The 40,813-nt window shown below is 58.9% G+C and carries 37 protein-coding genes (1 of these 37 only partly in view); 11 read left to right on the top strand and 26 right to left on the bottom strand.

The window, feature by feature from the left end; translation table 11 throughout:
• The 3 genes from IEX40_RS17815 to IEX40_RS17805 form a co-directional block, all read right to left on the bottom strand.
• Positions 1-717 (bottom strand): electron transfer flavoprotein subunit beta/FixA family protein (locus IEX40_RS17815; RefSeq protein ID WP_188750721.1); only part of this gene is annotated, 717 nt, incomplete at its 3' end.
• An 18-nt stretch (positions 718-735) separates the two neighbouring features.
• On the bottom strand, positions 736-1,947 hold the full coding sequence (locus tag IEX40_RS17810; RefSeq protein ID WP_188750720.1) for a CaiB/BaiF CoA transferase family protein: 1,212 nt from the start codon (positions 1,945-1,947) through the stop codon (positions 736-738).
• Between the two features lie 47 nt (positions 1,948-1,994).
• On the bottom strand, positions 1,995-3,182 hold the full coding sequence (locus tag IEX40_RS17805) for an acyl-CoA dehydrogenase (RefSeq protein ID WP_188750718.1): 1,188 nt from the start codon (positions 3,180-3,182) through the stop codon (positions 1,995-1,997).
• 167 nt (positions 3,183-3,349) lie between these two features.
• Here IEX40_RS17805 and IEX40_RS17800 point away from each other — a divergent pair, with 167 nt between their 5' ends.
• Positions 3,350-4,111, top strand: coding sequence for a FadR/GntR family transcriptional regulator (locus IEX40_RS17800; RefSeq protein WP_188750716.1), 762 nt, complete (start codon positions 3,350-3,352; stop codon positions 4,109-4,111).
• 10 nt (positions 4,112-4,121) lie between these two features.
• On the opposite strand, the gene IEX40_RS17795 is transcribed toward IEX40_RS17800, so the two are convergent.
• The 10 genes from IEX40_RS17795 to IEX40_RS17750 form a co-directional block, all read right to left on the bottom strand.
• Positions 4,122-5,039, bottom strand: a complete 918-nt coding sequence (locus IEX40_RS17795) for a histone deacetylase family protein (RefSeq protein ID WP_188750714.1) — start codon at positions 5,037-5,039, stop codon at positions 4,122-4,124.
• Positions 5,040-5,126: 87 nt separating this feature from the next.
• Positions 5,127-5,690, bottom strand: a complete 564-nt coding sequence (locus tag IEX40_RS17790; protein WP_188750712.1) for a hypothetical protein — start codon at positions 5,688-5,690, stop codon at positions 5,127-5,129.
• Between the two features lie 143 nt (positions 5,691-5,833).
• Positions 5,834-6,163: a Rieske (2Fe-2S) protein gene (locus IEX40_RS17785; RefSeq protein ID WP_188750710.1), complete on the bottom strand. Its 330-nt coding sequence runs from the start codon at positions 6,161-6,163 to the stop codon at positions 5,834-5,836.
• A gap of 16 nt (positions 6,164-6,179) precedes the next feature.
• Positions 6,180-6,749 (bottom strand): putative Fe-S cluster assembly protein SufT, encoded by a 570-nt coding sequence (sufT, locus tag IEX40_RS17780; protein ID WP_188750709.1) that lies wholly within the window; start codon positions 6,747-6,749, stop codon positions 6,180-6,182.
• A gap of 35 nt (positions 6,750-6,784) precedes the next feature.
• Positions 6,785-7,240, bottom strand: coding sequence for a Fe-S cluster assembly sulfur transfer protein SufU (gene sufU, locus IEX40_RS17775; protein ID WP_188750707.1), 456 nt, complete (start codon positions 7,238-7,240; stop codon positions 6,785-6,787).
• Position 7,241: 1 nt separating this feature from the next.
• On the bottom strand, positions 7,242-8,519 hold the full coding sequence (locus IEX40_RS17770) for a cysteine desulfurase (RefSeq protein ID WP_308421610.1): 1,278 nt from the start codon (positions 8,517-8,519) through the stop codon (positions 7,242-7,244).
• Entirely contained in the window at positions 8,512-9,867 is a 1,356-nt protein-coding gene (gene sufD, locus IEX40_RS17765) for a Fe-S cluster assembly protein SufD (protein ID WP_188750705.1), read from the bottom strand. Before sufD ends, IEX40_RS17770 begins: the two co-directional genes overlap by 8 nt.
• The gene (sufC, locus tag IEX40_RS17760; RefSeq protein ID WP_188750818.1) at positions 9,864-10,634 is read right to left on the bottom strand and encodes a Fe-S cluster assembly ATPase SufC; all 771 of its coding nucleotides are present in this window, start codon (positions 10,632-10,634) and stop codon (positions 9,864-9,866) included. Before sufC ends, sufD begins: the two co-directional genes overlap by 4 nt.
• A gap of 40 nt (positions 10,635-10,674) precedes the next feature.
• Positions 10,675-12,159 (bottom strand): Fe-S cluster assembly protein SufB, encoded by a 1,485-nt coding sequence (gene sufB / locus IEX40_RS17755; protein WP_373286488.1) that lies wholly within the window; start codon positions 12,157-12,159, stop codon positions 10,675-10,677.
• A gap of 39 nt (positions 12,160-12,198) precedes the next feature.
• The gene (locus IEX40_RS17750; protein ID WP_229680822.1) at positions 12,199-12,639 is read right to left on the bottom strand and encodes an SUF system Fe-S cluster assembly regulator; all 441 of its coding nucleotides are present in this window, start codon (positions 12,637-12,639) and stop codon (positions 12,199-12,201) included.
• Between the two features lie 215 nt (positions 12,640-12,854).
• Here IEX40_RS17750 and IEX40_RS17745 point away from each other — a divergent pair, with 215 nt between their 5' ends.
• Together IEX40_RS17745 and IEX40_RS17740 are read left to right on the top strand one after the other, a co-directional pair.
• Positions 12,855-16,100: an EAL domain-containing protein gene (locus IEX40_RS17745; RefSeq protein WP_188750701.1), complete on the top strand. Its 3,246-nt coding sequence runs from the start codon at positions 12,855-12,857 to the stop codon at positions 16,098-16,100.
• 77 nt (positions 16,101-16,177) lie between these two features.
• Entirely contained in the window at positions 16,178-16,585 is a 408-nt protein-coding gene (locus tag IEX40_RS17740) for a host attachment protein (RefSeq protein WP_188750699.1), read from the top strand.
• Positions 16,586-16,629: 44 nt separating this feature from the next.
• Here the strand turns inward: IEX40_RS17740 and IEX40_RS17735 are convergent, their stop codons facing one another.
• Positions 16,630-17,223 (bottom strand): hypothetical protein, encoded by a 594-nt coding sequence (locus IEX40_RS17735; protein ID WP_188750697.1) that lies wholly within the window; start codon positions 17,221-17,223, stop codon positions 16,630-16,632.
• Positions 17,224-17,546: 323 nt separating this feature from the next.
• Here IEX40_RS17735 and IEX40_RS17730 point away from each other — a divergent pair, with 323 nt between their 5' ends.
• The 4 genes from IEX40_RS17730 to IEX40_RS17715 are packed head-to-tail and all read left to right on the top strand — an operon-like array spanning position 17,547 to position 22,352.
• Positions 17,547-18,935 (top strand): GGDEF domain-containing protein, encoded by a 1,389-nt coding sequence (locus IEX40_RS17730; RefSeq protein ID WP_188750695.1) that lies wholly within the window; start codon positions 17,547-17,549, stop codon positions 18,933-18,935.
• Entirely contained in the window at positions 18,929-20,422 is a 1,494-nt protein-coding gene (locus IEX40_RS17725; RefSeq protein WP_188750692.1) for an ABC transporter substrate-binding protein, read from the top strand. Before IEX40_RS17730 ends, IEX40_RS17725 begins: the two co-directional genes overlap by 7 nt.
• Before the next feature lie 60 nt (positions 20,423-20,482).
• Positions 20,483-21,577, top strand: coding sequence for a M14 family zinc carboxypeptidase (locus tag IEX40_RS17720; protein ID WP_188750690.1), 1,095 nt, complete (start codon positions 20,483-20,485; stop codon positions 21,575-21,577).
• Entirely contained in the window at positions 21,570-22,352 is a 783-nt protein-coding gene (locus IEX40_RS17715) for an alpha/beta fold hydrolase (protein WP_229680821.1), read from the top strand. The genes IEX40_RS17720 and IEX40_RS17715 overlap by 8 nt, the downstream gene beginning before the upstream one ends.
• Positions 22,353-22,373: 21 nt before the next feature.
• Here the strand turns inward: IEX40_RS17715 and IEX40_RS17710 are convergent, their stop codons facing one another.
• The gene (locus tag IEX40_RS17710) at positions 22,374-25,739 is read right to left on the bottom strand and encodes a PAS domain S-box protein (protein ID WP_188750686.1); all 3,366 of its coding nucleotides are present in this window, start codon (positions 25,737-25,739) and stop codon (positions 22,374-22,376) included.
• A 386-nt stretch (positions 25,740-26,125) separates the two neighbouring features.
• Here IEX40_RS17710 and IEX40_RS17705 point away from each other — a divergent pair, with 386 nt between their 5' ends.
• Together IEX40_RS17705 and IEX40_RS17700 are read left to right on the top strand one after the other, a co-directional pair.
• A complete protein-coding gene (locus IEX40_RS17705) occupies positions 26,126-26,680 on the top strand; it encodes a cytochrome c3 family protein (protein WP_188750683.1) in 555 nt (184 codons plus the stop codon).
• Between the two features lie 23 nt (positions 26,681-26,703).
• Entirely contained in the window at positions 26,704-28,053 is a 1,350-nt protein-coding gene (locus IEX40_RS17700) for a multiheme c-type cytochrome (RefSeq protein WP_188750682.1), read from the top strand.
• 85 nt (positions 28,054-28,138) lie between these two features.
• Here the strand turns inward: IEX40_RS17700 and IEX40_RS17695 are convergent, their stop codons facing one another.
• The 11 genes from IEX40_RS17695 to IEX40_RS17645 form a co-directional block, all read right to left on the bottom strand.
• Positions 28,139-28,747: a hypothetical protein gene (locus IEX40_RS17695; protein WP_188750679.1), complete on the bottom strand. Its 609-nt coding sequence runs from the start codon at positions 28,745-28,747 to the stop codon at positions 28,139-28,141.
• A gap of 45 nt (positions 28,748-28,792) precedes the next feature.
• Positions 28,793-29,452, bottom strand: a complete 660-nt coding sequence (locus IEX40_RS17690) for a DsbA family oxidoreductase (RefSeq protein ID WP_188750677.1) — start codon at positions 29,450-29,452, stop codon at positions 28,793-28,795.
• Positions 29,453-29,614: 162 nt separating this feature from the next.
• On the bottom strand, positions 29,615-30,493 hold the full coding sequence (locus IEX40_RS17685; RefSeq protein ID WP_188750676.1) for a TraB/GumN family protein: 879 nt from the start codon (positions 30,491-30,493) through the stop codon (positions 29,615-29,617).
• Between the two features lie 125 nt (positions 30,494-30,618).
• On the bottom strand, positions 30,619-31,041 hold the full coding sequence (locus IEX40_RS17680; protein WP_188750673.1) for a rhodanese-like domain-containing protein: 423 nt from the start codon (positions 31,039-31,041) through the stop codon (positions 30,619-30,621).
• 89 nt (positions 31,042-31,130) lie between these two features.
• A complete protein-coding gene (locus IEX40_RS17675) occupies positions 31,131-31,562 on the bottom strand; it encodes a hypothetical protein (RefSeq protein ID WP_188750671.1) in 432 nt (143 codons plus the stop codon).
• 86 nt (positions 31,563-31,648) lie between these two features.
• Positions 31,649-32,170: a tellurite resistance TerB family protein gene (locus IEX40_RS17670; protein WP_188750670.1), complete on the bottom strand. Its 522-nt coding sequence runs from the start codon at positions 32,168-32,170 to the stop codon at positions 31,649-31,651.
• 104 nt (positions 32,171-32,274) lie between these two features.
• Positions 32,275-32,709 carry an inner membrane protein YidI gene (yidI, locus tag IEX40_RS17665; RefSeq protein ID WP_188750668.1) on the bottom strand — a complete coding sequence of 145 codons (435 nt, stop codon included), beginning with the start codon at positions 32,707-32,709 and terminating at the stop codon, positions 32,275-32,277.
• Positions 32,710-32,793: 84 nt separating this feature from the next.
• Positions 32,794-33,258: a hypothetical protein gene (locus IEX40_RS17660; RefSeq protein WP_188750666.1), complete on the bottom strand. Its 465-nt coding sequence runs from the start codon at positions 33,256-33,258 to the stop codon at positions 32,794-32,796.
• Positions 33,259-33,718: 460 nt separating this feature from the next.
• Positions 33,719-33,970: a hypothetical protein gene (locus IEX40_RS17655; RefSeq protein WP_188750664.1), complete on the bottom strand. Its 252-nt coding sequence runs from the start codon at positions 33,968-33,970 to the stop codon at positions 33,719-33,721.
• A 127-nt stretch (positions 33,971-34,097) separates the two neighbouring features.
• Positions 34,098-35,423 carry a DEAD/DEAH box helicase gene (locus tag IEX40_RS17650; RefSeq protein ID WP_188750662.1) on the bottom strand — a complete coding sequence of 442 codons (1,326 nt, stop codon included), beginning with the start codon at positions 35,421-35,423 and terminating at the stop codon, positions 34,098-34,100.
• A gap of 18 nt (positions 35,424-35,441) precedes the next feature.
• The gene (locus tag IEX40_RS17645) at positions 35,442-37,028 is read right to left on the bottom strand and encodes an ABC-F family ATPase (protein ID WP_188750660.1); all 1,587 of its coding nucleotides are present in this window, start codon (positions 37,026-37,028) and stop codon (positions 35,442-35,444) included.
• Positions 37,029-37,276: 248 nt separating this feature from the next.
• On the opposite strand from IEX40_RS17645, the gene IEX40_RS17640 reads away from it, so the two are divergent.
• Both IEX40_RS17640 and IEX40_RS17635 read left to right on the top strand, forming a co-directional pair.
• Positions 37,277-39,256 (top strand): ABC transporter substrate-binding protein, encoded by a 1,980-nt coding sequence (locus IEX40_RS17640; RefSeq protein WP_188750657.1) that lies wholly within the window; start codon positions 37,277-37,279, stop codon positions 39,254-39,256.
• Between the two features lie 43 nt (positions 39,257-39,299).
• Positions 39,300-40,813: the 5' portion of a bifunctional diguanylate cyclase/phosphodiesterase gene (locus tag IEX40_RS17635; protein WP_188750655.1), read on the top strand. Its footprint extends 409 nt past the window's final position; only the first 1,514 of its 1,923 coding nucleotides appear in the window; its start codon is at positions 39,300-39,302; the stop codon falls past the right edge of the window.

Here is a 40,813-nt window from a genome sequence, read left to right as displayed (position 1 = left end):
GACCAGCGCGTCGACGCTGTCCACCTTGATCCCGGCCTGACGCGCGGCCGGCGCTTCCACCTTGAGCAGCTGGATATGCGACTTCAGCTCGACGCCCAGGTCGGCCGGGGTCTTCACCTCCAGCGGCTTCTTCTTCGCCTTCATGATGTCCGGCAGCTTGGCGTAGCGCGGCTCGTTCAGGCGCAGGTCGGTGGTGACGATGGCGGGCAGATCCAGAGACAGGGTTTTCAGACCGCCGTCCACCTCACGGGTGACGATCGCCTTCTCGCCTTCTATCTGAACCTTTGACGCGAAGGTGCCCTGGGGGCGGCCGGTCAGCGCCGCCAGCATCTGCCCGGTCTGGTTGTTGTCGGAATCGATCGACTGCTTGCCGAGGATCACCAGGCCCGGTTGCTCGGCCTCAACCACCTTGGCCAAGAGCTTGGCTACATTGAGCGGTTCCGGCATCGCCTCGGTGTCGATCTGGATGGCGCGGTCGGCCCCCAGGGCCAGCGCGGTGCGCAGCTGCTCCTGCACCGTTTTCGGGCCGATGGAGACGACGATCACCTCGGAGGCAACACCGGCCTCTTTGAGGCGGATCGCCTCCTCGGCGGCGATCTCGCAGAAGGGGTTCAGGGCCATCTTGACGTTGGCCAGGTCCACATCGGTGTTATCCGCCTTGACCCGTACCTTGACGTTGTAGTCGATGACGCGTTTGACGCTGACGAGTATTTTCATATCCAGTTGTCCTGTTCTCTAACGGATCACGCCCTTGGTTTTCAGCGCATCCAGTTGCTCTTTCCGCTCTGGCAGCAGCCGCTCCAGCACCTCATTCGTATGCTCGCCCAATCTCGGCGGTGCCAGCTCGGCATTTAGATGCTGGTTATCGAAGCGCACCGGGTTGCTGACCAGGTTGACCTCGCCGGCCTCGCTATGAGGCAGCGTGATCTTCATGCCGCGGTGTTGCACCTGGGGATCGGCGAACACCTGCTCCATATTGTTGATTGGGCCACAGGGCACCCCCTCCTTCTCCAGTTCCTGCAGCCAGAACGCCGACGGGTGGCTCGCAATCACGCGCTCCAGCTCTGGAACCAGAATCTGACGATTCACCACGCGGCAACGATTGGTGGCAAAGCGCTCGTCATCAGCCAGCGAGGGAATACCAGCCACATTGCAGAAACGTCGAAACTGGGTGTCGTTGCCGACGGCGAGGATGATGTGGCCGTCGGCGGTGGCGAACGCCTGATAGGGCACGATATTGGGGTGCGCGTTACCCAGACGACCGGGCGAGTTGCCGGAGGTCAGATAGTTCAGTGCCTGGTTGGCCAACACGCCCACCTGGACGTCCAGCAGCGACACGTCGATATAGGTGCCCTGGCCGGTGCGGTCACGGCAGATCAGCGCCGACAGAATCGAGGTGGCGGCATACATTCCGGTGAACAGGTCGACCACGGCCACCCCCACCTTCACCGGGCCTCCGCCCGGCTCGGAATCCGGCTTTCCGGTGATCCCCATCAGTCCACCCATCCCCTGCAACAGGAAGTCGTACCCGGCACGGTTGGCATAGGGGCCATTCTGGCCGAAGCCGGTGATGGAACAGTAGATCAGCTCCGGCTTGATCGCCTTGAGGCTGTCGTAATCCAGGCCGTAACGTTTCAGACCGCCGACCTTGAAGTTCTCCAGCACCACATCACAGTGGGTCACCAGATCGCGGATCAGCGCCTGCCCCTCCGGCTGCGCCATGTCGATCGCCACCGACTGCTTGCCGCGGTTGGCGCTCAGGTAGTAGGCGGCGTCGCGGGTATCGCCCAGGAACGGCGGCCCCCAGCCACGGGTATCGTCGCCGCGCTCCGGGTGCTCTACCTTGATCACCTCGGCACCCAGGTCGGCCAGGTGCTGACTGCACCAGGGCCCGGCCAGGATGCGCGACAGGTCGAGAACGCGGATACCGGTTAAGGGTTTATCCATCGTGATTCTCCAGCGCAGGAAGGCACCCGAAGGTGCCCACCAATCGATCAGCAAAAAGCTTGAATGCCGGTCTGGGCCCGTCCCAAAATCAGCGCATGGACATCATGGGTGCCCTCATAGGTGTTCACCGTCTCCAGGTTGACCATATGGCGCATGACACCGAACTCATCGGCGATACCGTTACCGCCGTGCATGTCGCGAGCAATACGTGCGATATCCAGCGACTTGCCGCAGTTGTTGCGCTTGATCAGCGACACCATCTCCGGCGCCCAGTTACCGGCGTCCATCAGGCGACCGACCTGCAGTGCCGCCTGCAGTCCGAGCGCAATCTCGGTCTGCATATTGGCCAGCTTGAGCTGGACCAGCTGATTCGCGGCCAGCGGACGGCCGAACTGTTTGCGATCCAGGGTGTACTGACGCGCCGCGTGCCAGCAGAACTCGGCGGCACCGAGCACACCCCAGGCGATGCCGAAGCGCGCCTTGTTCAAACAACCGAACGGGCCGGCCAGACCGCTGGCGTTGGGCAGTAGGTTCTCCTCCGGCACGAACGCCTCATCCAGCACGATCTCACCGGTGATCGATGCACGCAGACTGAGCTTGCCCTCGATCTTCGGGGTGGAGAACCCTTCGGTGCCACGCTCAACGATGAAGCCACGGATCTTGCCCTCGTGCGCCTCGGACTTGGCCCAGACCACGGCGATATCAGCGATCGGGCTGTTGGTGATCCACATCTTCTGACCGCTCAGCAGGTAACCGCCATCCACCTTCTTGGCGCGGGTGATCATCGAGCCGGGATCGGAGCCATGATCAGGCTCGGTCAGGCCGAAGCAGCCGACGATCTCGCCACTGGCCAGACGCGGCAGGAATTTGCGCTTCTGCTCTTCGGAACCGTAGGTCTCGATCGGATACATCACCAGCGACGACTGCACGCTCATCGCCGAGCGGTAGCCGGAATCGACACGCTCCACCTCGCGGGCGATCAAGCCGTAGGCCACATGGTTCAAACCGGCACCGCCGTACTCCTCGGCCACGGTGGCCCCGAGCAGGCCCATCTCGCCCATCTCGCTCATGATCTCGCGATCGAAGCGCTCCTCACGGTAGGCGCTGAGTACTCGCGGCTGCAGCTCCTGCTGACAGTAGGCACGCGCGGCCTCGCTGATCTGACGCTCATCTTCGGTCAGCTGTTGAGCGAGCAGCAGCGGATCGTCCCAGTTGAAGCTTGAGGAGTGCGACATTCTTTTGATCTCCATAACCAGTAAGTGCTAAGCCTTTCGAACGCTACCGACCCCTGCCGATATCGATTCACACTATTTATACTAATAAATATAATAATTCAACCAAGTCGCATTGAGAGTTGATCTATGGCAGGATGAGGCCCCTTAATTGAGGTATCGACAACTCCATGCAGGACATCAAGCTCGCCACCCCCAAACGCATCAAGCGTGCAGATCAGATCGTCGAATCGGTTAAGCGTTGGGTCGCGATCAATAACAAGCAGCCTGGAGACCGCCTGCCCAATGAACGGGAGCTGATGGAGCAGTTCGATTGTTCAAAAGGGACCGTGCGCGAAGCGCTGAAATCGTTAGAGGTACAGGGGTTGATCTCCATACGCACGGGCCCCAACGGCGGGGCGGTACTGGAGCGAGTGCCCTACGAAAAGGCCAGCGAGCTGCTGCGCAACTTTCTCCACTTCGAACAACCCTCCGGCCCCGAAATTTATGCCCTGCGCACGCTGATCGAGCCTGAGATCGCCGCTCTGGCCACGCCCAATCTGACTCCCGAAGATCTGACCCGGCTGGCAGACCTGGTCGAGCAGTGCCGGGCAGAGCCGCAGACATTCGAGGAGCGGATGGCACAGCGGATCGCCGAGCTGGAGTTCCACGTGCTGCTGGCCCAGCGCTGCGGCAATGCGATGCTCGCCTTCATCGGCCGTTTCCTGAATGACATGATCCGCGATCTGGTGATCTTCAAGAAATCGGCCTTGCCGGAGCAGCGGGAGTTTTCCTGCGCCAACCTGGACTACCATCAGCAGCTGCTGGAGGCGTTCCACACAAAGGACGCGGCCCGGGCACGCCAGTTGATGCATGAGCATATGAAGTCGGCCGAGCATTTCAACCGGGAGCTGGAGGGGCAGCTCAACCAGCATTTTCTGACCGGCAACTGACCGGCCCGGCCTAAAGCTGGGCCCTCAGGTAGAGATCCACACTGCGCCCCAGCGCCGCCAGGTTATATCCTCCCTCCAGCACCGACACCAAACGACCGCCGCAGTATCGCTGCGCGGCATCGACAAGAAGCTTTCCTAACCAACCGAAATCCTCATCCTCCAGCCGCAACTCCGCCAGAGGATCGTCACGGTGGGCGTCGAAGCCGGCGGAGACGAACAGCATGTCCGGTTGATGCTGCTGCAGGGCCGGCAGCCAGTCGCGCTCGACCGCCTGGCGGAAAGTATCCCCGTGGGTACCGGCCGGCAGCGGCGTGTTGACGATATTGGGCCGGCGGATATCCTGGAAACGGAAGGGGTAGAAGGGGTATTGGAAGCTGGAGCAGACCAGCACCTCGGGGCGATCCTTGAAGATGTCCACGGTGCCGTTGCCATGGTGGACATCGAAATCGAGCACGGCGACACGTTCGATACCGGGTTGCTGCAGCGCCCAGGCGGCACCGATGGCGATGTTGTTGAACAGGCAGAAACCCATGGCGGTATCGTGCTCGGCATGGTGGCCGGGCGGGCGCACCGCGCAAAAGGCGTTATCGACCCGGCCGTCGAGCACCAGTCCGGCGGCCTGGATCACCGCACCGGAGGCCAGTTGCGCGGCCCTAAGACTGTGGGGATTCAGCGCCGTATCGGGATCGGCGTAGTTCAAGCCATGGAGGGGATGGAGGTCGCAGATGGCGTCGATATACTGCCCTGGATGCACCAGCTCCAGCTGTTCGCGGGTGGCCGTCTCCGCAACCGCTAACTCCAGCCGGTCGAGCAGTCCACTCTCCGTCAATTGCCGCCGGATCGCATGCAGGCGCTCGGGACTCTCCGGATGACCCGGTGCCATCTGGTGCAGTTCACAGTCAGAGTGATAAATCAGAGCGCTGGACATTACGGCACCCCCGGCAGGATACAGAACGGGCCCGGTACAGCGGTCATCCGGCGGCCATCACCGCTTGACCGGGCGCAGGAGTACAGGCTACATCACTTCAGCGATGTAGGACTCCAGTTTTGCTGCACAATCACTGCACTCAGCGATCTTCAGCGATTTACTGAATGCAACGCGGACCGGCGTGAAGCTGTCGCTTTCACTCATGCGCCGCATGATCGGCACCTGTATCCCGAGCGGATACTCGACTGTGCGTTCCGCATAACGCTGGCAATCGTCATCGGAACGGAAGGTGCAGAATCTGGCCTGATGCTTGACCGGTGTTACCAGCGGAACCAGCTCCGTCGCAACACACACGCGATCGTCGTCGGTCGCAGCGACGACTGCGTAACGGGTGCACAGGCTGGTTTCCCCGCCGTATAGCCACTCCTTGCCATCATCGGTTGTGAAGTAGCTGACGTTAGACGCGCGCTTGAACACCAGTTTGCTGCCAATGCTCTGCTGGCTACGTGCGTGAAACACGATAGTTGGCATCTGCGGTTGGTACATGGTGTTCTGATACAGCTGTGCCCAGCTGGAATCGGGCCCTACGCCTCCCGCCTGTACGGAAAGGCTGACAACGGCCAGCAGCAAACAACTCAACAAGGTTTTCATCGTTAAACCTCCTTTACTGTCCGATCTGTGTACGGGCAGCAGATTGTCGTGTTGCCTTTTAAAAAATAGTTCTCATTAACGTCAACGCACAGCAAATGGCGGGAACATGCAAAACATTCATCATCGTTTCCTAATATAAATAACTAACCCCAGCCCTCTTCCGGCTGTTCGGCCAGCAGCAAACGCCCCGCGTCGAGCCGGACCTGGAAACAGCGCAGATCCTCGAACGCCGGCGGGGCCAGCACCTCACCGTTTTTCAGGCTGAAACAGGCGCCGTGGCGCGGGCAGGTCACGGTATCCTGCTCGATCAGCCCCTCTCCCAACTCGCCCCCGTCATGGGGACAGATGTTCTCCACCGCGTAGTACTCCCCCTGCAGATTGACCACCAGCACGCTATAGCCAGGCAGTTCGACAACCTGATGCTCACCCGGCGCCAGTAGATTCGCATCGCCTATATCTTGCCAACCATCCATTATGCAATCCTCGATTTCAAAGCAGCCCCAGTTTCAGCCGTGCCGCCTCGGATATGCGGCGGGCATCCCAGGGCGGGTCATACACCAGTCTGACCTCGACACTGTTTACACCGGGCACGCGCAGCAACTTGCGCCGTACGTCGGTGACCAATACTGCACCCATGCCACAGCCTGGCGCCGTCAGCGTCATATCCACCTCGACCCGGCTGCCGCCGTTGGCGTCGGGGAGGATATCGCAGCGGTAGACCAGCCCCAGCTCGACGATGTCGACCGGGATCTCCGGGTCATAGCAGCTGGCCAGTGCATCGCGTACCGCTGTGGCATCGGCCGGGCCGCAATCGGCCTCCTCCGTGGCGGCCGTCCCTGCATCAGCAGCGTCCGATTTCGCGGCCGTATCGATCAGCCCCAGGGCATCGCTGTCCTCACCATCGATGCGGTACAGATTGCCCCCGACGTTGACAGTAAAGTGGTCGCCCAAACGCTGCAGGATGCGTACCTCAAGACCACAACTCAGGTTGACCAGAGTACCGGAGGGCACCTCGATCGCTTCGCAATCGCGCTGCAGAGTGACACAGCTGTCGTTCATCTCGCCTCCCTCAGCAGCCATACTCGACCTGCCTGCTACTCGGTCGTGACCGGCTCATCATCTCCCGGTTCAAGCGCCGCCAGCAGCGCATGCCAGGCCAACGTGGCGCACTTGATCCGGCTTGGAAACTCTCGCACTCCGGCCAACACCCTGAGTTTGCCGAGCGACTCCAGTTCCGCCCCCTCCTCACCGGTGAGCAGACGGTGAAATAGATCAAACATCTGCCGGGCCTCCGCCTCCGTCTTGCCTTTAACCCTCTCACTGAGCATCGACGCAGACGCCATGGAGATCGCGCAGCCCTGGCCCTGGAAGGCGACATCGGTGATCCGTCCCTGGGCATCGCGCTGCAGACAGAGTTCGAGCTGATCGCCGCACAGCGGATTGAACCCCTGCCGGCAGCTGCAGCCCCCCTCGAGCCGGCGGAAATTGCGCGGATGGCGACCGTGGTCGATGATCACCTGCTGGTAGAGTTCGCGCAGCTCGGCATCCATCTCACTGACCTCCCTCGGCCATGGGTGCGCCAAACATCCGCACCACTTCATGCAGCGCATCAACCAGCACATCGATATCGTCCCGGGTGTTGTACAGCGCCAGCGACGCCCGCGCCGTGCCTGCGATACCGAAACGCTGCATCAACGGCATCGCACAGTGGTGGCCGGCACGCACCGCCACGCCGCAGCGGTCGAGAATGGTACTGATATCGTGGGGATGGGCCTGCTCCATAACGAAGGACAGGATGGCGGCTTTATGCTGCGCGGTCCCAATCAGCCGTAATCCGGGTACCCGTTGCAGCGCCTGGGTGCCGTAGTCGAGCAGCTGCTGCTCCTGCTCCGCGATCGCCTCCAGGCCGAGGTTATCGACATAATCCAGCGCTGCCGCCAGGCCGATGGCATCGGCGATATTGGGGGTGCCCGCTTCGAACTTGTAGGGCAGCTGGTTGTAATCGGTGTGCTCAAAGCTGACTTGAATGATCATCTCACCACCGCCCTGCCAGGGCTCCATGTCCTCCAGCAGCCGGCGCTTGCCGTACAACGCACCGATGCCGGTGGGGCCATAGAGCTTGTGACCGGAGAAAGCATAGAAATCCGCATCCAGTGCCTGCACATCGACCCGCAGATGCGGCACCGCCTGGGCACCGTCGATAAGCACCGGAATGCCCTGTTGATGGGCCTGCGCGATCATCTCCTTGACCGGATTGATTGTGCCCAGCGCGTTGGAGACATGGGTCAGCGCCAGCAGCCGGACCCGCGGGCTGAGCAGCTCGGCAAACCCGGCCTGATCGAGTTCGCCGCTGTCCAGCACCGGAATCACCCGCAGCTGAGCGCCGGTCTGGCGACAGACGATCTGCCAGGGCACGATGTTGGAGTGGTGCTCGATGGCGCTGATCAGCACCTCATCTCCCGGCTGCAGTCGCGGTCGGGCGTAGGCCTGGGCCACCAGGTTGATCGCTTCGGTAGTGCCGCGCAGGAAGATGATCTCCTCCACCCCGGCGGCGTTGATAAAGCGTTGCACCCGTGCCCTGGCGCCTTCGTACGCTGAGGTTGCCTCTTCACTGAGCTGGTAGACGCCCCGGTGCACATTGGCATTCTGCTGCTGATAGTAGTATTGCAGCGCGTCGAGCACCGCCTGGGGTTTCTGACTGGTGGCGGCGTTGTCCAGGTAGACCAGCGGCCTGCCATGCATCTGCCGCGAAAGCAGCGGAAAATCTCCGCGACAGCGCTTGGCCAGTGCGAGATTGTCGGCATCAGTGAACAGCATGGACTCATTCATCACTCACCTCCCCGGCGCCGACAGCCGGCTGCGGCTGTCCCTCCAAGCGCGCGGTCAGCGCCTGCGTGATCGCCCGGCCATAGGCATCAGCAAGCTCACCGGCCGGCAACCTTTGCAGGCCTTCCCGGGCAAAGGCCAGGGTCAGCAGCGCCTGGGCGTTGTCAGGGTCGATTCCCCGGCTGCGCAGGTAGAACAGCTGTTCCCGGTCCAGGTAGCCAACCGTGGCGCCGTGGGAGCACTTCACGTCGTCGGCCTCGATCTGCAGCTCCGGCTTGGTGTCTATTTCGGACCCGGTCGAGAGCAAGAGGTTGCGGTTGATCTGCCGGGCATCGCTGCGCTGGGCATCCGGGTGAACCACCGCCAGACCGTTGAACACGGCGCGGGAGTGACCGTCGAGAATCCCCTTATAGAACTGGTCGCTGCGCCCGCCGGGCTGCAGGTGGTCGACTCTCAGGTGGTTATCCAGATGCTGCATCCCATCGAGCAGATAGAGACCGTCGAGCAGCGCTTCGGCACCTTCTCCATTCAGACTGACCTGGATATCGTTGCGCACCAGGGCACCGCCCATCATCAGCGAGTAGCTCTGGTAGCGGCTGCCCCGCTGCTGATTGACATGAACGCCGCTGACGCGCTGGTCGGTTAACTCGGCGCCGAACAGGCGGCCGTGGAAAAGCCGGGCGTCGTTACCGAGGCTGATCTCCACCAGCAGATCGGTCAGCGCCTTTACGGACCCATCCCCGCGATGCTGCTCCAGCAGCTGGGCCTGGCTACCGGCCTCCATCAGCACCAAAAGACGGGGAAAGGCGGCCGGCGGTTCCTGTTCGGCATAGCGCTCCATCTCGAACCGGCAATAGATCGGCTGTTCCAGCACACAGCCTTCGGGCAGGTAAAGCAACAGTCCATCATCGAACCGGGCACTGTTGAGCGCGGCAAAGGGGTGTCCCTCCAGACTTGCGATCTGGCCAAGATAGCGCTTCAGCAGCGGTAGCTGCCCCTGAACCGCATGCTGCAGCGATATCAGCCGGGCTCCCGGCGGCAACGGCAACAGCTTGGAGCCGGCGGTATCCCAACGACCGTTGCGGAACAAAATCCGGTGGCCCTCCGGCCAGCCGGGGTCGGGGGTCCAGCTCTCGGAGAGTCCGCCTTCGAGTGAGGTATCGAAATCGAAGCGTCGCTGCGCCAAGTCGCCAAGATCGGTGTATCGCCAGGCCTCCCAGCCGCGATCCGGCACGCCCCCTTTTCGGAACCGGTCGAAGGCCCGCTCCCGGTGCGACAGCAGCCAACACCAGTCGGCACCGGGTAACCTCTTCCAGCTTGGCGTATCGAAAAGCCGCGAAGCGGTGGTCATCGCACACCCCCCGTTCGCTCTGGAGCAGTACCTGATGTCGGGGCATAGCCGGCCTGCTCCAGCTCCAGCGCCAACTCGGCGCCACCGCTGCGACCGATCCGCCCCTGCTGCAGCACATGCACATAATCGGGCTTCACATAGTCGAGCAGACGCTGGTAGTGGGTCACCAGAATCAGGCTGCGATCCTCGCGCCGGAACCAGTTGATACCCGCCGCTACGCGCTTGAGGGCATCGATATCGAGACCGGAGTCGGTCTCGTCGAGGATGGCCAGTCGCGGCTCCAGCACCAGCATCTGCAGGATCTCGTTGCTCTTTTTCTCGCCGCCGGAGAAACCCTCGTTAACCCCCCGATAGAGCAGCGCCTCGTCCATCTGCATCTGCGCCATCCGCGCCTTGACGCTGTCGAGCAGCTCCATCGCATCCAGCTCCGGCTCTCCGCGCTGCTTGCGCAGGCTGTTCAGCGCCGTTTTCAGGAACTGGATGTTGCTCACGCCCGGGATCTCCACTGGATACTGGAACGCCAGGAACACCCCCTTCGCGGCGCGCTGCTCCACCTCCAGCGCCAGCAGGTCCTGGCCGTCGTAACGCACCTCGCCCCCGGTCACCTCATACCCGGGGCGACCGGCCAGCACATGGGCCAGGGTGCTCTTGCCGGAACCGTTCGGTCCCATGATCGCGTGAACCTCACCCGGGCGGACTTCAAGATCTAGCCTGTCGAGAATCTGTTTACCTTCAACCTGAACCGCCAGCTGGCGGATCGACAACAGGGAACCGCTCATCTCACACCTCTCGCTATGCTGTAGTGCGTCATCCGACAGTGCCCTCCAGGCTGACCTCCATCAGCGCCTGCGCCTCCACCGCAAACTCCATCGGCAGCTTGCGGAACACCTCCTTGCAGAAGCCGTTGACCAGCAGCGACACCGCCGCCTCGGCGTCTATACCGCGCTGGCGGCAGTAAAATAGCTGCGCATCGCTGATTTTCGACGTGGTCGCCTCATGCTCCACCTGGGCGTCCGGACGCATCACCTCGATATAGGGCAGAGTATGAGCGCCGCAGCGATCGCCGATCAGCAGCGAGTCGCACTGGCTGTAGTTGCGCGCGCCCAGCGCCTTGCGCCCCACCTTGACCAGGCCACGGTAGGTGTTCTGCCCCTTGCCGGCCGAGATCCCCTTGGACAGGATGGTGCTGCGGGTACGCTTGCCGATATGAATCATCTTGGTGCCGGTATCCGCCTGCTGAAAGTTGTTGGTCAACGCCACGGAGTAGAATTCGCCCACCGAGTCGTCGCCCTTGAGCATGACACTGGGGTACTTCCAGGTGATAGCGGAACCGGTTTCCACCTGGGTCCAGGAGATCTTGCTGTGATGCCCGGCACAGAGGCCGCGCTTGGTGACGAAGTTGTAGATGCCGCCCTTGCCCTCGGCGTTGCCCGGGTACCAGTTCTGCACCGTGGCATACTTGATCTCGGCGTTATCCAGCGCGATCAGCTCCACCACCGCCGCGTGCAGCTGATGCTCGTCGCGCATCGGTGCCGTGTAGCCTTCGAGATAGCTGACCGATGCGCCCTCCTCGGCGACGATCAGCGTGCGTTCAAACTGACCGGTGCCGGCGGCGTTGATGCGGAAGTAGGTGGATAACTCCATCGGGCACCTGACCCCTTTCGGGATGTAGCAGAAGGAGCCGTCGGAAAACACCGCGGCATTCAGCGCGGCGTAGAAGTTATCGGTGTAGGGCACGACTGTACCCATGTAGCGACGCACCAGTTCCGGGTGGTTCTGCACCGCTTCGGAGAAGGAGCAGAAGATGATGCCGAGCTCGGCCAGCTCCTTCTTGAAGGTGGTGGCCACCGACACGCTGTCAAACACGGCATCCACAGCCACACCAACACTTCTTCCTTTAGCTTCGGCTCCCGCGACACCGGCCAGCGCCGCGCGCTCATGCAGCGGCACGCCCAGGCGCTCGTAGGTCCGCAGAATCTCCGGGTCCACCTCATCCAGGCTGGCCGGGGCATCCTTGCGCGAGCGCGGTGATGAGAAGTAGCTGATCGCCTCGAAATCGATCGGCGGGTAGTGCACCCGGGACCAGGTCGGCACCTTCATCGTACGCCAGTGCCGGTAGGCGGCCAGGCGCCACTCCAGCATGAACTCCGGCTCCTGCTTCTTCTCGACGATCGCCCTGATCACCGACTCATCGAGTCCCGGCGGCAGACTGTCTTCATCGATCTCGGTCACGAAGCCCTGGCTGTAACCCTTCGCCAGCAGCTTCTCTAGCGGTGGTGCTTTCGTTGCCACGTGCATGGCCTCCCGCCCGATCACATCGGGCCAGTTACATTACAAGCCTCCCGCTTGTTCGATTCCTATCCCCATGGTCTGATCGCTGGCCAGTTGTTTCAGGCTGACCTGCTGCAAAACCCCGTGTATGACGCCGTTGATCCCGCGCCAGTTGTTGCGGATCGGACAGGTCGCCTCCTGGCCACAGAGCTTCGGTGCCAGGCTGCAATCGGTCACCCCCAGCGGTCCCTCCAGCGCCTCGAGCACTTCGACCAGAGAGATCTCCTGCGGCGGACGCGTCAAGCAGTAACCACCGCGTTGGCCGCGACTGGAGTAGAGCAAACCGGCCCCGGTCATCTGCTTCAGTAGCTTGCGCACCGTGCTCAACGGCAGTCCCAGCTCCTGCGCCAGGTGTGCTGCACTGAAAAGGCGATCGGGGCGACGCGCCATGTGCGCCAGAACAACGGTACCGTAATCGGTTAACTTACTGATTTTTAACATAGCCCGCTCCGCAGACGATAACTCGCCCGGCTCTTATAGTACTAATATAGTACTCTTTAAAAGATTTGCCGCCCTCCGCCAGGATCCTCGGCTCTCTCCAACTAGATTGACTGCCGTCAATGGCACCTCATCCAGACCTGCCGGACAATATGAAACCGTCTGTAGTAAGAGACGCATAGCCCTTGGCGCCCTGTAACAACGGGAAAGGAAACCCAATGCCGACTACCGACCCGCAACTCAATCGCCTACTGGAGCAGTCACCCGAGCCGATCTGCATCGCTCAGCAAGGGGATCTCGTATACCTCAACGGCGCGGCCCTGAACCTGTTCGGTAGCAGATCCGCCACTCAGTTACTGGGCACTGCGCTAGTGGAACGGATAGATCCACGGCATCACGCCGATACTGAGCAACGTTTAAACGACCTCTCCAGACAAACGGTAACCGAGGGTCTGTATCGGGAAACCTGGCTACGACTGGACGGCGCGGCACTGATCGTAGAAGTGCGCGTCATACCCTGGCAATACAACGGCCGGCACGCAGCGCTGTTATACCTTCGCGACATCGGCGAACGCTGCGAAAACCGGTGCTCGATACGTCGGGACCAGCAGTTGCTGAATGCGATCCTGGAACACTCCAGTGCGGTGATCTTCGCCAAGGATCGGAACGGCCGCTATCTGATCGCCAACAACGCGCTCAGCGAACTGATCGAGATTCCGGTCAAACAGATACTGGGCAAACGGGATGCCGAGATCTTTCCCGCGGAGATTGCACAGGCACTGATCGAGCAGGACCTGCGTACGGTGAAGGAGGGAGTTGCCAATGAAGTGGAGGAGCGCATTCTGCTCGACGGCGTCGAAAGGACCTACATCACGGCCAAGTTTCCACTGCGCGACCGGGATCACTCGATCTTTGGCGTCGGAGGCATCGCCACCGACATAACGGAGCGCATAAAGGCCGAGCAGCGGGTACGCCAGCTCAACAGCACATTGGAACAGCGCGTAGCGTCGCGCACTCGGGAGCTGACCGAGACCGAGAGTAAGCTGCGCCACTCGCTGAAGCTCAATGAATCGATACTCGACGCTTCCGCTGCGGCGATACTGGCCTTTCGTGAGGATGGCCAGTGCATCCTGGCCAATCCGGCGGCGGAGAGAATGACCGGCGGCACAGAGCAGCAGCTGCTCGCACAGAATTTCTACCAGCTCGAATCCTGGACCGACAGCGGCCTGGTCGAGGCGGCGCGCCGGGTACTCTCCGCCCACACCACGGAAACCTTCGAGCGGCGGTTTACCACCAGCTTCAACGCCCACCTCTGGGCAGAGGTACACCTGTCGCGTTTCGATATCGACGGCAACCGGCACCTGCTGCTGATGATGCAGGACATCACCGACAAGTGCATGGCCGAGGAGATTCTGGCCAGCCGTGAACACGCCTACCGCACCCTGACCAACAACCTGCCGGACACAGTGATCCGCTTCGACACCCGCGGCGAGGTTTTATACGTGAACCCGGCGATGGAACGCCTGCTGCCGAACCGCCTGGCAAACGCCGGTAACGAAACGCAGGACCCCGCCTTCAGTACCGGCAGTTTCACCCTGCTGCAGGAGCAGGCGCGGCGCATTGCCGCCGGCGGCAAATCCACCGAGGTCGATATGGTGTTCAACGCCGAGGATGGCAATCGACGCCACTATGCCGTACGCATAGTCCCGGAGCCGGGACCGGATGGTGCACCGATCAGCGTACTGGCTGTGGGCAGGGATCTGACCGACCTGAAGCGCGCTGAAGAGGAGCTGCGCCTGGCCGCCAGTGTATTTCACTCATCCGCCGAGGGCGTGATCATCACCGATGCCTGCGGCCGGATCATCTCGGTCAATCCCGCGTTCACCGAGATCACCGGTTACACCGCCGCCGAAGCGCTGGGCAATAAACCCAGCATGCTCAAATCCGATCATCAGCAGCCCGAATTCTATCGCGCCATGTGGGACGTACTGCTGACGAACGGCCAGTGGCAGGGCGAACTTTGGAACCGACGCAAGGGTGGCCAGGTTTATCTGGAGTGGCTGACCATCAATCGCATCGACGACAGCCTGGGTGACCCGGTGCGTTACGTCGCCGTGTTCCATGACATCACCGAGATCCGGCGCAAGGATGAACATATCCAGCACCTGGCGTTTCATGACGCCCTGACCGGACTGCCCAACCGGGAGCTGTTGCTGGAGCGCCTGGGTCAGGCGTTGGGACGGTCCTTCCGCGAGGCACAGCGGCTGTCGGTCACCTTTATCGACCTGGACCGTTTCAAGGGGATAAACGACGCCCTCGGCCACGATGTCGGCGACAACCTGCTGCAGCAGGTCGGTGACCGTATCCGCCGCTGCCTGCGCAGCACCGATACCGTGGCCCGAGTCGGCGGGGATGAGTTTCTGGTGCTGATGGAAAACCTGACCTCCGCCCGGGACTGCGCGACCAAGGCCCAGCAACTGCTTGACGAGATCGCGCGCCCGATCAACCTGCCCGGCTATAAGCTGGAGATCAGCGCCTCCATGGGCATGGCGTTCTACCCCGAGGACAGTGACAAACCGCTGGAGCTGATGAAGCGTGCCGACATGGCGATGTACGCAGCCAAGGCGGCCGGCGGCAATACCTACCGTTTTTTCCGCCAGGAGATGCTGGAGCGCACCACCCGCCGCCTGACGCTGGAGATCGACCTGCGCAGGGCAATCGCCAACAGTGAGCTGGAGCTGCACTATCAGCCCAAGATCGATCTGAATAGCGGCGGCCTGACCGGGGTCGAGGCGTTGCTGCGCTGGCGGCACCCGCTGCATGGCATGCAGGCGCCGGGCGAGTTTATTCCGCTGGCGGAAGAGAATTCGCTGATCTGCGACATCGGTATTTGGGTGATCGAGGAGGCCTGCCGCCAATCGGCAAAATGGCGTAGCCGCGGCCTGGATTTCAGGATCGCCGTGAATATCTCCGCCCGGCAGCTCGAATCGGGGGATCTATACCAGCAGCTGTGCTCTCTGGCCCACCTCCACGGTACCACGCCCGCCCAGCTGGAGCTGGAACTGACCGAGAGCTCGCTGATGGAGAATCCGGAAGGGGTCACCGGTCAGTTAAACCAACTCCGGCAGGCAGGCGTGCGTATCGCCGTGGATGACTTCGGTACTGGTTACTCCAGTCTTGCCTACCTGCGCCGACTGCCGATCGACATCCTGAAGATCGACCGCTCCTTCGTCTCCGACGCGATTGCGGATGAAGAGGACGCGCAGATCATAAAAACCATCCTCGCCCTGGGCCAGAGTCTGAAACTGGCGGTCGTGGCTGAAGGGGTGGAAAGCAGGTCACAGGCCGAGCTGCTACAGACCCTGGGCTGCGATCAGGTACAAGGGTACCTCTACGCACGCCCGATGCCTGCAGCCGAACTGGAGGACTGGCTGCTGGAGCATCAGGAATCGCTCATATCCTGAAACCATGCAATGGGCTGAAAATAGACAATACTTAGTCTGGTAAACCTTTTGACGCTTACCAATAGATGAGGTGCGTTATGCCAGACTGGATAGTTGTTGCTGATGCCTCAAAAGCGAGAGTCTATGCACAGAACAAGCCTCGGGGAGAGCTGCTGGAGATTATGGACCTGGTCCATCCGGAAGCCCGGGTCAAGGAGAGTGCCCTGATCTCCGACGGACCGGGCATCCCGGAAAAAGGCTCGGTACGCCAGACCGAAGATCAGCGTTTCGCCCGCGATATCATGGCCAAGGTACGGCACGCTTTGGACACCAACGAGATCCGCGGCTTTTACCTTGCCGCCCCACCCCATTTTCTTGGGTTACTGCGCGAATCGATGGATGGCCATCTGCGCAAGTCTCTGCATCAGGATCTCGATAAGAACCTCACCGGCGCGACCCATAGCGACGTCGTCGCCGCCTTCTCTTTTCCCACCATCAGAAATTGATAACGCATCGATTTTTTGGCCGACCGTGACGGTCGGCCAAAAGGTCATTTGGGAAACATGCGCCTGGGCTCGTGCGGTTCCCGCTCATCGATCCAGTATTGAATCTTGAACGGCCTACCGTACTCGGACTTCAACGGAGGTGTACCATTGCGGCTGACCATGAAGCGGCCGCTGCATCCAAGACGTTCATCGCCCGGTGATACGTTGATTCGCCCCTCACCCAAACCCGAAACCGGGTCCAGCCTGCCTGACAGGCGTAAAACCGGCTCTTCATTGAACTGCATCACACCACCAAAGACCCAGGTATCGCCCCTGACCGGCACCAGGGTACTGAAACGACCATCCGCATCCACGTCCAGCCCCAAGTCCAAGAGCGGATCGCGCCCGAGCATCGCCCGGAGCTCGTCGCCCTGGCGCTCGAATCGAATCAGATCCGTGTAGTTGGCACAGCTGATGACAACGGGAGATATCGGGTGCGCCACAGAGTAGCGCCGCAATGCACCACTGCGCATCAGCCCCTGCCAGACCTCAACTTCTGCATCAGTGGACGCCGGTGCCGGCGGCTCATGCCAGTAGCTTGGCCCTGCGCACCCTGCCAACAAGGCCAGTGACAGGGTCAGGAATGTAGTTCTCAACATAACGCACCTCTCTAGCGACTCACCGCTGACTGAATGCCGCTTAAATTACCGAAACCGCGGCATCGGATATGTGTTCAGCTGCGGGCCCGACAGCGCATCATTCACCAGCTGTCGGGGCAATGCCTTACTTCCGCAACCATACTGACATCTATAAAGATATCACCGCCGACAGAGTCTGCAGCATCCGCCGCTAACGGATATAAAAAGCGTGGACGAGCTTGTGTGTAAACAACTTCTAATGTTCAATCGGGAGAGGTATCAGGTTTAATGTAAAGTTGCCATTTCGCAACACAAACCGGTAATTGGCTGCCAGGCGCGCACCCATGATTCGACACAGATATATCTCCGGTCTTACCGCGAGAACCGTCGGTATCACTTTTCTGGTTGCCGTCACGGTGATCGGCGCAACGCTGTTGACCAACGTCACGCTGAAGCGTATGCACCTGACGATCGAAGCGATGACCGACAGCGACATGGAAAACCTGATGACGTCGGTGCGCCTGGTGCAGCAGAGCGAGTCGTTGATCGCCCTCGATCTGATCCTGTCCGGAGCCGACACTCACACCCAGAGGCGAACCGCCCTGATCGAACTGAACGACCGGATTGACTGGATTGACCAGCTGACCGGGACACTGCTGAAACTGCCGCAGCAAAACGAAGTGGTGCTCCGTATCGACAGCACTCAAAAGCAGCTGTCGGACTCGGTCCAGCTGTTGAATAAGTTAGTCAGAAAGCGGATCGACGGTACCGCCAGCACCAGGGATCTGGCACAAATTCCGGCGTTATCAGCGACCAATCAAGAGCTTGCCGGTCGCCTATCGGTCATGCTGGGCTACTTTGCCGCCAATATGCGCCAGCAGATGACCAAGCGAAGCACCCAGCTCGAGGAGGAGATCAACCGGCATCAACTCAACCTGATCATGCTGACCGGGCTGCTTCTGTTATCCACCCTGCTGGCGGGGTTCTATTTCGAATTTGCCGTGGTCCGCCGCATCCTTCACGTGCAGCGTGCGGTGAGCCAGCCAGCGATCAGCCCCGATCAGATCCGCGTCTCCGGGGTGGACGAGATCGCCCAACTGGCGACAACGGTGGGCACCTATGTGGCACGGATCCAGGCCCAGGAAGCGCAGATGCGCAAGATCCATGATGAACTCGCCTATCTGGCCGAGCACGACTCGCTTACCGGGCTGGCGAACCGCCGCCACCTCTATGCCGCCGCCAGACGTATGATTGCGCAAAGCCTGCAACCGGTATGCGTGGCGATCGGCGATATCGACTATTTCAAGGTGGTCAATGATCGCTATGGCCATGCCGCCGGCGATCGCGTACTGATCCATATCGCTGAGCAACTGCGTAACGGCCTGCGCGAGACCGACATCCTGGCCCGCTATGGTGGCGAGGAGTTCGCCCTGGTGCTGGCGGTACGAACCCACGAAGCCGCCGAGACGCTGATCAACGACATCGCCGACCGGGTTCGGCATAGTTCGGCGGCACTGGAAAGCGGCGAACAGGTGAATGTGACGATGAGCTTTGGCTTCTCGGTCATCGACGCATCCACTGTCGGCGAGGCAGAGGAACAGGAGGTCCAAATGCTGTTGAACCAGGCACTTAACCGCGCCGATGATGCGCTCTACCACGCCAAGGAGAGGGGGCGAAACCGAGTCATCCTGGCATCGCTCACCACTGACGCCGAAGAGGCTGAATCATGCTGAGAGCCCGCGTTCTGGCATCCATATTTACCTGCCTCTGTTTGATTACCGCTGCTACCACCAGCCTGGCCCAGGCCACGACACGGGACGATATACGGGTGGGCATCCAGCTTGAGCCGCCGGTGCTGGATCCCACCATTACCGCGGCCGCTGCGGCCGGTGAGATCACCTACTGCAACGTGCTGGAGGGTCTCACCGTCGTCGATGCCGAAGGCAGGATCGCGCCAAGGCTGGCAGAGAGTTGGCGTCTGTCCAGCGATGGCCTGACCTACGAGTTCAATCTCCAGGATGACGTCCGCTTTCACGACGGTAGTCACTTCAACGCCGAGGTCGCCGCCTTCAGCCTGAACCGGATCATCGCGCGCGACAGCCACAACCCGCAGAAAAAGCTGTTCGAGAAGGTTCGCGGCATCGACGTACTCGACAAGCATCGTATCGCCGTACGGCTGACTCAGCCCGACGCCCTGCTGCCCTACGCGCTGGCACAGACAGCCGCGGTAATAGTGCACCCGGACTCTGTGGACACTAACGCCACACACCCGATCGGAACCGGTCCCTTTCGTTTCGCCGAATGGGAGGCTGGACGCTCGGTTACCCTGCTCCGAAACGACGACTACTGGAGCGGGAAAGCGCGCCTGACCCGGGCCCAGTTTCTGTTTATGCAAACCTCGGTCGGTACCGAGAACATGCTCGCCGAAGGGCTGGTGGACGGTCTGGTCAGTGTCACCAGGCTCACCAACCGTTTCATGGTCCGTCCCGACTACCAGATGCGCGAGCGCAAACTGGAGAGCAAACTGCTGCTGGCGATAAATAATGCACGCCCTCCGTTCAACGATCTGCGCGTGCGTCGTGCGCTGGCTCACGCCGTCGACCGCCGCGGCCTGCTCGACCTCTACGGCAGCGAATTACGACCGAAGCTGATCGGTAGCCACTTTCCCCCTTCGCACCCCGCCTATGTCGATCTGGTCGAGCGCTATCCCTATGATCCAGACAGGGCACGCGCGCTGCTCGCCGAAGCAGGTGTCAAACCTGGCACTCGGGTTGAGCTGACAATACCGCCCACCGACTACGGTCGCTACGGCAGCGTACGTATCGCCGAAGACCTGGAAGCCGTGGGCTTCTCCGTCGAGCTGAAACCGGTAGAGTGGAAGGAGTGGATGCAGGATGTGTTCAAGGATAGCGACTACGCGCTGACCCTGATCATGCACGTGGAACCGATGGATCTGAACATCTACGCCCGCGACAACTACTATTTCAACTACGATAACGCCGGTTTCAAACCGATCTGGGACCAGGTACTTAACGCACGAAGCGAGGCGGAACTGAATGCACGACTCGGCGATGCCCAGCGCCGTATCACCGAGGATGCGGTCAACGTTTTCCTGTTCATGCGCCCGGAACAGAATCTGATGCACCGCAACCTCACCGGCCTCTGGGAAAAAAGCCCCATCCCGGCGTTCGTGCTCGAAGATATCTATTGGACCCAATAGCGTAACGCTGTAGGTCTACACTGCCTTCTGGAGACAGTGTCCAGACAAGGGCGGTGAACGATGGGTAGTCTGCTGGAACCAGACCAGCGCAATCAGACCGGTTCAAGCCGAGATCGCGCCGACTATTGCCGGCAGCGACTGCCCGAACTGCGTCTGCTCGAGCGCCTGATCCGCAAAGGCTCAGGTCTTGTCCGCAGCCGGATACTCGCTGAACTGCCGGACGGCGACCACAAGCTGCCGCTCTATGCCCTGGAGTTCGGCACTGAATCGCCGGAACTGCCGGTGCTGATTCTCTGCGGCGGCGTCCACGGCATCGAACGTATCGGCACCCAGCTGCTGCTGGCCGAACTCGGTAGCCTGGTCTATCGCCTGCCCTGGGATGACAGCCTGCAACACACCTTGGAGCGGATGCGCCTGATCCTGCTGCCGCTGATCAACCCGGTCGGCATGGCGCGAGGCTGGCGCAGTAACGGCAACGGTGTCGACCTGATGCGCAACGCTCCCCTCGATGCCGATCAGCCCAGCCCCTGGCCGGTTTGCGGTCACCGTCTGGGCAACTGGTTACCCTGGTATCGCGGCAAGACCCAAGCCCCCATGCAAGCCGAAGCGCAGCAGCTATGCACCTATATTCAGGCTCAGACCGAGCTAGCTCCCTTTATCCTGTCACTGGATTGCCACTCCGGCTTTGGCATGCGTGACCGTATCTGGTTTCCCTACGCCGGCCGGCACCAACTGATGGAGCATGCCGCAGAGCTGCAGGCGATGCTCAGGTTGTTTGAGCGTGCGCACCCACACCACCCCTATCTGTTCGAGCCCCAGTACCACCACTACTGCACGCATGGCGACCTCTGGGACCACCTGTACCAACAGCACTTGGCGCGCAGCAGCGCGGCGTTCCTGCCGCTGACCCTGGAGATGGGGTCCTGGCTCTGGGTAAGGAAAAACCTGAGCCAGATCACCAGTTATACCGGCCTGTTCAACCCGATGGTGCCGCACCGCCAGCGCCGCACCCTGCGCCGCCACCATCTACTGCTCGATTTCCTCATCTGTGCGGTCAGCTCCTGGCAAAACTGGCTGCCGGACAGCACCAGCCGAACTCGCCATATGCGTTATGCCGAGCGACGTTGGCTCAAACGGGAACGAAAAGGTGAATAAGCCGCCCGAGTACCCCACCGAGCAGCCCGCCACGCAGGACACCAGGCCCTGGCTGTTGCTGCGTGGCCTGGCACGCGAGCAGCGCCACTGGGGCGAGTTTCCAAAGCTACTGGCCGAGCGGATGCGGGCCCGCGTAATCTGCCCCGATACGCCCGGTAACGGCTACCGCTGCCAAGAGCACAGCCCGCTCAATATTCGCGACACGCTTGAGGCGGTGCGCCGTGAACTCGGCAACAGGGGACCACTTAACCTGCTCGGTTTATCGATGGGGGGGATGATTGCCACGGAATGGACCCGCCTGTATCCGCAGGAGGTCAACACTCTGGTGCTGATCAACTCCAGTTTCGGCAACTTCAGCCCGCCCTGGCAGCGGCTCAGACCCCGGGCACTGGGCCGGGTGCTTGCCTCACTGACCAGGCCGACGCTAGAGCGTGAAGGGGTGGTGTTCGATCTGATCTGCCAACGCTCTGGCGATCGCCGCGACAGCGTGGCCGAATGGGCCAAATATGCCGTCGAACAGCCGCTGAGCCGAGCCAACTTCGCCCGCCAACTGACGGCCGCCTCACGCTACCGCGGCCCAGCCAAGGCGCCGTTACCCACCACCCTGATTCTCAGCGGGCTTGGCGACCGTCTGGTCAATCCTGCCTGCAGCGCTGCCATCGCCAGGCGCTGGGGCGTCGACTTTGACTCCCACCCCTGGGCCGGGCACGACTTGCCCCACGACGATCCGCAGTGGGTCATTCAACGACTGCAGGTTTCCCTGCAAGACCGGTAGAAAATACCAGTCAGCCTGCTTTTACGCCTCAGCGACAGCGGCCGGGAGGTAGAAACTGTAACGGTTTTTGCCCTGCTGCTTTGCTGTATACATCGCCTGATCGGCATGGCGCAGCAGGGTATCGGGATCGTTGTCATCCTCCGGATAGAGCGTGATGCCGATACTGCCCGACACCTGGCATTGATGTCCCTGGATCAGTATCGGTTGCGCGATCTCGGCCAAGACACGATCGATGGTCAGTTCACACTCCTGGCGAGTGCGGATATCGCTCAACAGCAGCACGAACTCATCACCGCCCAGGCGCGCCACCGTATCGGTCTCGCGCAACACTGCCGTCAATCGGCTGGCAACACTCTCAAGCACCTGATCGCCGGCGTTATGGCCCCTTTCGTCGTTGACCTCCTTGAAACCATCAAGGTCCAGGTAGCAGAGCGCAAACTCTGTACCTTTGCGCCGCGCACGAGCCAACGCCTGCGCCATACGGTCGCCCAGCAAGGCCCTGTTCGGCAGACCGGTCAAACCGTCATAGTGAGCCAGATACTCCAGCCGCTGCTGGTGCTCCTTGAGCAGGGTGATATCGCGGGTAACGGAAAGCACGGCGGTGACCTTGCCATCGCCGTCGCGCAGCGGGGCGGCATGGGTATCGAGCCAGCGGGTATGGCCGCGCTTGCCGGTCAGGCGAAACTCGAGCGAGCCCGACTCACCGGCCAATACGCGCTGATTGAGCTCCTCGAACGCCTCGCGGTACTCGGGCACGACGAAATTAATCACCCCAATCCGATTAACCTCGTCCAGGCCCTCCACTTCGAGCATGCTCAGGCCGGCCCGGTTCATCTGCAGCACTTCGCCCTCGCAACCGATCACCTTGACGCACTCAGGTTCGTTTTCGATGATCGTTTTCAACCGCTCTTCGCTGGCCGCCAGCGCATAACGCCGCTGTTCATGCTCTATTGCCGAGCCGATCCAGCGAGCCAACAAGCGCACGAACTCCCGGTCTCCGTCATCAAAGCGACGCGCATAAACTTCGGGCCCGGAAAAGTTAACCGTGCCATACACCTGGCCCGCCACCTGGATCGGTGCGCCGATATAGGCCTCCAGCTGGAACAGCTCATAGCAGGGGTGATTACGGTGCTTGGACTCCCCCATCTCCGCTATGGCCACCACATCATCCGACACCAGGGTAATATCACAGTAGGTGTCGCCAAGCTGGAAACACTGGCCATCCTCCAGCGTATCTGGCGGCGAGACATGCGCCATGACCCTGTAAACCTGCTTCTGAACCTCGCTGACAATACCGAAACTCAACCCGAAATGACGGTTACCGATCTGCAGTGCCTTGCGCAACTGCTCCTTCAGCGGCAGATGCGACAGCGCCGCCACCTCGTTGAGCGCCGCGAGTCCTTCACGCTGACGCCTTTCGCCAGCTTCGATTAGTTTACGCTCGGAGATGTCACGCGCGGCACAAAACGCCAGCCACTCTCCATCGAACTCCCTCGATTCGGTGGTTATCTCCACCGGGATCAACCGCCCATCTTTTCGACGATGCAGGGTTTCGAAAGGCGGGATACTCTCACGCTTGCAGCGCTCGATTACCGCAAGCACCTGATCCTCAGAGTAACCGGGGTCGATTTCTGGAATCGTCATCTGCTGCAACTCGGTCTGGGAATAGCCCAAACGTTCACAGGCCCGTATGTTGGCGTAGCGGATATTGGCCCGGTCATCGACCAGGTACAGCATGTCACCGGCCTGGTCACTGAAGAACTTGAACTTTACCAACTCGTTCTCGACCAGCTTGCGCTCTGTAATATCCTCGATCATCGCAATACCGCCGAGAGTTTCACCGGACTCACTGGTCACCGGCGCACAGGCCATCGAGATCCATAACTCGACCCCACCGTAGGAGGTGACATATCGCCCCTCGTAACCCGAGCGTGCGCCGCCAAGCGCGGATTTCAGCGCCGGCAACACACTCTGGTCCTTGAGCTGATGACAATCGAGGCCCAGCATATACTCCCGTGGCAAACTCATAATCTCGGCAAAGCGCTCATTGACATAGGTAACGACGAGATCCTGATCGAAATGCAGGATGCCCAGGGGAGAGTTGCTCAACAACAGTCGGTAGCGCTCCTCACTTTGGCGAAGCTGCACCTGGCTATGCAACAGAGCCTCCTCGGCATGTTTGCGTTCGGAGTGATCAATCAACGTGCCAGCCATTTTGACCGGACCGCCCTGGCTATCGAACTCCACCACCTGGCCTCGGATCAATGCCCACACCCAGCCATTGCCACCGTTATTGATTCGACATTCGGCCTCGAACATATCCCGGGGCGCAGCGAGGTGTTGTTCGTACGCCCTCTCGAATCCCAATACGTCAGCTGGATGCATAATCGCTTTGAGTGATTGCCCTGAACTCACTGGCAGCAGCTTGTCCAACTGCAGCGCATGACGTGCAAACACCAGACTATCGGTTGGCAGATGCCACTCCCACATCCCCAACTCCGCACCAACGGAAGCCAAGGTCAGTCGCCGCTCACTGACACGCAACTCCCCCACCAGCACCGTAATCAGCACCGTGATGATGGTAGCCGTGGCCATGTAGCCCCAGAGCATCGCCAAGCTGAAATGTACGTCCCCCGACAGAAATGGCCCGCCGCCGTTGGCCGTCGCCCAGACCGCCTGAATCGAGAGTAGCAACGCGGCACTGGATGCCACACCTACTCCGCCGCGAATCGCCAACCAGGAGAGCAGAAAAAACGGCAGATAGAGAATCGGCAGAAACAACGATAGCCCTTCAGCGTTGACCAGAAAGATAAGTGCGCCGGAGATCAACACCAGCACCACGCCCCCGATCAGCTCCAGGCCTCTGGCGCCTGACAGCACATCTCTTAACTGGGACAGCCTGACCGTCAGCAGCGGTATGCCGCACACCAACACGCCCATGGCGTCGCCCAGCCACCAAGTTGCCCAGGCCGCCGCCAGTTGCTCTCCTTTTACGACGCCGGCCAGCCAGAGCTGAAGTGCACCGTTGGCCGAGGTGATCAACATACCCAGGGCGACACCCAAGGCCAGATAGAGGGTCAGGTCACGCCTGCGCCCCATCAGCGGATCAAATCCCAATCGCCCAAGCAGCCAGGCCGACACCACAGGCCCCAAAGTATTGCCACAGGCGATGCCAAAGGCTAAAGACGCGGAGCTATCCACCGACAGATTCACGGCGAATGCCGCGAGCCAAACGGCAGGCGCAAACCTGAGCCCCCAGCACAACAGGGCCGCCAGCGCGATCCCACTGGGAGCCCAGATCAAGGTGATATGAGTATCGACGAAGGGGATGGAGAGCCCGATAAGGCCCGTCACATAATAGGCGATCAATAGCAGCATAGCGCGCATACAGAACTGCGCACAATGAGGATGGAGATACTTCATCAGGGACGACCGAACCTTCTAGTTATCATGCCTTTAATACAACGCGGTCATAGGCACCCCCAAACCGGCATCGTCCTTTGCCGTACGACATAAAAAGCAGGGAAACCGCTAACGCCGGATGATATCCACACCTAAAACGACAAAACTTAACCGATCCGGCAGGTCCGATTATCCACCATAGGAGAGCGTTTGTTCATAGTTCCTTAGTCGATTTTTGGCCTATAGGTCAGCAAAATTGATTCAGATTAAAACTGAACGCTCCATGTCCTTATTCACTACGCAGAAGCCGGTTTCCCCAGCTATAGTGCTTAAAAAACAAAAGCCTCACTCGGAAAAGGGAATTCTGTATCGTGAGACGCACAATCAAGCTGATACTGATATTGGCCCTGCTCGGTCTGGGATCCCTGCTCGCGTGGGCAGCCACGGATACGGCTCTGCATATCACCTCGGACGCACAGTTCTGCGGCAGCTGCCATAGCATGAAACCGATGCAGACCTCCTTCCTGCAAAGCAGCCACGGCGGACTCTCCACCACCGGTACCCAGGCACTCTGCACCGACTGCCACCTGCCCCAGGACTCCTACACCGACTACCTCTACATGAAGGCACGCAACGGCGCCTGGGATCTGTTTAAGGAGTTCGTACTCGGTGCCGACGACGTGGACTGGCACGCCAAACGCGAGCGCGCCAACGAATATGTCTATGAATCCGGCTGCCTGAAGTGCCACAACGACCTGCAACGCGGCTCGGAACGCTCGAGCAAACAGTTCGTCGCCCACAAGCCCTATTTTCTCGGCACCGTGAACAAAACCTGTATCGACTGTCATCAGGTCGGGCACAGCGAACTGACGCAAGCACTCAATCGACACTTCGGCACGCAGCCGGAGGCCACCGACAACAACTAACCGATCAGGAAAGGGATACTCCGATGTTCACCCCTCGACCACGCCCGCTGCTCAATATAGCCCTGGTGCTCATGCTCATCGCGATGGGGACCACGGCCCTCAAGGCGGCGACTACCAATGACACCAGCCCCAACCTGAGTTCGATCAGAACCCTATCCTTCAGCCAGGGCCTGACCGCACTCGACAAGCAGTGTGTCGCCTGCCACCAGCAGGAGCAACCCGGTATCGTCGCCGACTGGAAGGAGAGCAGGCACAGCCACGTCGGCGTCGCCTGCAATGATTGCCACGGCGCCAGCAAGTCGCAGCCGGGGGCACAGCTGCATAACCAGGAGGGGCTGCAGGGCGTGTACATCACCCCCTTGGTATCGCCGGCGACATGCGGTCGCTGCCACGCCGAGGAGCAGCAGCAATTCAACGAAAGTGGCCACTTCCGCGCCTACCGTCAGATTATCCCCAAGGACAGCCTGCACGCACTGGTTAACGTTCATGAAGGACGCAGTCACCCGGAGCTAAGCGGTGCGCCGGGCGAGACCGGTTGCATGCAGTGCCACGGCACCGAGATCAAACTGAACGATGACGGCACGCCGGATGTGACCACCTGGCCCAACTCCGGCATGGGCAACATCTATCCGGACGGCAGCACCGGCAACTGTGGCTCCTGCCACACCCGGCACAAATTCTCGCTGGCGGAAGCGCGTAAACCCACCGCCTGCGCCAGCTGCCATCTGGGCCCGGATCATCCCGATATCGAAGTGTTCAACAACAGCAAGCATGGCCAGATCTTCAACGCCGAAGGGCATGAATGGAACTGGACCGCACCGGCCGGCGGCTGGGAGCCCGGTGACTACCGCGCCCCGACCTGCGCCACCTGCCATATGAGTGGCGTTGGTGAATTGCAGAGCACACACAACATCAGCGAGCGCCTGTACTGGAACCTCTGGGCCAAGCGCTCCGAAGTGCGCAACTCCAGCGATGTACTCAGCCCTCTGCTCGGCGATGGCGAGCAGGGGCGCGCCAAGATGAAGCAGGTCTGCTCCGCCTGCCATGGCGAGAACCACACCAAGGGGTTCTTCGCCCAGGGCGATAAGGCGGTACGGCTGTACAACGAGGCGTACTACGACCCGGCCAAGGAGATGCTCGATGAGCTTACCGAAAAAGGGCTGTTGCTGGATAACCCCTGGGCCGACGAGTTCCAGATCACCTTCTATCACCTCTGGCACCATGAAGGGCGCCGCGCCCGCCATGGTGCGTTGATGGCCGGACCCGACTACGCCCACTGGCACGGCTTCTTCGAGCTGCAGATGGATCTGTACAAGCTGGAAGCGATCTACAACAGACGGATCGAGAGCGGCCAGATAGAGGCCAGAGACTAGGGAGACGGCCAGCTATTCAGGAGTGCCTGTGACCGTTGCGGTATAGCGAGAGCACAGGCAACTCCTGGCGGTCTGCCCGGGGGGGTTAAAAAAGTCGTTTATGCAGCTCGATCGCGATGCCATACAGCGACTCCAGATCCGCCCTGTCCTCAGCGCCGGTTATCCGCGGCTCGAAATAGATCAGGCCATAGCCTTTGGACAGGGTGACACTGAGCGTATGTCCCGCACCGCTGCCTTTCATCGCCTCATGCACGGCGGTCACAACGCCGGGCTTGGCGGGTGGAATCTCCGGCAGACGATCTTCCACCCTGCCGACGGTGTCGACCAGAAAAAACGCGTCCAGCTCTGGCCTAACCTTGAACAGCGCCGCCAGGCGGGGGGAGTGGCTCGACTGTGCCTGCCCGTAGCGGCTCAGATCCAGCAGCTCCACCGCCAGAAACAGCCAGGCTTTTTCGGCATCCACGATAGCGGCCAGCTGGCCGAAACTGCGTGTCGCATCCGCTTGTGGCAGCGCAAAAGCGTTGTCGAGGCACCGCTGCAGCGGCTTGCGATAATCCCGCCGTATCGGCAGCTCCCTCTCACGCGCAAAGCGCGCCATCAAGCGTCGACGCCGCCGTGCATACCAGATCAGATAAAGTCCCACCAACGTGAACAGCGGCAACAGTATCCAGAGCAGCAACTCGTTATCAGACATGCCGGATACCCGGCATTATCAGCACAGCGGGTGGCACAGGCTCACTCACCCTACCTCCCGACTCACCACTTCCTGGATGACCTGCACAAAAGTCTCCACCGGTTGGCCACCGGAGACAACATACTGCTCATTGAATACGATCGTCGGCACCGAACTGACGCCCTGACGCACCCAAAGCTGCTCCTCGGCCAGCACTTCATCGGTGTAACGCCCGGAGTCATACACCTCGCCCGCCGCGTCAGCATCCAGCCCCACCTGCTCTGCCAGGCGGCATAACACGGCGCGCTCGGCCGGGTTCTCGTTGCGAGAAAAGTAGGCTTCCAGCAGGGCAAGCTTAAGTCCCAACTGTTTGTCGGCCCCCTGCTCCGCCGCCCAGTGCAGCAGGCGGTGGGCGTCGAAGGTGTTCCACTTCTTGCTATCAGTACGGAAGTCGAAACGGAACCCCAGCTCAGCCCCGCGCTCGGTGATATAGGCCTGATTGCGCGCCACCTGCTCCTCACTCATGCCGTACTTGCGGCACAGGTAGGGGATCACAAACTCCCCCTCCGCCGGCATCTCCGGCGTCAGCTCGAAGGGGCGGAAGCGGATCGTCGCCGAGACTTCACCCTCCAACTGCTGCAACGCCTGCCGCAGTGCATGCAGTCCAATGGCGCACCAAGGGCAGACCACATCAGAGACGAAATCGATTTCCAGGGTTCGGGTCATGGGATTCTCTGCAGTAGCCTCGTGCTGTTGTTGTCTAGGCCTATTACCGGCTAACTCATTCGAGTTTTCAACCGGCCAAGGCTGCTGGTGGCACATAGACGCTAACGCTCCGTCACCGCGCAACCGTTTAACAGTGTAGATTACGTGCGTCGATGCGGGTGATTAAAGCTGCTCTACGCTAAAACCTTGTAGCGCAAGTTGATTTAACAAACCCTCTTTGCCGTAGAGGTGCATCGCCCCCACCAGCACAAACTCTCTCTCGCTATCGTCAGTCAGCCTTGGAAGTTGCCGCATCCAGGCGTTGTTTCTGCTGGTCACAATGGAGTCATACAGCTCCGGAAACTCCCTCTGCATCTGTGCTACGAAGATGCTCTCCGCTAATGCTTCAAGATCACCGCTACGCCAGTTCTGTTTCATCGAATCGATAAACTCCGGCAGGCGCTTCAGATCGCGCAAGGTGTATTCGACCCCTATATCCTGATCGATCTTGGCCATTGATCTGAGGAAGTTTATCTGTTCATCCGGTGTTTCCAGGCTCATGATTATCTTGTTATCGGACACAGCGAGACTGTTGAAGTACGCGTCGACGCCGTAGTTCGGCATCATCCCTAATCGCTGGTACTCAAACAGCACGATCATCATCGATACACCCCAGGGCTGAAACTTCGAAAACTGAGCGATAGGCATATGACGTGAAGTCATAAAACTCTCAAGCTTTCGGTATATTGCCGGGTCGAGTTCACTTTGCAGGGTACGATCATCGCTATACATCATTGCCGCGATAAACTTCGATTGAAATTCTGGCGTTTTTGTTGCTGCCAAATCAGTTTCGAAGAAAATCTTTCCGGCATCGTTATAGGCCAGATTAAACTCATCGGGGAGTGGATGATCCGCTGCTGAAAGAAGGTGAATAGTGCCTCCCAGGTAGAAGTAGTTTTCACCCTTACTGACCTTCCAGACGGATGACTCTGCAAATGCGCTACTGGCCATCAAATTAAAACCGACCAACACGGCGCACAGGATAGCGTTTCGAATACTCATAGCCAGTTCCATTTATATAACCGCCTGCCTAGCAACTAAGTTTAGTCGCGGATGAGACGATGCACAGACTCCTCAGCAAGGAGGAGCAGCGAAACACACCTTACCTGCCCTGTCAGTCAGGCTTATCAGGACCCCGTGCGGACCGGATATCCCGCATCGGCCCAACCGCCTATGCCACCCTTCAGGTTCACGGCTCCGGGGTAACCGGCCTCATTCAACACCTGCGTTCCCCTCGGTCCCAGCGTACTGCCGTCGCCACAGTACACGACGATACGTTGGCTTTTAACCGCTTCCAGTGCGGCGGGAACTGCAACTGTCAGCACCTCCAGCGGAATCGACAAGGCACCGGGAATATGCCGCCCGTCGTACTTGCCCGTCGGCCGAACGTCGATCACGACCGCACCCGCATCGATAAGGTTTTTTGCATTTGCCACATCAACCTCTTCGATGTTGTAGCGAACAGTGTTCGGCATCATCATCCAGGCCACCGCGAACAGCGCAGCCAATAGGGCAAGAAGATTCTTCGGTGTCCAAAGAGTAGTATCCATAGGTCCTCCTATTTCAGCGCTTTGCGCTCATAACACCTGGTCGAAAAGTCTCTGTACTTTTACGTCACCTGCTTACGACTGATATGGACTCAGAACGCCTTCGGCCCGATCACTGTTCCATCCATAAGCACCGCAGCCCAGTTACCAGAGCCCCATAACCCGTTGCCATCAATCACCGGATTGAGGTCAACAATGTAGTACCACCGGTTGATGACATCGGAACATCCGTACTTCTTAAGCGACAGCTCCCGAACATTTACCCCATCGTAACGGGCATACTGCTGGCGCCCCCACTCCTGAACGATCTTATAGGCTGACGATACTTTGAGAGGCGGTTCTCCATCCTCGGGACGCCACTCTTCAGTCTGCTCGATCTGCTCTTGGGAAATAAAAATACCCACCTGGGTGCCATCATCTTTATGTGTACTTAGCACAGGTGTAGGTGGTCCGCCACAAGCCAGGGAGACCTCAGATGACAACATCGTAAGGGCTAATATAAAGCCGAGATTTCGTTTAGACATATACATTCCCTTGCTTATAGCGTCGTTATAGATCTCTAAAATTAGCGAATATCATATCGATCATTCTCATGACCGTATTAATTAATTCACCAAGTTTTCTTATCGCCACCAGAAAGCATCAGTTTTTTTACTTTTCCCAAAAACTCTTCTTGTAGTTTAGAAGGAGAGCCACCCACATTTATAACCTTGTTCAATAGATCAATTGAGGAATTTCTCTGTTCATCAGTAAAGTCCTCAATTGATCTCTTCAAGACCCGTTCTGGAGACTGGAATATTTCTTCACCCGAACCTAACAGATGCACACTTACCACCAGTAATTGGGTCGCATCTTTTTCTGATTGGTTGAATGTAGTTCTGAATATGCTTTTTAATTTATTTTTTTCTTCTATAGAAAGGTCTCCGTCAATTTTTGCAGCAGCTGTCGCTATCAGGGCAATAGCGTCTATAGGCTTATCAAGCCCATATGCTGGATTACCTTTTGATTGCTTTAGCCAAGCTCGGCGACGCTTCCAAGCCCAAGGGTTGAGCCACCCTAAATCAACTCCTAACCTCTCGAGCAGATAGAGTAACGTAACTAAGGTTGTTAAAATCCCTATGAGTATGTGCATGATTTCTCCATTATCATGTGACGCTTCGGTTAATGAGTAGTAAAAGCGTGAATTTAAGGCACTAGTGAGAAAAGCAAAAGGTTTCGAACCATTGTGTTATATTTTTATCCAACACCTATCCCCGATAAAACGGCTGCAATTAAGAGTACGACCAATAGCGCCATTGCATACATAGCAATAAATTGAAATGCGACAGCACTGATACCCAATGCCGCAGCACCACCGACAACGCGTTTAGGCTCATGCCTGGAAAAGCCAACGATGCCCAGAATGAACGCTAGCCCGCCAAACACAGCTGTTACAACATCAGCGGCCTGATCGATGTTCCAATTTGAGGTTTGATATTCTTGGATAGGTTCCTCCCCCCTCAGAGCACTTAGAGCAGCACTGCGAATGGATGCAGCTTTTTCTGCTACGACAGTCTCGATAGTAGGTTGCGGAGAGAAAGGGCCTGCCCAGAAATGAGTAAGAGAAAGCAGTAAGGCGATACTTCCCAAGAGAATACCGACTATCCCGCATACTGGTTTTTTTCGTTCCATTACCATCTCCAAAAAATATAACGCTCCACATAAGAGGCTAGAGCTGCGTAGCAGCGGAGGTTCCTAGAAATCTCTATGTGTTTGTTAGGCTTCATGTTTCGTGCTTGTTGGCCGAATCCCATCAGGGGCCGAAAAATGGAACCCTTGAATAAGGACTTTACCTTCTCGCTCGACAACTGTAACCGTAGCGACACCTTTAGCGTTTTCGAACGTTGCCTTAAAGGTGACAACCGCTGTTTTTCCATCTGTTCCGGAATAGTAGTTACTAAGCTCGAAGTCAGATGCATCCTCTAGGCTTCCAAGTGCTTTCAATTGGTTAAACGAAAATTGCCCTGCTGGGGTATCTAGCGATTGTATGAACTCATTTGAGAGGCGTGAGTGAACATCAGAAGCACGCCAGTTCTCAGATAGGTCATAAGAGAACTGGTTTATAAACTCCCTATTTTCCTTTAAGAAATGTGAAGAGCTGTACGAGAGGTAAACCACAAAGCAAATAATGCCGAGGAACAGAATACCAATAGTACTAAGAATCCCTTTCAATATTCTCATGATATCTATCACTCTCCTTAGATAGCCAACGCTCAATTTAGGGACCGGAGCTGCGCAGCAGCGGAGTTCCCAGTCCGCTTACGCGGCGCCTACAATTTTTTATTAGCTTTCAGCCCGAGTAAATATAAACATAAGACACGAGCCCTAAAAGCCATGGCCCACACCAAATCACTAGGAAACCAAGAAACATAACTATGCCTTCCATGCCTCGTGTTGCAACTAGATATGTCGGAAAAGAAATAGGCCAAAGAATGTAAATAAGAAACCCGAAATCAAATGGTCGAGAAATATTTCGCAGTTTTGAATCTTGAGCAGACCACATTGTAGACAGTATAAAGAACATAAATGCCCAAAGTGCCTGGGTTAAGTCAGAAACCACTTCCCCCTTTGCATTCATGATTATCTCGTCAGCCCCCATTCCTAGGGACATGAGAAGTAGCACTATGATATACATATCGCTCTAATCCTTCTGAAAAGTGGTCCTACCCGCAAAAAGGAATTTTTGCTCCACTTCGCCGAGACAAAAAGGTATTACTCTAGGGTGATGATAGGCGCACCAACCCACCACCCGACTGTTGACCGTCGGGCTGAGACGTTTTTTGGTTAGATAATTGAATATATGCAGCCAGCCGAAGCGCTGGCTGGCGATAACGGCGGCAATGTGCAGCGCCATGGTTCGGCGCTGGATGGAGTTCGCTCTAATCCCTTGCATCGACGCATCCTGTTCCCTGTCGATTTGCGCGCGCCTACAACCCTATGGCGCGTAGTGGATTACAGTCTGTATTCGGTGCCGGTTTTTGGCAAGCCCAAAGTGCGGGTTGCCCTACGTTGCTGACGAATCATTTAGAGAACAGCGAACGACGTCCGGCCGATCTGGCGGGCGCTTTTTCCTGAGTTTCTTTGCGGCTTGGGGTTTGAGGCTGGGGTTTGCCCTGCTGAGCTTTCTTCACCGTCTTGCCCGGCTTGGCTTTCGCTTTGGATCTGACACCGCTGCTGTTTTCCTGCAGCGCCTTGCCGTCGATAAGCTTGCCGTTTTCGGCCACCGGCACCGGCTGTAGCTGCAGCGGCTTGTTGATCAGTTCTGAGATCGCTTGCAGGAATCGGCGCTCCTCCGGTGCGACAAGGGAGACCGCCAGTCCCTTCTGACCGGCACGACCGGTGCGCCCGATACGGTGGACGTAGTCCTGGGGCTGGTTGGGCAGGTCGTAGTTGACCACCTGGGGCAGGTTGTCGATATCCAGGCCGCGGGCGGCGACGTCGGTGGCGACGAGGACATTGACCTCGCCGTCGGCGAAAGCGTTGAGCACGGCGATACGCTCGCGCTGGTGTTTGTCGCCATGGATCGCCAGAGCGTGAATCCCCTCGTGCTGCAACGCGGCGGCCAATTCGTCGGCACGGCGCTTGGTGCGGGTGAACACCAGGGTCTGCTGCCAACGGGCTCCGGTGATCAGGTAGGCCAGTACATCAGCCTTGTCGCGGTTATCCACCGCATAGGCGCGCTGCTGCACGGTGGCGGCGCTGGTGTTGCGCTGGGCGACGCTGACACGCTTAGGGTTGTCGAGCAGTTTGTCGGCCAGCACCTCGACGCTTTCATCCAGCGTGGCCGAGAACAGCAGGGTCTGCTTCTGCACCGGCATATAGGCCAACAGCGCCTTGATCTCGTTGATAAAACCGAGATCGAGCATGCGGTCCGCCTCGTCGAACACCAGTATCTCGAGCTGATCCAGCGACAGTTTCTTCTGCTTCAGCATATCGAGCAGCCGCCCGGGGGTGGCGACAAGGATATCGGCGCCCCGTTTCATCTTGCGGATCTGGTTGTCGAAGCGTACACCGCCGAAGATGGAGATCACCCGCATACCGAGCAACCGGCCATACTCCAGCGTGTTGTCGCCGACCTGGATCGCCAGCTCACGGGTGGGTACCAGCACCAGACCGCGAATCTCACGGTATTCCGGGTTGCCCGGCTGCTTGCTCAGCCGTTCGATCATCGGCAGGGCGAAGCTGGCGGTTTTGCCGGTACCGGTCTGTGCCTCGGCGATCAGGTCGTGGCCGGCCAGCACCAGCGGAATCGCCTGGGTCTGGATCGGGGTCGGCTCGCGATAGCCCAGCGCCTCCAGCGTGGCGTTGAGTTCCGGGCAGAGCTTCAGATCGGCAAAACCGCTCATATCATTACTGTTCCCGACTCACTGTTCCTGAGACCGCAGGTACTCCTCGTAATCGCCGTGGAAGTCGACGATACCGGTGGGAGTCAGTTCGATGATGCGGGTGGCCAGGGAGGAGACAAACTCACGGTCGTGGCTGACGAACAGCAGCGTGCCGGGGTAGTTCTCCAGCGCCAGGTTAAGCGACTCGATCGATTCCATATCCAGGTGGTTGGTCGGTTCATCGAGCAGCATGATGTTGGGTTTCTGCAGGATCAGCTTGCCGAACAGCATACGGCCCTGCTCACCACCGGAGATCACCTTGACCGACTTGCCGATCTCCTTCTGCGAGAACAGCATGCGGCCCAGAGTACCGCGGATCACCTGCTCGTCATCGCCCTCCTGGCCCCACTGCGCCATCCAGTCGTAGAGGTTCTTGTTCTCTTCGAATTCGTGGGCGTGATCCTGGGCGTAGTAACCGATCTCGGCATTTTCCGACCATTTTACGGTACCGGCGTTGGGTTCCAGATCGCCGACCAGGCACTTGAGCAGGGTGGACTTGCCGATACCGTTAGGGCCGATGATGGCGATGCGCTCACCCACATTCACATGCAGGTTAAGGCCGGAGAACAGCTCCTCGTCGAAATGCTTGGCCAGCCCTTCAACCTCCACCGCGGTGCGATGCAGCTTCTTCGCCTGATCGAAGCGGATGAACGGGTTCTGCCGGCTCGAGGGTTTGATCTCCTCTAGCTGAATCTTGTCGATCTGCTTCAGGCGCGAGGTAGCCTGGCGCGACTTGGAGGCGTTGGCGGAGAAGCGGCTGACGAAGGACTTCAGGTCGGCGATCTGCGCCTTCTTCTTGGCGTTGTCGGCAACCATGCGCTCGCGGGCCTGGGTGGACGCGGTCATGTAGTCGTCGTAGTTGCCCGGATAAACCTTCAGTGTGCCGTAGTCGATATCGGCCATGTGGGTACAGACGCTGTTCAGGAAGTGGCGGTCGTGCGAGATTATGATCATGGTGCACTGACGCTGGTTCAGCACGCCTTCCAGCCAGCGGATGGTGTTGATATCCAGGTTGTTGGTCGGCTCGTCGAGCAGCAGGATATCGGGGTCGGAAAACAGTGCCTGCGCCAGCAGCACACGCAGTTTCCAGCCCGGCGCGATCTCGCTCATCGGGCCGTAGTGCTGTTCCACAGGGATGCCGACACCGATCAGCAGCTCGCCGGCGCGGGACTCGGCGGTATAGCCGTCCATCTCGGCGAACTCCGCCTCCAACTCGCCGGCACGGATGCCGTCGGCTTCGGTCATCTCCGCCTTGGCATAGATCGCATCGCGCTCGGACTTGATCGCCCACAGCTCCTCGTGGCCCATGATCACGGTATCGACGACGCTGTACTCTTCATAGGCGAACTGATCCTGGCGCAGCTTGCCCAGACGCTCGTTCGGGTCCTTGGACACGTTGCCGCTGCTCGGCTCCAGATCGCCGCCGAGGATCTTCATGAAGGTGGATTTACCGCATCCGTTGGCGCCGATCAGACCGTAGCGGTTGCCGTCGCCGAACTTGACGGAGATATTTTCAAACAGCGGCTTGGCGCCGAACTGCATGGTGATGTTGGCTGTGGTAAGCAAGAGAGTTCCCGGAATTCGTACTTTGGAGGATGCGGCATCGTCGACTGCGCGAGCTGCCGTTCACAAAGTGCGCAGTATGCCACATTTGCCCCGCATTTGCTGCGATAGCACAACCGTAATCAGTTTCATGAGCGGTCATCGGTGCTATCGTTAGACTCATCGCACTATCGCGACCAGCTGTGAGCAGATATCACAGTGCGCTGGCCGGGATAGAGGGTCAAAGGATCGAAACCAGTTGCGGGGTTCAGGTGCCAACCAAGATCACATATTGCCTGTCTTGGCTTCTCCTTCTGTTTAGTACGCTCGCCTTTGCCGGGGGATCGGCTGATCGGCCACTGGAGACTGTTCGCTTGCAGCTCAAGTGGTTCAACTCCTTCCAGTTCGCCGGTTACTACATGGCGAAGGAAAAAGGTTTTTACGCCGACGCGGGACTGGACGTGGAGATCATTGAACGCGATCCCAAGTTCAACAATATCGAGCAGCTCATCGCGGGCGATGCCGATTACGGTGTTGCCGATTCGTCGCTACTGCTTTATCGAGCAGATGGTAAGCCCGTCCGTGTCATGGCCTCGATCTTTCAACACTCACCGCTGGTTTTCGTCGCCCATAAGTCTGCCGATATTTTTGGCCCACAAGATTTGCAAGGCAAGCGAATCTCCTACCAGAAGGGCCTCGATGATGCTTCCCTACTCTCCATGCTGCAGGAGGGTGGGGTTAACGAGGGTGACTTCGAGTTTGTTCCACTGGACTTTACCGGACAGGCCTTTATCGATGGCAAGGTCGACGCCACAAGCGCCTATCTCAGCAACCAGCCTTTCAGACTGCGAGAACTCGGGATCGACTTCACCATTCTTAATCCACATAACTACGGGATCGACTTTTACGGCGATATTCTGTTCGCAACCGACGCAACTCTCAGCGAATATCCAGAGCGTTCCAGGCGTTTCATGCAAGCCTCGATCAAGGGCTGGGAATATGCACTTGAGCATCCTCAGGAAACGATCGGAACCCTGATCGCGAAATACAATCCGCAAAGATCCAGAGAGCACCTTGAGTACGAAGCCGATGTAATACGGCGCATGGTCAACCCAAGTCTCGTGGAGATCGGCTACACCAGTCCCGGCCGTTTTTATCGCATCGCCCAAATTTACCAATCATTGGGCAAGCTGGAGGAAAAACAAGCCGAGGAGGCACTCAAGACGCTGATCTGGAACCCCAACGAGCAAAAACAGAAGCCGCTGTACTACCTGACCGTTGCCTTTGGGCTGGTTGCGGTATCGCTGATCGGCGTGTTGGCGGTACTGTTAGTCAACAGTCGTTTGAAGGACATCATCGCTGCACGCACGCACGAACTGACGCGGCAGAAGCTTATGGTCGATAAGCACGTCATCATCTCGGAGACCGATCTGGAGGGCAGGATTACGGCGGTAAGCGAAGCCTTCTGTCGCCGGGCCGGTTACTCGCAGAATGAAGTGCTCGGACTTAATCATAATATTGTGCGCCACCCTGAGCGACCGGACGCCTTCTACCTGCAGATGTGGAAGCAGCTTAAAGCGGGCGAGAGTTGGGAGGGGGATCTCAAGAATATCGACAAGTATGGCCAACCGTACTGGGTCCACAGCAATATCGAACCCATTAGAGACTTTCAGGGCAGGGTTACCGGCTATCGCGCGGTCTCCGAGGATATCACCGACCACAAGCGGCTGGAGATCCAGTCATCGACCGACCCGTTAACCGGACTGGCTAACCGCCTTAAACTGGATCAGGTGCTGGAGCAGGAGTTCGCCCGCTCCAAACGTTACGCCTCTCCCATCTCGGTTATTCTATTGGACGTGGATCACTTTAAGTCGATCAACGACCGCTATGGACATCTGACCGGTGATGCAGTGCTGAAAGAGCTGGCGATGGCATTGCAGCTGCAGATCCGGGCCACAGATGTAGCCGGTCGCTGGGGGGGCGAGGAATTTATGATCGTCTGTCCCGGCATAGCCACCGACGCAGCGATGATCTGCGCCGAAAAGTTACGCAAAGCGGTGGAAACAAGGTACTTCCCAGACGTAGAGCACCTCACCGTAAGCTTAGGGGTCAGCGGTTATTCGGCAGAGGATGACTCCCCGATCACGATCGTACAGCGGGCAGATCATGCCATGTATCAAGCCAAGAGTAGCGGGCGCAACCGGGTCTGCTCCGAGTCTGCCGATATACAACGGACAGCGGAACTCAAGTAGCCCCCCAAGCCAACACACATAACTTACAACAGAGTGCAAATGGATGTCGGATCGTAAGCAGGAGCATAGGTTTCTATCCAGTGAACGAGGCCTGTTCGTCACCCTTTTCGTGCTTTACCTGATCGCCACAACTGCGCTGACACTGTTCAGCTTTCGTGCCAGCCGGGACGAACAGCTGGCCCAGACCCGCTCCACCCTGTTAACCGCGGCTCGCGCCGGCGGCCATATCATCGGCCTCTACTTTCATGACATATATGACCGCAGCCATTCCCCGGGTCAGGTGCATTACCAGTTGATCGTCGAATCGCTGAACCGGCTGGTAGAGGACCTGCCCGGAGTGGAGTACGTCTATTCCATGGACGTGGTCGATGGCGAAGCCTATTTCATCGTCAGTAATGAGACCAAGGAGGATCTCGAGCGCGACACACCCAGCCTGTTTTACAACCCCTACCGCTCCGCCCCCGACCAGCTGTTCGAGGCAAATTCCAGCGGTGAAGCGATCTTTACCCCGATCTACACCAACGAGTGGGGGAGCTTCCGTTCCGCATTCGTACCGACGCAACGCTCGGATGGCACCAGCTACATCATGGCCGCGGATATCAAGGTGGATGGCCCGGACACACTGTTCATCAACAGTCTGAAGATCTCCGCATTTACAGCCCTCGCCGGACTGCTGCCCCTTTACCCACTGCTGTGGCTTTACCGTCGCCTGCAGCGCAATCGAGAGCGTGAGCTGGAAAAGGAGCTCTTCTACGACCGGATCACCGGACTGCCCCGGGTCACGCGGATGGAACATGAACTTCAGGATCAGCCTGGCCCTTTCAGCGGCATCCTGATCAATCTGGACGAGTTTCATGCGATCAATACCCTGTTCGGCTACGAAACCGGCGATCGACTGCTGATACAGGTGGCCGACACGATCAGCCGGCAGTTGCCTGCCGACGCCCGACTCTTCCGCTCACTGGTGGATGAGTACTTTGTGTTGCTGGGAGAGATCCAACCCACCAGCCCCCTACAGCTGACCCAACAGTTGCTGGCCTCGATCTTCGAACCGATAGAGGCTGAAGATAACCGGCAGATAAGCGTAACCGCCCGCGCCGGCATCGCCCTGCATATCACCCGGGCCGCCGATCTGCTGAACTACGCCCGCGAAGCGATGGACCAGGCGCGCGCGAGCGGCAAAGAGATGCAGCTCTATAGCGACGACATGCACCCGGAGGAGCGTTACAAAAGGAATCTGCATTGGCTCAACAAGGTCAACGACGCGTTTCGCCAAGGCCGCATCATCCCCTGGTTCCAGCCGATACTCGACACCCGCAGCGGCAAGATCTGCCATTATGAAGCGCTGGCTCGGCTTATCGATGCCGACGGCACCATCCATACGCCCTATACCTTTCTACCGGCGATCCGCAAAAGCCATCTTTACCGTCAACTGACCACCGCGATTATCGAGCAGAGCTTCACACTGTTTTCCAATCGTCAATCCAGTGTCGCGATCAACCTGACCCGTTTCGACCTGCTCGACCACCAGACCGTGGACCACCTGATCCAGTCGGT

Source organism: Marinobacterium zhoushanense, assembly GCF_014641945.1.
GTDB classification, from domain to species: Bacteria; Pseudomonadota; Gammaproteobacteria; order Pseudomonadales; family Balneatricaceae; genus Marinobacterium_D; species Marinobacterium_D zhoushanense.
Note: the sequence above shows the minus strand (reverse complement) of the source record. Positions and strands in the feature narration are given on the sequence as shown.

Excerpts from the sequence above, each read along its gene's own strand:
- IEX40_RS17810 (WP_188750720.1), bottom strand. The coding sequence starts at position 1,947 with ATGGATAAACCCTTAACCGGTATCCGCGTTCTCGACCTGTCGCGCATC.
- IEX40_RS17805 (WP_188750718.1), bottom strand. The coding sequence starts at position 3,182 with ATGTCGCACTCCTCAAGCTTCAACTGGGACGATCCGCTGCTGCTCGCT.
- IEX40_RS17800 (WP_188750716.1), top strand. The coding sequence starts at position 3,350 with ATGCAGGACATCAAGCTCGCCACCCCCAAACGCATCAAGCGTGCAGAT.
- IEX40_RS17795 (WP_188750714.1), bottom strand. The coding sequence starts at position 5,039 with ATGTCCAGCGCTCTGATTTATCACTCTGACTGTGAACTGCACCAGATG.
- IEX40_RS17790 (WP_188750712.1), bottom strand. The coding sequence starts at position 5,690 with ATGAAAACCTTGTTGAGTTGTTTGCTGCTGGCCGTTGTCAGCCTTTCC.
- IEX40_RS17785 (WP_188750710.1), bottom strand. The coding sequence starts at position 6,163 with ATGGATGGTTGGCAAGATATAGGCGATGCGAATCTACTGGCGCCGGGT.
- sufT (WP_188750709.1), bottom strand. The coding sequence starts at position 6,749 with ATGAACGACAGCTGTGTCACTCTGCAGCGCGATTGCGAAGCGATCGAG.
- sufU (WP_188750707.1), bottom strand. The coding sequence starts at position 7,240 with ATGGATGCCGAGCTGCGCGAACTCTACCAGCAGGTGATCATCGACCAC.
- IEX40_RS17770 (WP_308421610.1), bottom strand. The coding sequence starts at position 8,519 with ATGAATGAGTCCATGCTGTTCACTGATGCCGACAATCTCGCACTGGCC.
- sufD (WP_188750705.1), bottom strand. The coding sequence starts at position 9,867 with ATGACCACCGCTTCGCGGCTTTTCGATACGCCAAGCTGGAAGAGGTTA.
- IEX40_RS17750 (WP_229680822.1), bottom strand. The coding sequence starts at position 12,639 with ATGTTAAAAATCAGTAAGTTAACCGATTACGGTACCGTTGTTCTGGCG.
- IEX40_RS17745 (WP_188750701.1), top strand. The coding sequence starts at position 12,855 with ATGCCGACTACCGACCCGCAACTCAATCGCCTACTGGAGCAGTCACCC.
- IEX40_RS17740 (WP_188750699.1), top strand. The coding sequence starts at position 16,178 with ATGCCAGACTGGATAGTTGTTGCTGATGCCTCAAAAGCGAGAGTCTAT.
- IEX40_RS17735 (WP_188750697.1), bottom strand. The coding sequence starts at position 17,223 with ATGTTGAGAACTACATTCCTGACCCTGTCACTGGCCTTGTTGGCAGGG.
- IEX40_RS17730 (WP_188750695.1), top strand. The coding sequence starts at position 17,547 with ATGATTCGACACAGATATATCTCCGGTCTTACCGCGAGAACCGTCGGT.
- IEX40_RS17725 (WP_188750692.1), top strand. The coding sequence starts at position 18,929 with ATGCTGAGAGCCCGCGTTCTGGCATCCATATTTACCTGCCTCTGTTTG.
- IEX40_RS17720 (WP_188750690.1), top strand. The coding sequence starts at position 20,483 with ATGGGTAGTCTGCTGGAACCAGACCAGCGCAATCAGACCGGTTCAAGC.
- IEX40_RS17710 (WP_188750686.1), bottom strand. The coding sequence starts at position 25,739 with ATGCGCGCTATGCTGCTATTGATCGCCTATTATGTGACGGGCCTTATC.
- IEX40_RS17700 (WP_188750682.1), top strand. The coding sequence starts at position 26,704 with ATGTTCACCCCTCGACCACGCCCGCTGCTCAATATAGCCCTGGTGCTC.
- IEX40_RS17695 (WP_188750679.1), bottom strand. The coding sequence starts at position 28,747 with ATGTCTGATAACGAGTTGCTGCTCTGGATACTGTTGCCGCTGTTCACG.
- IEX40_RS17690 (WP_188750677.1), bottom strand. The coding sequence starts at position 29,452 with ATGACCCGAACCCTGGAAATCGATTTCGTCTCTGATGTGGTCTGCCCT.
- IEX40_RS17685 (WP_188750676.1), bottom strand. The coding sequence starts at position 30,493 with ATGAGTATTCGAAACGCTATCCTGTGCGCCGTGTTGGTCGGTTTTAAT.
- IEX40_RS17680 (WP_188750673.1), bottom strand. The coding sequence starts at position 31,041 with ATGGATACTACTCTTTGGACACCGAAGAATCTTCTTGCCCTATTGGCT.
- IEX40_RS17675 (WP_188750671.1), bottom strand. The coding sequence starts at position 31,562 with ATGTCTAAACGAAATCTCGGCTTTATATTAGCCCTTACGATGTTGTCA.
- IEX40_RS17670 (WP_188750670.1), bottom strand. The coding sequence starts at position 32,170 with ATGCACATACTCATAGGGATTTTAACAACCTTAGTTACGTTACTCTAT.
- yidI (WP_188750668.1), bottom strand. The coding sequence starts at position 32,709 with ATGGAACGAAAAAAACCAGTATGCGGGATAGTCGGTATTCTCTTGGGA.
- IEX40_RS17660 (WP_188750666.1), bottom strand. The coding sequence starts at position 33,258 with ATGAGAATATTGAAAGGGATTCTTAGTACTATTGGTATTCTGTTCCTC.
- IEX40_RS17655 (WP_188750664.1), bottom strand. The coding sequence starts at position 33,970 with ATGCAAGGGATTAGAGCGAACTCCATCCAGCGCCGAACCATGGCGCTG.
- IEX40_RS17650 (WP_188750662.1), bottom strand. The coding sequence starts at position 35,423 with ATGAGCGGTTTTGCCGATCTGAAGCTCTGCCCGGAACTCAACGCCACG.